The sequence below is a fragment of the Mycetocola manganoxydans genome, assembly GCF_003667545.1.
In the GTDB taxonomy this organism is placed as follows: Bacteria; Actinomycetota; Actinomycetes; order Actinomycetales; family Microbacteriaceae; genus Mycetocola_A; species Mycetocola_A manganoxydans.
Genome location: NZ_RCUV01000021.1, coordinates 1 through 54,618 on the forward strand (window position 1 = coordinate 1; position 54,618 = coordinate 54,618).

At 64.6% G+C, this 54,618-nt stretch carries 59 protein-coding genes (1 of these 59 only partly in view); 32 read left to right on the forward strand and 27 right to left on the reverse strand.

From position 1 onward, the window contains the following. Positions 1-168: 168 nt before the first annotated feature. Positions 169-1,374, reverse strand: coding sequence for an ROK family transcriptional regulator (locus tag D9V29_RS13720; protein WP_121673898.1), 1,206 nt, complete (start codon positions 1,372-1,374; stop codon positions 169-171). Between the two features lie 93 nt (positions 1,375-1,467). Between D9V29_RS13720 and D9V29_RS13725 the strand changes: the two genes are divergently transcribed. The 3 genes from D9V29_RS13725 to D9V29_RS13735 all read left to right on the forward strand — a co-directional run bounded on the left by D9V29_RS13725 (position 1,468) and on the right by D9V29_RS13735 (position 5,007). After that, positions 1,468-2,349: a 3-methyladenine DNA glycosylase gene (locus D9V29_RS13725; protein WP_121673899.1), complete on the forward strand. Its 882-nt coding sequence runs from the start codon at positions 1,468-1,470 to the stop codon at positions 2,347-2,349. Between the two features lie 183 nt (positions 2,350-2,532). Then, the gene (locus tag D9V29_RS13730; RefSeq protein WP_183085035.1) at positions 2,533-4,536 is read left to right on the forward strand and encodes a cell wall-binding repeat-containing protein; all 2,004 of its coding nucleotides are present in this window, start codon (positions 2,533-2,535) and stop codon (positions 4,534-4,536) included. A 51-nt stretch (positions 4,537-4,587) separates the two neighbouring features. Next, complete coding sequence (locus D9V29_RS13735; protein WP_121673901.1) at positions 4,588-5,007, forward strand: DUF1761 domain-containing protein; 420 nt, start codon at positions 4,588-4,590, stop codon at positions 5,005-5,007. Between the two features lie 273 nt (positions 5,008-5,280). Here D9V29_RS13735 and D9V29_RS13745 read toward each other — a convergent pair whose 3' ends face one another. Next, positions 5,281-6,075, reverse strand: coding sequence for a TspO/MBR family protein (locus D9V29_RS13745; protein ID WP_121673903.1), 795 nt, complete (start codon positions 6,073-6,075; stop codon positions 5,281-5,283). Between the two features lie 165 nt (positions 6,076-6,240). Beyond that, on the reverse strand, positions 6,241-6,660 hold the full coding sequence (locus D9V29_RS13750) for a DapH/DapD/GlmU-related protein (RefSeq protein WP_121673904.1): 420 nt from the start codon (positions 6,658-6,660) through the stop codon (positions 6,241-6,243). 252 nt (positions 6,661-6,912) lie between these two features. Between D9V29_RS13750 and D9V29_RS13755 the strand changes: the two genes are divergently transcribed. Continuing rightward, a complete protein-coding gene (locus tag D9V29_RS13755; RefSeq protein ID WP_121673905.1) occupies positions 6,913-8,109 on the forward strand; it encodes an MFS transporter in 1,197 nt (398 codons plus the stop codon). Here the strand turns inward: D9V29_RS13755 and D9V29_RS13760 are convergent. The 4 genes from D9V29_RS13760 to D9V29_RS13775 all read right to left on the reverse strand — a co-directional run bounded on the left by D9V29_RS13760 (position 8,082) and on the right by D9V29_RS13775 (position 11,054). Beyond that, positions 8,082-9,119, reverse strand: a complete 1,038-nt coding sequence (locus tag D9V29_RS13760) for an SDR family oxidoreductase (protein WP_121673906.1) — start codon at positions 9,117-9,119, stop codon at positions 8,082-8,084. The two genes, D9V29_RS13755 and D9V29_RS13760, sit on opposite strands and share 28 nt — an antisense overlap. A gap of 114 nt (positions 9,120-9,233) precedes the next feature. Further along, the gene (locus tag D9V29_RS13765; protein ID WP_121673907.1) at positions 9,234-9,578 is read right to left on the reverse strand and encodes a hypothetical protein; all 345 of its coding nucleotides are present in this window, start codon (positions 9,576-9,578) and stop codon (positions 9,234-9,236) included. Between the two features lie 119 nt (positions 9,579-9,697). Next, entirely contained in the window at positions 9,698-10,573 is an 876-nt protein-coding gene (locus D9V29_RS13770) for a DUF4097 family beta strand repeat-containing protein (protein ID WP_121673908.1), read from the reverse strand. A gap of 22 nt (positions 10,574-10,595) precedes the next feature. Next, the gene (locus D9V29_RS13775) at positions 10,596-11,054 is read right to left on the reverse strand and encodes a nucleoside deaminase (RefSeq protein WP_121673909.1); all 459 of its coding nucleotides are present in this window, start codon (positions 11,052-11,054) and stop codon (positions 10,596-10,598) included. 131 nt (positions 11,055-11,185) lie between these two features. Here D9V29_RS13775 and D9V29_RS13780 point away from each other — a divergent pair, with 131 nt between their 5' ends. Next, positions 11,186-11,554, forward strand: a complete 369-nt coding sequence (locus tag D9V29_RS13780) for an ArsR/SmtB family transcription factor (protein WP_121673910.1) — start codon at positions 11,186-11,188, stop codon at positions 11,552-11,554. Continuing rightward, positions 11,551-12,030, forward strand: coding sequence for an SRPBCC family protein (locus tag D9V29_RS13785; RefSeq protein WP_121673911.1), 480 nt, complete (start codon positions 11,551-11,553; stop codon positions 12,028-12,030). Before D9V29_RS13780 ends, D9V29_RS13785 begins: the two co-directional genes overlap by 4 nt. A 4-nt stretch (positions 12,031-12,034) precedes the next feature. Here the strand turns inward: D9V29_RS13785 and D9V29_RS13790 are convergent, their stop codons facing one another. Beyond that, positions 12,035-12,283 (reverse strand): hypothetical protein, encoded by a 249-nt coding sequence (locus D9V29_RS13790; RefSeq protein WP_121673912.1) that lies wholly within the window; start codon positions 12,281-12,283, stop codon positions 12,035-12,037. Between the two features lie 267 nt (positions 12,284-12,550). Between D9V29_RS13790 and D9V29_RS13795 the strand changes: the two genes are divergently transcribed. Further along, the gene (locus D9V29_RS13795) at positions 12,551-13,321 is read left to right on the forward strand and encodes a VOC family protein (RefSeq protein WP_121673913.1); all 771 of its coding nucleotides are present in this window, start codon (positions 12,551-12,553) and stop codon (positions 13,319-13,321) included. A gap of 92 nt (positions 13,322-13,413) precedes the next feature. Here the strand turns inward: D9V29_RS13795 and D9V29_RS13800 are convergent, their stop codons facing one another. Genes D9V29_RS13800 through D9V29_RS13810 form a run of 3 tightly spaced genes read right to left on the reverse strand, consistent with a single transcriptional unit; the run spans position 13,414 to position 17,143 of the window. Next, a complete protein-coding gene (locus tag D9V29_RS13800) occupies positions 13,414-14,424 on the reverse strand; it encodes a PHP domain-containing protein (protein ID WP_121673914.1) in 1,011 nt (336 codons plus the stop codon). A 32-nt stretch (positions 14,425-14,456) separates the two neighbouring features. Then, positions 14,457-15,407, reverse strand: a complete 951-nt coding sequence (locus D9V29_RS13805; RefSeq protein WP_121673915.1) for an LLM class flavin-dependent oxidoreductase — start codon at positions 15,405-15,407, stop codon at positions 14,457-14,459. A 38-nt stretch (positions 15,408-15,445) separates the two neighbouring features. Continuing rightward, positions 15,446-17,143, reverse strand: coding sequence for a hypothetical protein (locus D9V29_RS13810; RefSeq protein ID WP_121673916.1), 1,698 nt, complete (start codon positions 17,141-17,143; stop codon positions 15,446-15,448). A gap of 194 nt (positions 17,144-17,337) precedes the next feature. Between D9V29_RS13810 and D9V29_RS13815 the strand changes: the two genes are divergently transcribed. From D9V29_RS13815 to D9V29_RS13850, 9 genes are all read left to right on the forward strand, one after another. Then, positions 17,338-18,426, forward strand: coding sequence for a hypothetical protein (locus D9V29_RS13815; protein WP_121673917.1), 1,089 nt, complete (start codon positions 17,338-17,340; stop codon positions 18,424-18,426). A gap of 92 nt (positions 18,427-18,518) precedes the next feature. Next, positions 18,519-19,910: a chaplin family protein gene (locus tag D9V29_RS15220; RefSeq protein ID WP_121673918.1), complete on the forward strand. Its 1,392-nt coding sequence runs from the start codon at positions 18,519-18,521 to the stop codon at positions 19,908-19,910. A gap of 180 nt (positions 19,911-20,090) precedes the next feature. After that, complete coding sequence (locus tag D9V29_RS15180; RefSeq protein WP_229790424.1) at positions 20,091-20,393, forward strand: hypothetical protein; 303 nt, start codon at positions 20,091-20,093, stop codon at positions 20,391-20,393. Further along, positions 20,336-21,127 carry a glycosyltransferase family 2 protein gene (locus D9V29_RS13825; RefSeq protein ID WP_229790425.1) on the forward strand — a complete coding sequence of 264 codons (792 nt, stop codon included), beginning with the start codon at positions 20,336-20,338 and terminating at the stop codon, positions 21,125-21,127. The genes D9V29_RS15180 and D9V29_RS13825 overlap by 58 nt, the downstream gene beginning before the upstream one ends. A gap of 55 nt (positions 21,128-21,182) precedes the next feature. Beyond that, entirely contained in the window at positions 21,183-21,500 is a 318-nt protein-coding gene (locus tag D9V29_RS13830) for an ArsR/SmtB family transcription factor (protein ID WP_121673919.1), read from the forward strand. Further along, complete coding sequence (locus tag D9V29_RS13835) at positions 21,493-21,717, forward strand: hypothetical protein (RefSeq protein WP_121673920.1); 225 nt, start codon at positions 21,493-21,495, stop codon at positions 21,715-21,717. The genes D9V29_RS13830 and D9V29_RS13835 overlap by 8 nt, the downstream gene beginning before the upstream one ends. Positions 21,718-21,795: 78 nt before the next feature. Further along, entirely contained in the window at positions 21,796-22,221 is a 426-nt protein-coding gene (locus D9V29_RS13840) for a hypothetical protein (protein WP_147436296.1), read from the forward strand. Positions 22,222-22,368: 147 nt separating this feature from the next. Then, the gene (locus D9V29_RS13845) at positions 22,369-22,599 is read left to right on the forward strand and encodes a DUF8129 domain-containing protein (protein ID WP_121673922.1); all 231 of its coding nucleotides are present in this window, start codon (positions 22,369-22,371) and stop codon (positions 22,597-22,599) included. A 40-nt stretch (positions 22,600-22,639) separates the two neighbouring features. Then, positions 22,640-22,933: a DUF1905 domain-containing protein gene (locus D9V29_RS13850; RefSeq protein ID WP_121673923.1), complete on the forward strand. Its 294-nt coding sequence runs from the start codon at positions 22,640-22,642 to the stop codon at positions 22,931-22,933. An 88-nt stretch (positions 22,934-23,021) separates the two neighbouring features. Here the strand turns inward: D9V29_RS13850 and D9V29_RS13855 are convergent, their stop codons facing one another. Then, positions 23,022-24,626: a M28 family metallopeptidase gene (locus D9V29_RS13855; RefSeq protein ID WP_183085036.1), complete on the reverse strand. Its 1,605-nt coding sequence runs from the start codon at positions 24,624-24,626 to the stop codon at positions 23,022-23,024. A 183-nt stretch (positions 24,627-24,809) separates the two neighbouring features. Further along, positions 24,810-25,424, reverse strand: a complete 615-nt coding sequence (locus tag D9V29_RS13860; RefSeq protein ID WP_121673925.1) for an FMN-binding negative transcriptional regulator — start codon at positions 25,422-25,424, stop codon at positions 24,810-24,812. Positions 25,425-26,102: 678 nt separating this feature from the next. Here D9V29_RS13860 and D9V29_RS13865 point away from each other — a divergent pair. The 5 genes from D9V29_RS13865 to D9V29_RS13885 all read left to right on the forward strand — a co-directional run bounded on the left by D9V29_RS13865 (position 26,103) and on the right by D9V29_RS13885 (position 31,874). Beyond that, complete coding sequence (locus D9V29_RS13865) at positions 26,103-27,077, forward strand: NAD(P)/FAD-dependent oxidoreductase (RefSeq protein ID WP_121673926.1); 975 nt, start codon at positions 26,103-26,105, stop codon at positions 27,075-27,077. A gap of 355 nt (positions 27,078-27,432) precedes the next feature. After that, the gene (locus D9V29_RS13870; protein WP_183085037.1) at positions 27,433-28,437 is read left to right on the forward strand and encodes an ABC transporter permease; all 1,005 of its coding nucleotides are present in this window, start codon (positions 27,433-27,435) and stop codon (positions 28,435-28,437) included. Between the two features lie 49 nt (positions 28,438-28,486). Further along, positions 28,487-29,479: a substrate-binding domain-containing protein gene (locus D9V29_RS13875; RefSeq protein WP_121673928.1), complete on the forward strand. Its 993-nt coding sequence runs from the start codon at positions 28,487-28,489 to the stop codon at positions 29,477-29,479. Between the two features lie 20 nt (positions 29,480-29,499). Further along, positions 29,500-31,014: a sugar ABC transporter ATP-binding protein gene (locus tag D9V29_RS13880; RefSeq protein ID WP_121673929.1), complete on the forward strand. Its 1,515-nt coding sequence runs from the start codon at positions 29,500-29,502 to the stop codon at positions 31,012-31,014. A 47-nt stretch (positions 31,015-31,061) separates the two neighbouring features. Continuing rightward, the gene (locus tag D9V29_RS13885; protein WP_220699966.1) at positions 31,062-31,874 is read left to right on the forward strand and encodes a cyclase family protein; all 813 of its coding nucleotides are present in this window, start codon (positions 31,062-31,064) and stop codon (positions 31,872-31,874) included. Positions 31,875-32,111: 237 nt separating this feature from the next. On the opposite strand, the gene D9V29_RS13890 is transcribed toward D9V29_RS13885, so the two are convergent. From D9V29_RS13890 to D9V29_RS13905, 4 genes are read right to left on the reverse strand one after another with little or no spacing between them, the layout of a single operon-like run. Further along, the gene (locus tag D9V29_RS13890; RefSeq protein WP_121673931.1) at positions 32,112-32,897 is read right to left on the reverse strand and encodes an SDR family oxidoreductase; all 786 of its coding nucleotides are present in this window, start codon (positions 32,895-32,897) and stop codon (positions 32,112-32,114) included. Continuing rightward, entirely contained in the window at positions 32,894-33,415 is a 522-nt protein-coding gene (locus D9V29_RS13895) for a MarR family winged helix-turn-helix transcriptional regulator (protein WP_121673932.1), read from the reverse strand. Before D9V29_RS13895 ends, D9V29_RS13890 begins: the two co-directional genes overlap by 4 nt. A 50-nt stretch (positions 33,416-33,465) precedes the next feature. Continuing rightward, entirely contained in the window at positions 33,466-34,272 is an 807-nt protein-coding gene (locus tag D9V29_RS13900; RefSeq protein WP_121673933.1) for a PIG-L family deacetylase, read from the reverse strand. Then, positions 34,269-35,459, reverse strand: coding sequence for a glycosyltransferase (locus tag D9V29_RS13905; RefSeq protein WP_229790426.1), 1,191 nt, complete (start codon positions 35,457-35,459; stop codon positions 34,269-34,271). The genes D9V29_RS13900 and D9V29_RS13905 overlap by 4 nt, the downstream gene beginning before the upstream one ends. A gap of 386 nt (positions 35,460-35,845) precedes the next feature. Between D9V29_RS13905 and D9V29_RS13910 the strand changes: the two genes are divergently transcribed. Then, positions 35,846-36,832 carry an NAD(P)H-quinone oxidoreductase gene (locus D9V29_RS13910; protein WP_308428561.1) on the forward strand — a complete coding sequence of 329 codons (987 nt, stop codon included), beginning with the start codon at positions 35,846-35,848 and terminating at the stop codon, positions 36,830-36,832. Positions 36,833-36,875: 43 nt separating this feature from the next. On the opposite strand, the gene D9V29_RS13915 is transcribed toward D9V29_RS13910, so the two are convergent. After that, positions 36,876-37,790, reverse strand: a complete 915-nt coding sequence (locus D9V29_RS13915) for a CD20-like domain-containing protein (protein WP_121673934.1) — start codon at positions 37,788-37,790, stop codon at positions 36,876-36,878. A 163-nt stretch (positions 37,791-37,953) separates the two neighbouring features. Here D9V29_RS13915 and D9V29_RS13920 point away from each other — a divergent pair, with 163 nt between their 5' ends. Together D9V29_RS13920 and D9V29_RS13925 are read left to right on the forward strand one after the other, a co-directional pair. Further along, positions 37,954-38,295, forward strand: a complete 342-nt coding sequence (locus D9V29_RS13920; RefSeq protein WP_121673935.1) for a DUF8129 domain-containing protein — start codon at positions 37,954-37,956, stop codon at positions 38,293-38,295. A 36-nt stretch (positions 38,296-38,331) separates the two neighbouring features. Next, positions 38,332-38,622: a hypothetical protein gene (locus D9V29_RS13925; protein ID WP_121673936.1), complete on the forward strand. Its 291-nt coding sequence runs from the start codon at positions 38,332-38,334 to the stop codon at positions 38,620-38,622. A 14-nt stretch (positions 38,623-38,636) separates the two neighbouring features. On the opposite strand, the gene D9V29_RS13930 is transcribed toward D9V29_RS13925, so the two are convergent. After that, positions 38,637-39,005, reverse strand: a complete 369-nt coding sequence (locus tag D9V29_RS13930) for a hypothetical protein (RefSeq protein WP_121673937.1) — start codon at positions 39,003-39,005, stop codon at positions 38,637-38,639. 43 nt (positions 39,006-39,048) lie between these two features. Here D9V29_RS13930 and D9V29_RS15225 point away from each other — a divergent pair, with 43 nt between their 5' ends. Further along, positions 39,049-40,074: an immunity protein CdiI family protein gene (locus tag D9V29_RS15225; protein WP_308428562.1), complete on the forward strand. Its 1,026-nt coding sequence runs from the start codon at positions 39,049-39,051 to the stop codon at positions 40,072-40,074. A gap of 45 nt (positions 40,075-40,119) precedes the next feature. Continuing rightward, entirely contained in the window at positions 40,120-40,479 is a 360-nt protein-coding gene (locus tag D9V29_RS13940; RefSeq protein ID WP_121673938.1) for a VOC family protein, read from the forward strand. 12 nt (positions 40,480-40,491) lie between these two features. On the opposite strand, the gene D9V29_RS13945 is transcribed toward D9V29_RS13940, so the two are convergent. The 5 genes from D9V29_RS13945 to D9V29_RS13965 form a co-directional block, all read right to left on the reverse strand. Further along, positions 40,492-41,067 carry an LURP-one-related family protein gene (locus D9V29_RS13945; RefSeq protein ID WP_121673939.1) on the reverse strand — a complete coding sequence of 192 codons (576 nt, stop codon included), beginning with the start codon at positions 41,065-41,067 and terminating at the stop codon, positions 40,492-40,494. Between the two features lie 117 nt (positions 41,068-41,184). Continuing rightward, positions 41,185-41,619 (reverse strand): hypothetical protein, encoded by a 435-nt coding sequence (locus D9V29_RS14815; protein WP_147436297.1) that lies wholly within the window; start codon positions 41,617-41,619, stop codon positions 41,185-41,187. Between the two features lie 58 nt (positions 41,620-41,677). Continuing rightward, entirely contained in the window at positions 41,678-42,637 is a 960-nt protein-coding gene (locus tag D9V29_RS13955; RefSeq protein ID WP_121673941.1) for an NYN domain-containing protein, read from the reverse strand. Positions 42,638-42,641: 4 nt separating this feature from the next. Beyond that, positions 42,642-43,013: a DUF4190 domain-containing protein gene (locus D9V29_RS15010; protein WP_183085038.1), complete on the reverse strand. Its 372-nt coding sequence runs from the start codon at positions 43,011-43,013 to the stop codon at positions 42,642-42,644. Between the two features lie 216 nt (positions 43,014-43,229). After that, entirely contained in the window at positions 43,230-43,868 is a 639-nt protein-coding gene (locus D9V29_RS13965; RefSeq protein WP_121673942.1) for an Rv1352/Rv1906c domain-containing protein, read from the reverse strand. A gap of 543 nt (positions 43,869-44,411) precedes the next feature. On the opposite strand from D9V29_RS13965, the gene D9V29_RS13970 reads away from it, so the two are divergent. Together D9V29_RS13970 and D9V29_RS14820 are read left to right on the forward strand one after the other, a co-directional pair. Next, positions 44,412-45,041, forward strand: coding sequence for a hypothetical protein (locus D9V29_RS13970; protein ID WP_121673943.1), 630 nt, complete (start codon positions 44,412-44,414; stop codon positions 45,039-45,041). Between the two features lie 276 nt (positions 45,042-45,317). Further along, positions 45,318-46,067 carry a hypothetical protein gene (locus tag D9V29_RS14820; protein WP_147436299.1) on the forward strand — a complete coding sequence of 250 codons (750 nt, stop codon included), beginning with the start codon at positions 45,318-45,320 and terminating at the stop codon, positions 46,065-46,067. 27 nt (positions 46,068-46,094) lie between these two features. On the opposite strand, the gene D9V29_RS13980 is transcribed toward D9V29_RS14820, so the two are convergent. The 3 genes from D9V29_RS13980 to D9V29_RS13995 form a co-directional block, all read right to left on the reverse strand. Further along, the gene (locus D9V29_RS13980) at positions 46,095-47,126 is read right to left on the reverse strand and encodes an LLM class flavin-dependent oxidoreductase (RefSeq protein ID WP_121673945.1); all 1,032 of its coding nucleotides are present in this window, start codon (positions 47,124-47,126) and stop codon (positions 46,095-46,097) included. A gap of 959 nt (positions 47,127-48,085) precedes the next feature. Further along, positions 48,086-49,876, reverse strand: coding sequence for a DUF2075 domain-containing protein (locus tag D9V29_RS13990; RefSeq protein ID WP_121673947.1), 1,791 nt, complete (start codon positions 49,874-49,876; stop codon positions 48,086-48,088). Beyond that, complete coding sequence (locus D9V29_RS13995; RefSeq protein WP_121673948.1) at positions 49,863-50,183, reverse strand: nucleotide pyrophosphohydrolase; 321 nt, start codon at positions 50,181-50,183, stop codon at positions 49,863-49,865. Before D9V29_RS13995 ends, D9V29_RS13990 begins: the two co-directional genes overlap by 14 nt. Before the next feature lie 134 nt (positions 50,184-50,317). On the opposite strand from D9V29_RS13995, the gene D9V29_RS14000 reads away from it, so the two are divergent. From D9V29_RS14000 to D9V29_RS14015, 4 genes are all read left to right on the forward strand, one after another. Beyond that, positions 50,318-51,583, forward strand: coding sequence for a hypothetical protein (locus tag D9V29_RS14000; RefSeq protein ID WP_229790427.1), 1,266 nt, complete (start codon positions 50,318-50,320; stop codon positions 51,581-51,583). Positions 51,584-51,591: 8 nt separating this feature from the next. Next, positions 51,592-52,941 (forward strand): SNIPE associated domain-containing protein, encoded by a 1,350-nt coding sequence (locus tag D9V29_RS14005; RefSeq protein ID WP_121673958.1) that lies wholly within the window; start codon positions 51,592-51,594, stop codon positions 52,939-52,941. Between the two features lie 13 nt (positions 52,942-52,954). Then, complete coding sequence (locus D9V29_RS14010) at positions 52,955-54,049, forward strand: DUF4232 domain-containing protein (protein ID WP_121673950.1); 1,095 nt, start codon at positions 52,955-52,957, stop codon at positions 54,047-54,049. A gap of 359 nt (positions 54,050-54,408) precedes the next feature. Next, on the forward strand, positions 54,409-54,618 hold the 5' portion of the coding sequence (locus tag D9V29_RS14015) for a protein kinase domain-containing protein (protein ID WP_121673951.1). Its footprint extends 663 nt past the window's final position; only the first 210 of its 873 coding nucleotides appear in the window; it begins with the start codon at positions 54,409-54,411; the stop codon falls past the right edge of the window.

Here is a 54,618-nt window from a genome sequence, read left to right on the forward strand (position 1 = left end):
TCGATCGGCACCGCCGGACGACCAGCCATAGCAACTCCCTGAGATCAGGGTGTTGCGTCACTTCCTTGAACCCGCCTTGTCGGGAATGACCCTTTCGGACCGTTCGTGCGTTCGGGGGCATGCTGCGGGGCGGATGCCGCGGGGCGGCGCGAACGGGACGGGCGCAGGTCAGCGGGAGGCGGCATCCGCGAGGTCGACCACCATGGCTTCGACGCTCTCGGGGGAGAGCACGTGGTGGATGGCGAGGATGCTTGCGCCCAGTACGGCCGCGTTGGCGCCGACGCTGGACTGGGTGATCTGCAGGTGCTGCGTCGCGAGCGGCATGGAACGGGCGTAGACGATTTCGCGGACGCCGGCGATGAGGTGTTCGCCTGCTTGCGCCATGGCGCCTCCGACGACGATGACCGACGGGTTGATCAGGCTGATGCAGGCGTTGAGGATTTCGCCGAGGTCGCGTCCGGCTTGCCGCACGGCTTGAATGGCGGTCGTGTTGCCTGAGCGCACGAGTTCGACCACGTCCTGGCTCGACTCGGCGCCGAGGTCCTGCTCCGAGAGCGCCTTCGCGAGGGCCGGCCCTGAGGCGATCGCTTCGAGGCAGCCGACGTTGCCACAATGGCAGATCGTGTCATTGTCACGGGGAACACGCACGTGGCCGATGTCGCCGGCCACTCCCTGGGCGCCGCGCTGGAGCATCCCGCGCGAGATGACGCCGGCGCCGATGCCCGTCGCGACCTTGACGAAGATGAGGTGGTCGACGTCTGGCCAAGCCATCTCGCGTTCGCCGAGCGCCATGATGTTGACGTCGTTGTCGACGAGGACGGGAACGTGAAAGTGGGCCTGTAGCCAGCTGGGCACGTCGAAGTTGTCCCAGCCCGGCATGATCGGCGGGTTGATCGGGCGGCCGCTCGAGTGTTCGACCGGCCCGGGCAGGCCGACGCCGATCGCGAGCAGGTCGTCGAGGGTGCGACCCGCGTTTGTGATGAGGTCGTCGCCGGCGCGAATGACCCAGTCGAGGATCTTCTCGGGTCCCTCGGAGACGGCGATGTCCGTACCGTCTTCGCTGAGCGGCCGGCCGGTGAGGTCACTCACCGCGATACGCACGTGCGTCGCCCCGATGTCGACAGCGAGGACGGCTTTGTTCCCCCCGGTCAGAGCGAACTGGGAGGAGGGTCGGCCGCCCGTCGACGGCGCCGTCTCGGCGGGCCCGATGAGCCCGAGCTGGAGCAGTGAATCGATGCGCAGCCCGACGGTGGAGCGGGCAAGTCCTGTCAGGCTCGCGAGTTCGGTGCGCGTGCGTGGTCGCCCGTCCCGGAGGATCTGAAAGATGTCGCTCGTCGCCGACGATCCGAGGGCTGAGGGACTTATGTCGACCATCAGGCAATTCAACCACACGAGAGGTGCAAAAGTCGCCGACGTTCGTCATATGTTGGGCGTCACAACGAACCCGAGCCGGGTTACCGTAAGAGCATGCCCGCATTGACCCTGACTCCGATGGTGCTGACCCGCGCCGAGTGGCAGGCGCGGGAGCTCACCCACTCCGAGCGTGCAGACGCGCTGACCGCCGATCATCGGGTGCGGGCGCAACGCGGCGAGAAGCATCCGATCGAGGACTTCCTCTTCACCTACTACCCGTTCAAGCCGCGGTTGCTGCGGCGCTGGCACCCAGGGGCGGGTGTCGTGCTGACGGATGCCGCCGGCGACGACCGCGCGGACTGGCGATGGTATCGAGGCACCCGCGACGGCATCGAGGTTGACGCAGCGGCGTTCCTCGAGGCGAAGGGTGCGAGCGTCGGCTTCATCGAGAAACTGCTCAGCCGCACCGCTGCCCGTGTGAGCCAGTTCGGCTGCTTCGGATTGCACGAGTGGGCCATGGTCTACAAACAGGACGACATCCGGCACGCGGTCCCGCTGCGTCTCGGCCAGACCGGAACCGACGAGGTCGTCGAGTCCCACCACATCGGCTGCTCGCACTTCGACGCGTTCCGCTTCTTCACCCCGGATGCCGCACCTCGCAATCGCCTCCAGCCGACGCGCGAGAGTTCGCCGGAGCTCGAGCAGCCCGGGTGCCTGCACGCGGGGATGGATGTGTACAAGTGGGCCGTCAAGCTCGGGCCGCTGGTGCCGGGGGAGGTGTTGCTCGATGCCTTCGTGCTGGCTCGTGACATCCGCTGGCTCGACATGCGGGCATCCCCGTACGACATGGCGCCGTGGGGTGCCGAGCCCGTTGCGATCGAGACGCCGGACGGCAAAGCGGAGTATGTGCGGCAGCAGCGCGCCTTCGCCGGGCGCTCGAATGCGCTTCGGGCGCGGGTCGTTGAGGCGATTCGGGTCGCTCGCGCTGCGGTCTGATCGCTTTCGGGAGGTAAATCGTGGTGTCCGTCCATGTATGGGCGATGGACCCCACGATTCACCGCCCGAACGCTGGCGCCCCCGGATCAGGGGAACGCTCCCGGGATATCGGGCGTGTTAGATTACGAGCCACCGAGCGCATCTGGGCATGGTGATCTCACACGGACAGAGGATTCCACTCCCATGCGACTTCGCGCGCTCATCACCATCGCCCTCGCGACGGCCCTGGCTGTTCCGCTCGCCGTCACCGGCTCTGCCCCCACTCCCGCAGCGGCCGATGAGTCCGTCGCGCAGGCGGTAACGCCCGCGTCGACCGCCACAGTTACCCGCTTGAGCGGAGCAACCCGCTACGAGACGGCCGTGGCCGTGTCGAAGCAGTACCCCGCGGGTGTCCCGGCGGCGTTCGTCACGACGGGTGTGGACTTCCCGGACGCGCTGTCGTCCGCTGCGGCGGCTGCTCGACTCGGCGGACCCCTCCTCCTCACGCCGGCCGCAGCCCTTCCCGCTGCAGTCAGCACGGAACTGAAGCGCCTGAAGCCCAAGCGCATCTACGTCATCGGGGGAGCCGCTGTCGTCAGTGAGCGGATCCGGATCGCCCTCTCACGTATCGCCCCGGCGGAACGGATCTCCGGCGTCGATCGTTATGCGACCGGCCTCAACGTCGTTGCGAAGATCTTCCCGGCCGCCGATCACGCCATCCTCGCGACGGGGCGAAAATTCCCGGATGCTCTCGCCGCGTCCGGCGCTGCCGGTGCGCGCAAGGCACCAGTGATCCTTGTCGACGGAGCGAAAGCATCCGTCTCCGCCGCCACCCTCTCGGTACTGGCGAAGCTCAAGGTATCGACCATCTCGATCGCGGGGTCGGATGGTGCGGTGAGTGCGGGCATCCAGTCGCAGCTCTTCAACGCCGGTTACGCGGTGACTCGCTACGGCGGAGCGACACGGTATGAGACTGCGGCGGCCATCAACACCGCGTACTTCGCGCCGGAAGCCTCGTCGACGTCGTTCCTGGCGACCGGCGTCAACTTCCCGGACGCTCTCGCCGGTGCTGCCCTCGCCGGGCACCTTGCCGCTCCGATCAACGTGACCCCCCGCACGTGTGTGCACCCGTCGGTGAACGACGCGATCACAGAACTCGGCGCCCCCACCCGATTCGTTCTCGGTGGAACCGCGATAGTGTCCGCAGCCGCAGCAGACAATGTGCGCTGCGTCTACGCGACGAAGACCGAGCCGCTCTCGGGCTGGGCCACGTCGGCCATCACCCTCGACGCGGATGCCGAAGTGCCGTATCTCGACCGCCCGCCAGTGGACGTCCATGATCCTGCGGTCAAGCTCGACAGCACGGGGCTCCGCATCTACCTGCGTGCCGACACCAGGAAGTCGTCAGATCACCCGGTCGTGTACGCCCAGTACGGAATCTCCGCACTGATCGAGTACAACCGGACCGGCAGCAAGGTATGGCTCGACCGGGCCAAGAGGAACGCTCAGAGGCTCATCGACATCGCGGTCGTGCGGGATGGCGCGTGGTGGTATCCCTACAAGCATCCGTGGACCTATTACAAGCGGACCCTCGCCACCCCCTGGTATTCCGGAATGGCTCAAGGCCAGGCGCTCTCGCTCTTCACCCGGTTGGCTGAACAAACCGGAGAAGCGTCATGGGATGTGGCGGCGGACAAGACCTGGGCGAGCTTCAGCCAGCCGTATTCCCCCAAGCTTCCCTGGTCGAGCCTTTCCGTCGACAAGCACCTGTACTTCGAGGAGTTCGCGAGCAACCAGCCGCCACTTCTCGTGCTCAACGGTCACGTGTTCGCCCTGTTCGGGCTTTACGACTACTGGCGCCACACCGGCAATGCGGAGGTCGCTCGCTACTTCGACGGCGGCGCGACCACGGTCCTCGACCGGATGATGCCGCTGATTCGCGTCGAGAAGGGAGTCTCGTACTACTGCGTGCAGACGGAGTACTGCCAGAGCCCGCTGTGGCAGAACCAGAAGTACCACGCGATCCACTCCTGGCAGCTCGATACTCTTGCCCGCCTCTCCGGTGATGCGGAGTTCACCGAGTGGGCCGACACTCTCCGTGCCGACTGGCAGCCGCCGAACGCGAACCGTCGCCAGACCCAGCCGCAGATTCCGCCGACGGATCCTCACTCCGGCATGGGCGGCGACTCCGACTGGATCGAGCCCTAGGCCCTTCGTGAGGCGTATGATCCCAGCATCCGCCCCACGGAAGGACACCGCATGATCCCCGAAATCAACTACTGGGCCGTACTGCTTGCGACCCTGTCGAGCATGGTGGTCGGCTCGATCTGGTACACGCCGAAGGTCTTCGGCAACTACTGGATGAAGCAGGCCAACATCACACCATCGGGCAACACGAAGGATGCTATCCGTCCCATCCTCCTCACCCTTATCGTGAGCTTCATCACGGCGTGGGTGCTTGCGGGTGCGACGTACCTGTCCTGGGATTTCTACGGCGGCAGCTTTTTGCTCAACGCCCTGCTCACCGGCGTCATCCTCTGGGCCGGATTCACGGCGGCACGCTTCATCACCCACGACGCCTTCGACGGCCGCCCCGCCGGCCTCACGGTGCTCAACGTCGCCCACGAGCTCGTGACGATCGTGATCATGGCGCTCATCATCGGGATCTGGCCCGCCTGAGTTCCCGTCCGGCGACGGATGCCACGGATCGCACGGATGCTGCGAGTCACGTTGGCTGCACACAGCAATCGAGTTGCCCCGAATGGTCACTCCGGATGCTCGGGAACGACCTTTTGGGGCAACTCGATTCAGCGAACGACCTTTTGGGGCAACTCGATTCTGCGAACAACCTTTGGGGCAACTCGAACTCGGGTCAGCGCCGGGAGTCCTACGTCGGCGCTGCGCCGGGCCCAGCGCCTACGCCTAGCCCAGCGCCTACGCCTAGCCCAGCGCCTACGCCTGCGCAGGCAGCGGCTTCGGCGCCTTGATGCGGGCAGCGATGGTCACGAGAAGGATCACCGCAACGACGACAATGGCCGTGATCGCGGTCGGCACCGAGATGAGGTCTCCGGTGAGCCGCCCGTAGGCGACCCAGGCGATTCCCCAGGACAGGGCGGCAGAGGGAGCGAGACGCCCGCGGTTCCACAGGGCGAGTCCGACGCCGATCACACCGGCGACAGCGATGAGCAGCACACCCCAGAGGTCGATCGACAGGCCGAGCCCGTCAAAGCCGATGGCGGCAAGAACGGCGGCGATGTTGACGAGGGTCGCGATGGTGACCCAGCCGAGGTAGAGGCCCATGGTGCCGTCGGTGACGATGGTGTCCACGAGGTTGCGCGGGCGGTGCGCGAGGATGACGCGGAACGCCCAGATGAGTACGACGAGCAGGGCGATGATGATCGGAACACTCAGCCAGAGCAGATCGAGCTGCACGCTGAGGATCCAGGCGGCATTGAGAATCAGCGACAGCGCGATCGGGTACCCGAGGCGGCGGTGTCGTTCGGCCGACTTCTGCGCGGGCAGCAGCTGCCAGATCGTGTACGCGATGAGTCCCGTGTAGATGACGGACCAGATCGCGAACGCGGGTCCGTCCGGCGCGACCGGTGTGGCATCCGTCGACAGCGCTCCACCGGATGCCTCCGCGATGGGAACCCCGCCCACAGCTCCGTTGCCGATGACGGCGCCGATGATCGCGACAATGGCGCTGACCAGAACGACGATCTGGCGGAGCCGGTCGTTGGTGTTCACAGCAGTCCCCTCTCTTGCGAGGCCGGGCGGCCGCTCGCGTGTTCTGACCCTAGCAAGGGGGACACGCGGTTCCCCCGTCCTTGCGCCCGGCTGATTGTGCCGCTACGGACGACGAAGACGGATGCCGGCAAGCGGCATCCGTCTTCGTGGTGTGGTGAGTGCGCCCTACGCGGCGCGGGTCAGGCTGTTGGCAGCCCCGGTGCGGGACCCGGCGACGACAGCTCCGGTCGGGATGGTGCTGTCGCGGCTGACGCGGGCTCCTGCGCCGATCTTCACGTTTGCGCCGATGCGGCAGTGGCTGCCGATCTCGGCTCCGACGCCGACGGTGGTTCCGGCTCCGATGTGGACGTTCGCGCCGACGAACACTCCGGGTGCGAGGGTGGCGTCACGGTCGATCCAGCTGCCGGCGCCGACCCAACAGCGGCCGGCGACATGCGCGCCGGGTTCGACGTAGGCGGTGGGGTCGAGGAAGGTCGTCGGGTCGACGACTGCTGTGGAGGCGACGAGTCCGCGACCGTTGCTGTGACGACGGTACTTCGCGATCTCGCCCGCCTGGGACTCGATCTCTTCAAATACTCTGCTCATGATCTCCTTCGACGCACGCCGCTCGGGTACGCGGCGTTTGTGCGCTCCCTCCAGTGAACATCGCGAACCGCCAGAGGATTCCTCCTACCCAGCAAGCTGTCAGCGAGTGAGCAGGCAGTGCCCAGTTGGACGCTGGCCGTGAGGGCGGCATCCCGCGTCTGGCGGATTCGCGCAGAAACGAGGCGTATTATTGAGGTTTCGGCTCGTCACGACGTGGTGCGTAGTCCCCGTCTACCGAAAGCGATCCGATTCGTGTCACACAATCCTGTAGAACTCTGGACTCCGGCCTTCCTCCTCGCCATCCTGGTGAACTTCTTCCTGGCGATCGTGTTCTACACGCTGATGACCACGATGGCGCTCTACGCCGTCGATCGGTTCGGCGCGTCGGACACCGCAGCGGGTTTGTCATCGAGCACCTTCATCATCGGTGCACTGATCGCCCGGATCTTCGCGGGCAAGTTCCTCGACTTCGTCGGCAGGCGACGGATGCTAATCCTCGCGCTCGCCGCGTATGTGATCGCCGGGTTCCTCTACATCCCGGCAGACAACCTGGTTCTGCTGCTCGTCGTTCGCACCATCCACGGCATCGCCTTCGGTGCGGCGAGCACGTCGATCTCCGCGTCCGTCATGGGTCTCATCCCTGCCCACCGTCGCGGTGAGGGGACCGGCTATTTCGGAATCTCCACCACGCTTGCCACCGCGATCGGCCCGTTCCTCGCCGTCGTGCTCGTCGATGTGTCGAGCTACGACGTGCTCTTCGCCCTGTGCACGGCCTGTGCAGCCGTCGGCCTCATCTTCTCGCTGTTCCTCAAGCTGCCCGAGCGCACTCCGTCCGCGCTCGAGGTCGCCGACAAGTGGAAGTTCCGCGCACGCGACCTGTTCGAACCGGCCGCTCTCACGATCGGCGCCGTCATGTTCGTCGCCGCGATCGGCTACTCGGGTGTGCTCGCGTTCCTCAACTCCTTCGCGCAGGCCGAGAACATGGTCGCCGCCGCGAGCGCGTTCTTTCTCATCTACGCCGCGGTCGTGCTGTTGTCTCGATTCTTCGTCGGGCGGATTCAGGATCGTTTCGGTGACAACGCCGTCGTCTACCCGACACTCATCTCGTTCGCGATCGGCCTCGCCCTCCTGGGCTTCTCACCCAACGGGTTCGTACTCGCGAGTTCAGCGGTGTTCATCGGCTTTGGTTTCGGCGCGCTCATGCCATGTGCGCAAGCCATCGCCGTCACGATGGCTCCTCCGCACCGCATCGGTGTTGCCACGTCGACGTTCTTCCTCATGCTCGACGCCGGCATCGGCTTCGGCCCGCTGGTGCTCGGCTCATTGCTCCCGGTGACCGGGTTCCACGGAATGTACGGGTTCCTTGCCATCGTGGTCGTGCTCGCCGCGGTGCTGTACCACTTCGTGCACGGCCAGCGCGGTTACCGCCGCAGCGCCCTCGCGGCGTGAGCCTTCCCGCGCTTCTTCCCCGACGCATCCGCGTTCGTCGTGAGGATCCACCGCGCGACCGCGACGCCGAGCGCCGCTGCGGTGAGTGAGCCCAGGAAGGAGCGCTTGCCGGTGCGTTCGCTGCCTTTCCAGCCGCCGGTGGCCGTGGCATCCGCTGTCGGAGCCGGTGAGTAGAGAGTGCCGTCTGTGGACGGCGCCTTGTTCTTGCGTGACAGGTGCGTCTTGTCGGTCTGCAGCGCCATCTGGGCTTCGACCGGAGCTGGCGTCTTACGGTGCTGGGTGACGAGGGACTTGCCGATCGGCCCCGCCGCGATCGCCTCGTTCCTGGGCTTCTTCGCGGTGCGCACGATGAGCTTCGCGACGAGGTCCGGGCTGTACACCGGAGGCATCGCGACGACCTGGCGGCCGGTGTAGTTCGCCGAGTGGCGGAAGAACGGGGTATCGATCGTCGCCGGCAGAATCGTCGACACCGAGATGTGCTTCTGCTTCTGCAGCGCGAGCTCCGACCGGAGGCTCACGCCGAGCGCACGCACCGCCGCCTTCGACATCCCGTACGGTGCCGTGTATGGCTGCGGCACCTCTCCGACGATCGACGCGACGTTGATAAGGCTTCCGCGCCCCTGCTCGGTCATCACCGCGAGGGCGGCGCGGACACCGTAGATGTAACCGAGGATGTTCACGTCAAGCACCCGACGGATGTCATCGAGCGGCATCTCGAGGAACGGTGCGAATGCCGAGACGGCCGCGTTGTTGACCCACACGTCGATGCGGCCGAACTTCATGACCGCGGCCCTCGCGAGCGCGTCGACCTGGCTGGCGTTGGTCACGTCGGTCGGCACGGCGATGGCGTCTCCACCCCGCGCTTCGCACTCCTTCGCGAGCTTCGTCAGGGCCTGGCCCCTGCGGCTCGCGAGGACGACGTTCGCTCCCGCACTCGCGTAGCGGAGGGCGGTTGCGCGGCCGATTCCGCTCGACGCCCCGGTGATCACAACGACGGTGTTCTTCGACATGCTTCGCTCCTTCTCCACGGCGCCCCGGTGGCACGCGGTTCCACGTTTCTCGCCCGGAGGATCCGGGTCAAGAGGTGGCCAAACCGCCGGGAGTGGGTTAGAAGCGAGCCGCGCTCACGCGTCGATTTTGTCGAGGAGTTTCTTGAGGGCATCCCGGATCTCGTCGTGATCGAACTGGCCAGCGCGGCTCTCGGCTGAGATGACGGCACACCGGTGCACCTTGGTGAAGTCGCCGATCGGGAACTTGTAGTGCCCCTTCGTGTCCTTCGGATGCTCGTCGTCGACGCCGAGGTGCCAGTGCGAGTATTCGGTCCACGAGTGGTTATCGAGGTATCTGTTCTCGTCGTCGGCGCTCGGGGCGTGCTCGCTCCAGTCGTCTCGCTCGTCGCTGACGACCTTGCCGTCACTGACGAGCTTCTTCGCCTGGCGGAGCGCGGGCTGGTTGAGTTTCACGGTCACGAGAGTGCTCCTTCCGGTAAGCGGTAAGCGACCGGCTCCAGCCAAGCCCTGCCGGGCGGCGGCGCACAACCCCTTGCCGCGCGTTGACGGCGCGGGTGTCTTTGCGCCAACCGTGATGCTCAGCGGACGGTTGTGATCGTCACGTCGCCGTTGGTCGTCTCGGCTGTGATGGAGCGGGTGGCGTCGCGGTCGCTCGGGACGTCCTGGTCGTCGACGTTGCCGTTGGTCGTGTCCGCCTCGATCGCGTACTCGGTGTCATCATCGGGCACTTCGATGCGGATCTCCCCGTTGGTGCTGAACGCGATCACCTCGTCCGGAGCGCTCTCGAAGCTCAGGCTCACACTTCCGTTGGTAGTGTCCGCTTCGACCCGGGCGGACCGGGAGTCCTCGAGTTCGATTCGCCCGTTGGTCGAGTGCAACTGAAGGTCGCCACGAGACCCGTCCACCTCGATCCGGCCGTTCGTTGTCGACAGGTCCAGGTCTCCAGTCAGGGCCTCGGCGGTGATCGCGCCGTTCTCGCCGCCCGCGACGACGTCGAGCTCGGCGGGGAGAAGCACCTCGATCCGCACGTCGCAGCGGTTGAAAACGAACCAGCCCGACGGGCATCCGCCGCGGATCTCCGTCTCGCCGCCTGCGGTCGTCACATCGAGCGTCGGGCGCGTGCCCGAGTACATACCCCGCATCGACACGTGGATCTCATCGTCATCGCTCACGCCGAGGTCCATTGACGCGTTCGGGACGTCGATGAACAGGCTGGAACCGGCATCCGTGTCGACGTTCTCGCTCACCGGCTCGCCGTTCAATGCGTTCACGGCGAAGAGCGTCACGGCGATGACCAGGGCGAGGGCGATCAGCGGGAGCCCAACGAACAGAAACACCATCAGGCCGGGGCGACGACGGCGCTCCGGCGGGGTCGGCGGCCAGTTCTGCTGCTGCGGGGGGAGCGGCTGCTGGGGCTGGGAGGGCTGGTACGGCTGTTGCGGAGGGAGGGTCATGGTGATCCTTTGTGGGGCATGGTCAGTAGTCGATCCGGTCGGACTTCGCGCCCCACGCGGTGAACGGGGCGAGTTTGTCCGGCACCGCGGCCGCGGTGATCGAGATGGCGGGCCGGACGCCGTCGAAGTGATCGAAAAATCGGGCGTCATCGAATCCTGCCCGTTCGGCGTCGTGCCGGTCTGCGGCGTAGATCACGGAGTCGACCCGCGCCCACAGACTAGCGGCGACGCACATCGGGCACGGCTCGCAGCTGGCGTAGATCGTCGCGCCGGTGAGGTCGAAGGTGCCGAGCGCGGTGCAGGCACGCCGGATGGCCACGACTTCGGCATGCGCTGTCGGGTCGTTCTCGGCGGTGACGAGGTTGGTGCCCTCGAAGACCCGTCCGTTCGCCGTCACGACGATCGCGCCGAACGGTCCGCCACCGGACTGCACGTTCGCCACCGCGAGTGCGACCGCGGCGGAGAGATGGTCGGAAGTCATACCTCCTGCCTATCACTCCCGCCGGAACTGCCCAACCCGGGTTCGGGAAAAAGTGGGTGAAGAGCGTTGCCGAGCGGAGCATCCGGGCGTATCGTATTCAACGACTAGATTGATCAAGGAGTTAGTTGACCATGACGCGAGGAACGGATGCCGACGAGCGGCTGGACCGCGCCTTCCTCGCGCTTGCGGACCCGGTGCGCCGTGCGATCGTGGCGAAGCTCAGCCGCGGGCCCGCGACAGTGAACGAACTCGCCGAGCCGTTCGAGATCTCGAAGCAGGCGGTGTCGAAGCACATCCAGGTGCTCGAGCAGGCCGGCCTCGTGAGTCGGACGCGGGATGCGCAACGACGCCCTGCGCACCTCGTTCCCGAAGCGCTGGAGCAACTCACCGCCTGGATCGACACCTATCGGCTGGAGGCCGAATCACGCTTTCGCCGGCTGGACGCCGTCCTCGCCGGCATGAACGTCACCACCACAACACAGAGAGAGGAAGAGAGATGACGAATCCAAGCACCATCACCGTGCCCGACGGGCAACCATACATCGACATCGTGCGCGAGTTCGATGCACCGGCCGAGGCCGTGTATCGGGCGCACACCGATCCCGAGCTGATCGTCGAGTGGCTCGGACCGCGCGGGTATCGCATGGAACTCGAGCGCTGGGAGATCGTTCCCGGCGGCCGCTACCGCTACGTGCACTACGACGGCGACGAGGGCTATGCCTTCAACGGCATCGTGCACTCGGCCTCGCTCGAGAACGTAATTGTGCAGACCTTCGAGTTCGAGGGCTTTCCCGGGGTTGTGAGCCTCGAGTTCCTTCGGATCGAAGACCTTGGTAACGGTCGCTGCCGCGTCGTCGGGCACAGCGTCTATCCCACGCAGGAGAGCCGCGACGGCATGGCGCAGTCGGGCATGGAGCGCGGGATCAACGACGGCTACGAGCGACTCGATGAGTTGTTGGTGAAGGTCGCGGCGTAGGTCGCTACTGCGAGGTAGTGCCGCGCCGCGCCCGCGGAGGCGGGGGCGGCGGCACTGCCTTGGCCGCGATCACCGCGGTGTACGCGACGATCTCGAGTCCGCGCCTGGTCGCGATCGCGCAGTGGGTCTCGTCTGAGCGGACGAACCAGCCGAGGGCATCCGTCGCCTGGCCGTCATCGAGTTGATGGCGCACCACGACGCGGGTGCCCTCGGTCGTTGCACGGAGAAACGCGACAGCCTCGGCGCCTAACATGCGGGATTTCGGGGTGTGGGCAGCATTCCACCAGCCTGCCATGGGCGGATGTGAGCTGGCGCGTGACATTCGGGCGGTGAATCGTGGGGTCGATGTTCTATACGTGGACGGACCCCCTGATTTACCGCCCGAACGCCAGCCGTCGAGTCCCTGTACGGCCGGGCAGCGCCCGCAAGAGCGGTACCGGGGCAATCACGCACCCCTAGCCGCCGCCGTGGGCCGCGACTACCCTGACTTTCAACACGGCGATCGACGAAGGGACCACCCATGCCTGACATCACGGTCACGACCCCCGGCGCACCCTGCTGGCTCGAGCTCACCACCTCGGATCCGGCCCGCTCGCAGGAGTTCTACAGCGCACTCTTCGGCTGGGACGCAGAGACGGGCGACGAAGTGCTCTATGGCGGCTACGTCAGCTTCAGCTCCACCGGCCGGCGCATCGCCGGCGCAATGAAGAAGCAGGATGACGCCCCATACGCAGACAGCTGGACGGTGTACCTGCTGACAACGGATGCTGCGGAGACGGCGTCCGCGATCGCTGAAGCGGGCGGCATGAACATGTTCGAGCCGATGAACGTTCCCGACATGGGCGTGATGGGGTTCGCGACCGACACCACCGGTGCGACGGTCGGGTACTGGCAGTCCGGCAACCACACCGGGTTCCAGGCCGAACGCGAGCACGGGGCACCGGTCTGGTGCGAACTGCTCGCGTCCGACTTCGAGAAAGCCGTCGAGTTCTATGAGAAGGCGTTCGGCTTCACCCTCAAGGACGAGGGCGACGGCGCGGATTTTCGCTACATGACCTTCGAGCGCGACGGCCAGCCGTTTGCCGGCATCTATGACGCGAAAGGCGATCTGGCGGATGGCGAAGCCGCGAGCTGGGCGGTGTATTTCGGTTCTGACGACGTCGACGCGACCGTCGCCAAGGCACTCGAACTCGGCGCTACCGTCAAGGACGAGGCCGAGGACACCCCGTACGGCCGCATCGCAACCGTCGTCGACCCGACAGGTGCTGTGCTTCGGTTCATGTCGTTTTGAGCGGCGCCGAGATCGCAGTCACGCACCCATACGTGCGCATGCGCTCGCGTGTGGGGGCACTGCGATCTCACGAGCGGATGCCGTGGGCCGGCTCAGCGTGCCCACTCCAGCAGGCGGTCGGCTGGCCACGTCGTCACGATCCGGTCTGCAGGCACTCCGTTCGCCTCGGCACGCGCGGCGCCCAGGTCGAGCAGCCCGAGTTGGCCGGGTGCGTGCGCGTCGCTGTCGATGCTGAACAGGCAGCCGGCGTCGAGCGCGATCTGGATGAGGTTGTCGGGCGGGTCCTGCCGCTCCGGACGCGAGTTGATCTCGACGGCAACGTCGTTCTCGGCACACGCGGCGAACACGGCGGCGGCGTCAAACGTGGACTCCGGCCGGGTCCCTCGGCTGCCCTGGACGAGCCGTCCGGTGCAGTGCCCGAGCACGTTCGTGTGCGGGGAACGGATGCCGGCCAGCATCCGTTCGGTCATCTCGCGCGAGTCCATACGCAGTTTCGAGTGCACGCTCGCGACCACGATGTCGAGACGTTCGAGCACATCGTCGGACTGGTCGAGCTCGCCGTCGAGAAGGATGTCGACCTCGATGCCGGTCAGCACCCGGAAGTCGTCGAACTCGGCATTGAGCCCGTCGATCTCGACGAGTTGCTCTTCGAGACGCTCGGTACTCAGCCCGTTCGCGACCCGCAGCGAAGGGGAGTGGTCGGAGGCGACGAGGTACTCGTGGCCGAGCCGCCGGGCGGTGCGCGCCATCGACGCGAGGTCGGTGGTGCCGTCGGACCACAGGGTATGGCTGTGCAGGTCACCCTTGAGTTGCGCGCGAAGCTTGCCGCCGGCATCCGTCACCGGGCCGCCGATCCGCTCACGCAGGTCGGCGAGGTAGTCGGGGATGCCGCCCTCCACCGCCTGCTCGATCACCGTGTAGGTGGTCGAGCCGATGCCCTTGGTGCGCTTGAGCCTGCCATCCTCGACGCGAGCGGCGATCTCCTCATCGCTCAGGGAACCGAGCGCCGCGAGAGCACCGCGGAACGCCTTGGTCTTGTACGGCGACGCGAGGTCACGCTCGAGCAGGAACGCGATCTCGTCGAGGGCATCGGTGGGTCTCATGGCGGCTCCTTGCGTCGGCGTGGGTGGGTCGTTCAGCGCCCGATTCGGGGAAAGACGTCGTCGGCGAAGCGCTGGTAGCTGGCGATCGGGTCGTCAGCGCCCGCGACGAGGATGATGGTGTCTGCGCCGGCCTCGGCCCAGCCGGCGATCGCCCGAGCGCCGTCTTCCGGAGTTCCGGCGACGGCCAGGGATTGCAGAATCTCGTCGGTCAGCTCGCCGCTGCCGTCAGCACCCATCCCGGCGATCTCGGTGAGCCGGTCGAAGACGCGGAAGTCGACCAGTCGCTGCACCCGCGTACGAACCTCAGCCAGGGCCTGCTCGCGGTCGTCGCCGAGGCTCGTCATCGCGAGAAGCAGGGCGCGACCGGACCCCTCCGGGGCGGCCATTTCGTCGCGAACCCAGCGGACGGCATCCGGTGTCGCGATCTCGGGAAGCAGAACGCCGTCGGAGCTGCGGCCGGTGATGCGGAGGCCGAGCGGTCCGGTCGTGCCGAGAACGATCTGCGGCATCTGCTCGGGCGCAAAGCCGAGCCGCACAGCATCGAGGTGCACGTGGTGGCCGTCGACCGTGACCTCCTCGCCGGCGAGCAGCCTGCGCAGGGCGACGGCGGTCTCCTCGAGCGCGGCGAAGCGTCTGGGCACGTCGGCGCCGATCTCCTGCATCCAGCTCGGGATGCCGGTGCCCAGCCCGATCGACAGCCGCCCGGGAGCGAGGCGGGCGAGGGTCGCGATCTCCATGGCCGCGGTCGCGACGTTGCGGGTGGTCGCGGGGAGGAGTCCGAGTCCGACGTGGATGCGATCGGTGACGGCGAGGGCGGTGGCTGCCATCGCGATGCCGCCCGCCCAGGGCAGGTCCTCGCTGAACCAGAGTTCATCGAAGCCGGCTGCTTCCGCCCAGCGGGCGAACTCGGGGAGGCGTTCGGGTGCCCAATCGGGCTCGAACCGGACTCCGATGCGGGGCTGGCTGGCGTCTCGAGGCGTCATGGTTCGAGCGTATGGCACAACGCGCCGAAAACGAGGGGCTACTGGTAGGTGACGAGGTCCGGCGCGGGTGACACTCCGCTCATCGTCTGCTCCGGGGTGAGCATCGGCAGGTCCTCGTCGTAGAAGTTCTTCCAGCCCCAGTGGATGCCGGCGGGCGCGTCACGGTGCAGGTTCGCCCAGGTCGCCTGCTTGTCGCCCTGCCCGCCCTGCCCGTCGGCGTGGATCAACAGGGCAACCTCGGGGCGAGTGAGGTCGAGCGAGGCGCGATCGGTGATCATCGACGGCCGGAACTGGTGCAGCACGAGCATCTTCTGCGGCAGTCCCTTCTCGTTGGTGAGGTCGGCGAGCCAGGTGGTGACGCTGTTCACTTCGGCGGCGGTCACGGATCCGATCTGCCTGAGCGGGACCTGGTCGGGCCCCAGCCTCCACTCGGGGTCGAGCGCGAGGCCGACGTGCGGCAGTTCGAGCAGCGACTGGTACTGCTTCGCCTGGGTGAGGAAGTCGGTGCGCCCCGGCTGCAGGTCGATCACGACGTAGATCCCTGCCTTTGCGGCCTCATCCACGAGCAAACGCAGGCTTTCCGGCGACAGTTCATTGGAGTAGTTGCCGTCACCGCCGGGCCCACCCGCGGCCACGGTCGCGATGATCTCGAACATCGGCACGACCGTCTTGTCGGTGAGGGCCGCGTATGGCGCAGCGAGGTCACGGGCGCGCTGGACCGAACCGGCGGCATCCTGCTCACCGAGCACACCGAGGACACTCGTGATCGGAGTGCCGTAGAGGGCGATGAACTGGTGTGCCGGGAACAGCAGCTGTCCGCCGCCGGGCAGTTGTGTGCCGGTTCGCGCGGTGCGAATCTTCCAGTCGAGCGCCGCCTGGGTGGCGAATTCGGCACCGATCGCGAGGGTCTTCGTCGTCTCCGAGGTCGAGAGCGCCTCGATGATGGATGCGTGCGCCTGCGGGTTCGCGGACCCCTCCGGGACGAGGTGCACCGGAATACCCGCAGCCCGCGCCGTCGCGATCGACGCGAGTTGTGCGGCGCCGTTCACCGCGAGCGCCACGGTGTCGGCGAGGGGTTCGGCGCGTTTCGGCCGGGTGATCGGGGTTTCGGCGTTGGAGCTGCCGCGCTGTGCTTTCGGAGCTTCCCATGCCGCGATGCCGGCGGGGAAGCCGGCGGCATCCTCGGCGGTGGCGGCGCCGAGCTTGAGGCCTGTCGCTTCGGTGACCGCGGAGGCGCTGGCCTTGACCCGCTCAACGGTGAGGTCCGACTCGGAATCCTCCGCTTCGGCGTCGAGCGACTCGACTGCGCCGATGACGAGAGCCGTGGTCGCCTTCAACCGCTTGAGCTCGGCGGGCAAGCCGTCCGGGGTCGGCTCGGCGCTCGCCGTGGGTGCCGGGGTTTCGGTCGTGGCGGACGTGCTTTCCGTGACATCCGACTTCCCAACCAGGAGCGGCACGCCGAGCCCGATCGCTGCTCGCGCCGCGAGCTCCTGCGCCTTCGGGTCGCCGCTCGGAGCGACCACGACCACGGGGGAGGAATCGAACAACTCAGCGCTGGTGGCGACGGATGCTTCGCGATCGGTCGCGGCGTCGATGACGGTGAGCGCGGCATCCGGATCGGAGGTCTTGAGAGCGGTTGTGCGCGCGGCCTGGGGGGTGCTAGCGGTGCAGGCTGTGAGCGCGAGGAGGCCGGCGAGGGCGAAGGCGGTGCGCGAGCGCCGGGAGAGCAAAGACATGTCTCAACGGTATGTCACCCGGTCGAGGGGTGCAGCATCGGGTGGGAGCTGTCACGCTGCTTTTGGACGGTGATCGGCGCTTGTGGGCGCGGCGAATGGCGCAAGGTAGAGGTAAAGCCGCTGTCGTCGCAAGGGTGTTGCCGTTCTTTTTCCGTCTGAAAGAGTGAAGGCACTGACGCACGGGGGGTGAAGTCATGGACCACACACGGTCGACGACTCACGCGCCTGTCCGGCTGTTGCTCTACTCGTTCGGCCTCGCTGCCGTCTGGATAGTGATCAGTCTCTTCGTCGGCACCAATTCGGCCCATGCCGACGACGACGATTCCCGCTCCCGCCTCGGGAGCGTGGTTTCGGGCGCCGCGAAGGCGGTCGGAAAGCAGCTCTCTTCGGTCACGACGGTCACCGATTCGGTCATCTCCGATATTGCAACTCCGGTCGTGGAAAAGGTTGTCGAGCCTCTCGCGGATGTCGTTCCTCCGGTCAAAAAGGTCGTCGCCGTCGTTCCGGCTGTCACCTCTCCCGTTGCCGAGGTCGTGGACAGCAAGCCGGTAACCACGATCGTCTCGCCGATCACCTCGACCGTGGACGCGGTCGTGGCGCCGGTTGTGTCCCCGATCGCCAGCGGTGTGGATCGACTGCTCGATGACGTCCCCGTCGTCAATCACCTGCCGAAGGTGTCGAGCCTCGTCGGCGACGCTCCCCTCACCGACGTGACAGCGCCGCTCACCGGCGCGATCGACGATGTCGTTTCTGACGCGACCACCCCGGTCACGGATGTTGTTGCTGCATTGCCCTCAACTCCCTCTCTTCCTGCTTACCCGGGCCTGCCGGGCCTGCCGAACGACCCAGCTGCCCCGGTGTCGTCTGCACCGACGGATGCATCGCCCACAGTCGATCCCTCTGACCCGCCCGCGACCACGCCTGCCACGGTCGAGTTGCGCTCCAACCACCCTTCTTCTCCGGCTCTCCCGGCGCACGACGCTCAGTCGTGGGCTGATCACATCAACTCCGGGATGGGCGCCAGCCCCGCAGCGTCCACCCGGCCTCATCCGGACCCGGTGCCCCGGGGTCCGGCCGAGAACGGGGACCCGGCGTTGCCGAGCACCCCGGCGGCCAGCAGCAGTAGCGGTGCTGCGGCCGGCGGTCCGACCGGTCCGTCTGCTGTGGCAGAGCTGATGTCATCCGCCATTCCGGCACTGATCTCTGGTGCCCTCCTTTCCCGTGCTGAGAACGACGTCCTCCCGTCGACCCTCGTACTGGAACTCTCGTCTACTCCTGACTGACGACGGTCCGGCCTGCCCGATCTGCAGATAACCGAACCGCTTCTCCCGCCTGGGGAGGAGTATCCGTCGAACCACTTTCAAGGAGTAGAACCATGAAACGAACAATCTCGAGGTGCCTCTACGGCGTCCTCTTCGCCGGAGGGATCACCCTCTTCGGTGCAACAGCTGCTCACGCGGACACGACCGGTGACGACGGTGTGCTTTCGGGCACACTCGTCGACGCTGTGGTGTCCATCCCGGTGACGATCGGCGGCAACACCGTCAGTCTCATCGGGGACTCCGACTCGGATGCCGCGGCTACGACAAGTGCCCCAGCCGCGGCATCCGCCCCCTCGTCGTCGACGACGTCCGGAAACGGCAGCGTCGCCGGTGGCACGCAGACAACCCCGGTCGTCTCCATCCCCGTAACCGTCGTCGGCAATTCGGTTGCGGGTATCGGGGATGCCGCGACGTCCGGCGCTGAGACTCCTGCACCTGCTGCGGCTCCTGCACCTGCTGCACCTGCTGCACCTGCTGCAACCCCTGGGGCAGCGACGTCCGGCGACCAGAGTGTTGGCGGAGGCACCCAGGTGTCTCCGACCGTGACCGCACCGGTGACCATTGCCGGAAACTCCGTCGCTGTCGTGGGGAACTCCTCGTCGTCTGGTGCCGAGACCCCGGCAGCAGAATCGGCGACTCCAGCGTCAGGCGTCGCCACGACCGGCGACGACAGTGTCCTCGGTGGCACTCAGGTGGCACCGGTGATCTCAGTGCCGATCAACCTGGGCGGCAATGCCGTCTCAGTGCTCGGTGATGCGGGCACGACGGATGCCACCACAGCTGTTTCCGGTGCTCCCGCTGCTTCCGGCGCCGATGCCTCCACGTCGGGTGACGAGAGCGTCCTCGGCGGCACTCAGATCGTGCCCGCGATCAGTATCCCGATCAACCTCGGCGGCAACGCCGTGAGCGTGATCGGTGACGCCGTGACGACGGGGTCGTCGACCGGTGGTGCCCAGGCACCGGCCACACCGGCTGGCTCGGTCACGTCGGGGAACGACAGTGTGCTCGGCGGCGCCCAGGTGGCGCCCATCGTCTCCCTGCCGATCACCATCGGCGGAAACACGGTCAGCGTGATCGGTGATGCGGAGACTGCGCCGGCCGTTCCGACGACGCCGGGAGTCCCATCGACGCCGGGAACCCCGTCCACTCCCGGTTCCCCGTCCGACCCGGCAACGCCCGTGACCCCGATTGACCCGGCAACGCCCGTGACACCGATCGATCCGGCAACGCCTGCGACGCCGGACGCCCCGGCATCTGTTCCTGCGGAAGACAGCGACACCTCGGTTGTCGAGACCGAAACGCGGTCCTCGGCGGCGCGTGTGACGGCATCCGCCCCGGCGCTGCCAGCAACCGGGGCAAACGTGATCGCCCTGGTCGCACTCGGCGCCCTGCTGCTGCTCTTCGGTGCGGTAGCGATCCGCGTCGGCCGTCTCCAGCGGAACTGAGTCGGATGCCGGTGCCCGGTCGGTGAACGCCGGCCGGGCTTCCGGCGTGCGCGCGACCCTCAAGGGACGCAAACTGTCGCGACATGCGTGAATGACAGCACTTTGCGTCCCTTGGATCGCGCCGCAATCGCCATTGTCAAGATGTTGACCGCCTTCCGCCTCCGAACGGACAGTGGCTGCATGAGCACTCGAACTGAGCAGACCGCCGGGTCCATTGCCGAGCCGAAGCCGACGGCCGCGTATTCGCACGACGACTTCAGTACCACCGAGCGCCTCGCCGCCGAATACGTGCTGCCGTTGCGATGGTCCGAGTTCCGCACCGGGGACGTGTTCGAGCTCACCGACTACCTCATCTTCCTCGCCGAACACATCGACGTGACGGTCGTCGACGGATCCCCCGAGCCGGTGTTCAGTGGGGAGACCTCGTGCGCCACCTGCCGCCCGCCGGCCCGGCCACGGGCAACGGCAAGGTCGCTGGGGTGATGACCGGAATCCGCCGGGCCCGGCACCGCGCTGTGATCCTCGCCGACGACGACGTTCGTTACAACCTGCCGGGCCTGCAACGCATGGTGAAGGAACTGGACGACGCGGATCTCGTGCGGCCGCAGAACTACTTCACCGCTCTGCCCTGGCATGCCCGCTGGGACACGGCGCGGAGCCTGCTGAATCGCGCCGTGGCATCCGATTATCCGGGAACACTCGGGGTGAACCGCGACCTTGTGCTCGAACTCGGCGGCTACGACGGCGATGTGCTGTTCGAGAACCTGGAGCTCATTCGCACGATCGAGGCGGCGCACGGTCGTGAGCGCAGGCTCGACGACTTCTTCGTGGGCCGGATCCCGCCGAGCGCCAGGCACTTCGCCCGGCAACGCGTGCGCCAGGCGTACGACGATTTTGCCCAGCCACCACGGCTCGCCGTCGAGCTCGCACTCCTCCCATTCCTGGGGTGGGGACTCCGACGCCCGGAACGCATCGCCGGCATCGCAACGGCAGCGATCGCGCTCGCCGAGATCGGCCGCCGTCGAGCGGGCGGCCCCCGCGCGTTCCCCGCGTCGAGTGCGCTCTGGGCTCCGGCGTGGCTGCTCGAGCGCGCCATCACTGTGTGGGTCGCCCTCGGTGCACGGATGCTCGGGGGCGCGAAATACGGGGAGACACGCCTGAAGAGAGCAGCGCACTCCACCACCAGCCTGCGCCGAAAATTCCTGGCTGAGCGTTGAGGGTTGCACCCAGTCTGCACATGTAATACATTGCTTACATGTGCAAGGCAAAACGATGAACGCGGACCAGCTCAGCGCCAAGCTGTCCGCGATCGCAAGCCCGCAGCGCATGCGCGTGCTCGCCCTCCTCTCTGGTGAGCGACTGCACGTGAGCGAACTCGCCCGCAGGGTCGGAATGTCACGGGCGCTTCTGTACATGCACCTGACCAAACTCGAGGAGGCCGGCTTCGTGGCCGGGCACCTTGAAATGTCACCGGACGGCAAAGCACTCAAGTACTTCGAACTGGTGCCGTTCACCCTCACCCTCGACGCACAGACTCTCGTCGACGCCGTCGCCCAGACCACCAACGAAAGCGAAAAAACTGATGCCTGAACTCGCCTATTTCCCCTGGTTCGCCTGGATCGTCATCGTCGGAATCGTCATGGGCGGCATCGTGACCGTCGTCAAAATGCGCTCCGAGCGCAATGACTCGACGGCGAAAGCCCTCGAGCAGAACACCACGGTGAACGAAGCGCTCGTCGCCCGGCTCGAGGGCATCGACGCCCGCCTCGCCCGCCTCGAGAAGACGCTCGACGACATCCCGTCCTGACTGATCTCATCCTCCCGGTGGGGCCGGATCATCCTCGAAGCCGATTCGCCGGATGCCGTGACGCGCTGAACTGGAAGCATGGCAACTTCCCGCAGAATCACGTCGGTACTCCCAGTGGCAGCACTCGCTCTTGTGCTCAGCGGCTGCTCGATCGAAGAGTACGTCGTGAACTCTCACGAGGAGTCGTTCGGAACCTACACGGCGGCTGCGGAGGACTGGGTCGGCGGCGACATGCCGGAGTGGATCCCGACGGATGCCACCGGCATCCGTCGCATTGCGACCCGCGATGAGCGGATCTCGACGATCCGCATCGAGACGACGAGCGCCCCACGCGGAGACTGCGAGGAGCAGCCGCGCGAAGGTGTTCCGGTGCTCACGGCGACGTGGAGCGCGGCCGAGCGGCCCGACTCGGTGCTGGTCTGCGACGGCTACGAGATCATGCCGACCGAGAACGGCTGGCTGGGCTGGCTCTATAACCCGGAGGAACCCGGCCGGCTGTCGTAGCGACCCACCGCGGGGCAGGATGGTGCCGCGCCCGGAGGCGGCAGGCGCACGACCGAACCGTTATGTCAATACCCTTGAGGCTTCCGCTACCACGATCTTGAATTGAGATCAGAGGAACGCCAAGGTGCATTCCTGGGGGAGGGGACCATGAACGACGCGATGCTGTGCGAGCCGGATTCTGCAGGCACCCCGGAAGCGCCGCACCCCCACGAACACCTCGACGCCGAAGGCATTCAGGCGCTGCTCGCCTACGAAGAGACGCACGGGCACCGCGACGCCGTGATCCAGGCGCTCAACGAGCGATTGCTGTCGGTGCGCAGCGGCACGGATCCCGCGGGTCCGCTCGGCGAACACCTCCGCCGCCACAACGCCGGCTGACTCTGTCGCCCAGTCGTCGGTCGCGGCTACTCTGTTCGGCATGACCTTCCGGTTCACCACTCCGCTCTGGGCCTGGCAGGGTGACGCCCCCTGGTTCTTCGTCACCGTCCCCAGAGAGGAGAGTGACGACATCCGTGACCGTCCGCGGATGCCGCGTGGCTTCGGATCCGTGAAAGTCCGCGTCACGGTCGGCGACTCGAGTTGGGAGACCTCGGTGTTCCCTGACAGCACGGTGGGCCAGTACATCCTCCCGGTGAAGAAGGCGGTGCGGATGGCGGAGGGCATCAGTGAGGGCGATGAGGTGGACGTGCAACTGGAGTTGATCGAGCTGTAGAGCCTGTAGCGCCGCAGCACAGCACTCGGGGCCTCCGCGCGATGCGCAGAGGCCCCGAGGCGTTTCTCAGCAGAGGGACGAGGAAGCGTTAGCGACCCTTGTCGTATCCCTTGTAACCGAACTTGTCGTGGCCGTGACCTTTGCCGTAGCCCTTTCCGTAGTGGCCCTTGCCGTGGTGCCCTTTGCCCCAGCCTTTGCCGTGGCCTTTGATGACCTTGGCGTCGGCGTAGACAGCGGTGGCGTGGGCGATGGCATCAGCCATCTGGCCCAGGACCTCCTGGTTGATGTTGTTGATGTCGTCGCACTCGGCGTGGTAGCAGGGGTCGTACGCTTCGCCGGCGGTGCCGCCGAAGATCTCCGCCTGCGCCTCGGACTTGATGCCCTCAGCTCCCGAGAACAATCCACCGGCCGGGATGCCGTTCTCGATGAACGCGAAGTAGTCGCTGCGTCCGTCGAACGCGGTCGGTTCGGTCGCGAGGTTCTGCGAGGCGAAGTAGTCGTTGAAGACTGCCTCGATCGCATCCGATCCTTCCGGTCCTTCCGTGCCGAAGGCATCCCCGTCTCCGTCATAGACGAAGCGCACCGCGTTGGGCGAGCCGGTCATGTCGAAGTTGAGGTTCGCGGCGTGCTGCGCGATCTGCTCGGGGGTGAGCTGGGCGACGTAGTGGTTCGAGCCAAGCAGGCCGTCCTCTTCACCGCTCCAGAACGCGAAACGGATCTTGTTCTTCGGAACGATGTGCTTCTTCGACATCTGGATCGCCGTCTCGAGGATCGAGGCGGTTCCCGAACCGTTGTCGTTGATACCGGGGCCCTCGGGAACACTGTCGAGGTGTCCGCCGACGACGAGCAACTTGTTCGGGTCGCCCTTCTTGGTGTCAGCGAGCAGGTTGAAGGTGTTCACCGTCTCGATGTGGGCGTCGAACGCGAGGCGAACCTCAGCCCCTTCGGTGGTGGCGAGGGTCTCACCGAGCGCGAACGTCGTTGTCGCGACGGGGAGTGAGAAGATCGTCTCACCCAGGGCTCCGGCGAAGAGCGCGGAGCGGTCTTCGGTTTCGGAGGCGTTGCCCTGGTTGAAGATGATCACACCGACGGCGCCTGCTGCGAGAGCGTTGTCTGCCTTGACCCTGAAGTCACACGTGCCGCGTTGCACGAGGGCGATGTTGTTCTCGGTGAAGTTCGCGAAGTCCTCCGCCTCGCAACCGCTCGTCGATGCGCGGTCGCCGGTGAGGTTGATGTCGACCGCCTCGATAAGTCCGGTGACGTCGCCCTCGGACGCGTTCGATGCCTCGACGAAATCGACCCCGTACGTGAAGGTTTCCGTGGTGGGAGCGACCAGGTCGAGGACGGCGGTGTCCACAACCGACTTGTCGTAGCTGAACGCCTGACGTGATGTGACGTACCCGGCCTTCTTGAGTTGCTTCTCGAAGTAGTCGACGGATGCCGCGTGGCCCGACGTTCCTGCCGCCCGGTTTCCGTCGTTCGCGTCCGCGATGTTCTGCAGGGCCTGCAGGTGTTTGGTGATGCCCTTTGCCGTGACGGCTTTCCGCAGCTGCGCCGATGCGGATTTGTCGCCGCCGTGGCCGTGGCCCTTGCCTCCGCCTGCGTAGGCGGGGCCGGCGAAACCGACCGCGATCAGGGCACCGGTGGCGAGGGTCGCTCCCACCGTGATGCCGAATTTGCGTCTCTGAATCATGTATTGCTCCTTCATTGGAGAGTGACAGTCAGGCCGGCGACTGTGGTGCCCCCGGCACAGTGTCCCAGACACTACCCCCCGATTGCGGGGGAGGGAAGAGGCGATTGAGGAATCCTCGCGCTTTCGGTGAACTCCCATTGCAACGGGTTCAGGCGCGCTCGGGTCGTGCTTTGCCGACTGGATCTACTTGTCGTGGACCCGGTGCATCTCGGCGGCGAGGTCGGGCTGGGCGTAGTTTTCGCCGTGCTCGAGCTCGCTCATCACGTTGCCGACGACCTCGGCGGATTTGCCCTGGCTGAGCTTTGCGCGGGCTTCGAACCGCTCGACGATGAGGCGGAACCCGACGGTGCCCGACATGATCCTGCGGCCGTATTCTTCGTTGTGCTCGAGCAGGTTCGGCTCCGGAAGTTCGTGCTCGAAGTGGCCGACGAGGTTGCTGAGCACCTGCCAGTTCTCCTCATCCGAGAGGATCTGCGGGGTGCCGTAGAGGTGGGCGGTGACGTGGTTCCATGTGGGAACCGCGGGCTTGCCGTCGTACCAACCCGGCGACACATACCCGTGCGGACCCTGGATGATGACCATCACCTCGTGCGCGCCGAGCTCGAGCGCGCGATCGTCGGGGCGGCCGACGTGGCTGACGATGCTGATGCCGTCGGCATCCTCCTCGAGCATCACCGGATAGTGCGACGCCACCAGGCCCTTCGCCGTATTCGACACGATGGTCGCCCACGGGTTCTCGCGGACCAGCCGCTTCACCTCTTCGGGATCGGTGACGATGTAGGCAGGCGTGTGGCGCATGGGGAAATCATGGCAGATGCGGGTGTCGTTCGTCCCCGCGTGACTTCATCGGTCCCGTATGCCGGTTTTCGTGTCGGAAAACGTGCATAACGGACCGATGAACGCGGATGCCGCGCCGCAGCATCCGCTCATCGGTCCCGTATGCCGGTTTCTGCGACGATATCCGTGCATGCGGGACCGATGAACCGCGCGCGTCCCCGCGGCATCCGCTCGGTGGTCGCTAATGCGGGCAATTGCGCCGGATTACCTGCGTTTGCGACAACTCAACCGCGCGTGAGTGCGCAGCATCCGCTCGTCGGTCCCGTATGGCGGTTTCTGCGTCGGGAAACGTGCATAACGGACCGATGAACCGCGAGCGTCCCGCCGCATCCGTTCGGTGGTCGCTAGTGCGGGCATTTGCGCCGGATTACCTGCGTTTGCGACAACTGAACGGCGCGCGGGTGCGCAGCATCCGCTCGTCGGTCCCGTATGGCGGTTTCTGGGTCGAAAAACGTGCATAACGGACGGATGAACCGCGTGCGTCCCCGCGGCATCCGTTCGGTGGTCGCTAGTGCGGGCAATTGGGCCGGATTGCCTGCGTTTGCGGCAACTGGAGCGGTCCGGCCCGCACCGCCCCCGCGGTTTGCCGATACGGCAACGATAGTTGCGAATCCGTACGCCCGCGCGCAGCATGAAACCATGACAAACACCACTACTTTTCACTACGACGCCATCATCATCGGCGGAGGTGCCGCCGGCCTCAGCGCCGCGCTCGCGCTCGGCCGCGCGCGTCGGTCCGTCCTCGTGCTTGATGCGGGCAAACCACGCAACGCACCGGCATCCGGTGTGCATAATTTCCTCACACGGGATGGCACGCCTCCCGCCGAACTGACCCGCCTCGGTCGGGCCGAAGTCGAATCCTACGGCGGGGTCATCGTGTCGGATGCCGCCGCCACCGCCACCGCCACACAAACGGGCAACGGTTTCGCAGTCACCACCGCGGGCGGCGAGGTTTTCGAAGGCCGACGTCTGCTGGTGGCGACCGGGCTGACGGACGAGCTTCCGAATGTGCCTGGCCTCCGCGAGCACTGGGGCACATCGGTGCTCCACTGCCCGTATTGCCACGGGTGGGAGGTGCGTGACCGGGCGATCGGCATCCTCGGGACCGGGCCGAAGTCGGTGCACCAGGCGTTGCTGTTCCGGCAATGGAGTGAGCGGATCACCCTGTTTCTGCACACCGCTCCGCAGCCGAGCGACGACGAACTGGAGCAGCTCGCCGCCCGCGGGATCGCTGCCGTGGACGGCGCGGCCGTATCGGTGGAGGGCTCAGGCGGCCGACTCAACGGGATACGACTCGAAGACGGGACCATGCACGCCGTCGATGCCCTCGTGATTGCGCCGAACTTCATCGCCAACACCGACCTGCTCGAGCAGCTCGGCGTCGACGTGCAGCCGCACCCCATGGGCGTCGGCTCGTTCGTCGAGACCGACCCGATGGGCGCGACATCCGTTCCCGGTGTCTATGCCGCCGGGAACGTGACGGATCTCATGGCGCAGGTCGTGACATCCGCTGCCGAGGGTCTCCGCGTCGGGGCAGCGCTCAACGCCGACCTGATGCAGGAAGACACCCGGGATGCCGTCGCGGTGTACCGGCAACGGCTGGCGAGTCGTTGATGGAGCACGCCCTCTCCCCACGCGACTCGTTTGTGCTCCTCCGCCAAACGCCTTCTGTGCGACAGACCCCGCTCCGCGGGGCTTCTTCTCGCACTGTGTGGGTGCATAAGCGCTTCGAGTAGTACCCCAGTCTGGGGTACGCAGGTGGTGAACTATGCGACAGTTTTGGCGAGATCGCGACCAATTTGATTGAGCAAAGTACACAAACTTTATGCACACCTTGCAATTCTCGACTGCTTCATGTCTAAGATGGCCATATCCTACAGGATCTACGACACGCTCCGGAGGCAATGATGACTCGACCATCCCACGACGCCATGCTGCAATACGCGGACGATGTCACGAGGCGTCAGCGATGAGCGCAGTCCTCACGGAACCAGACCGGCCCGGTGTAAACGCGGAGCGTAAGAATCGCAGTGGTTGGCGCAAACTAACAACGACGTATCGCATCGAGATGGCCATGTTTGCGGCACTACTCGTGTTGTCGACCGTACTGACGCTTCTCGAGCCAAGGTTCCTGTCGTCGGGGAATCTCCAGAACATCCTGTCCCAAGTGATGGTGCTCGGTATTATTGCCATCGGGCAGACGCTGGTCATCCTCACAGGCGGTATCGATCTCTCGGTTGGCGGAATCGCGGCAATCTCGATCATGACCGGCGGTCTGGTGATGACTCAGAATGGCGTCGTGGCGGGCGTCGCGGTCATGCTCGCCACCGGGCTTCTGGCCGGAACAATCAACGGTGTTCTGGTCGCGTATGTGCGGCTCGCCCCGTTTATCGTCACTCTCGGCATGATGTCTATCACGGCGTCGCTTGCCTATGTCATTTCTGACGGACGGTCTCTCTTCGGTCTTCCGGCCGAGTTTGGTTGGCTTGGTAAGGGCAACATCGGCGGTATCAAAATCTACGTCGTCATCTTCGTCGTCCTCTACGTTGTCGCTCACCTTATGCTCACGCGGAGCAAGCCCGGACGATTCCTTTATGCCATCGGCTCGAACTCGGAGGCCGCGCGCCTTTCTGGCATCCGGGTCTCTGCATACCAAGTACTTCCGTACGCGCTGACCGGACTGCTGTGCGCTGTCGCGATGGCCATTGAGGCCTCGAGGCTAGGAACGATTGACCCGAACACGGGTTCGGGTTTCGAGTTGACCACTATCGCGGCAGTAGTCATCGGGGGTGCGTCCTTGATGGGAGGCAAGGGGAGCGCGATAGGCACATTGATCGGGATCTTCCTGATCGGTGTGCTGCAGAACGGCCTAAACATCGTCGGTGTAAGCGCCTTTTGGCAAGGCACGGCGCTCGGAACCGTCATCATCATGGCCGTGGTACTCGATCGCGTCGTCCGCGGCAAGAAAGCTTGACTAGCGCCTTTTATACCCTGCACCAGCAATCACGAATCAAAGGAGAATCATGAAACGCATAATGGCATTCGCAGCAACCAGCATGGTGGCTGTGGCGGCACTGGCCGGCTGTTCGATGGATAGCCCTGCTAATAGCCCTGCCGCTGGCTCAGCGGATTCGAGCTGCAAGGGCGCCAAGATCGCCTACATCACCTCAGCGACCAGTGTCTCGTTCTGGCGGTCGTTGTCCCTGGGAATTAAAGATGCAGCAGAGGAGAAGGATGCGACTGTCACCGACTACGACTCCGACAACAGCCAAGGTAAGCAGCTGCAGAACGCGCAGGATGCGATCACATCAGGCGTAGATCTAATAATCTTCTCTCCGACCGACAGCGCTTCGGCCCCGGCCGTTCTTGACGTTGCGGAAGAAGCGGGAGTTCCTGTCGTCATCGCTGACATCGGAACCGAGGAAGGGGAATACGTCAGCCTGATCAAGACCGACAACACCGCGGCCGCACAGGAAGCGGGAGAATACCTTGTTGAGCAGCTTCAGGCAGCCGGACACTCGAGCGGTGATATCGCCATCATCGGAATCTCGCAGACTCGTCAGAACGGGAAGGACCGCACGGCCGGATTCTCCAAGCCTGTTGAAGAGGCTGGGTACACAATCGTTCCCCTGCTCGAGTCAGCCGACTACACCCGGTCGGAAAGCCTCGGTTTCACGCAGGACCTTCTCGCCGGGAACCCCGATCTCATCGGCCTGTTCACTCAGCATGACGAGGCAACTCAGGGCGCCCAGACCGCTCTGGATGGGGCGGACGAACCAATCGCGGTTGGATTCGACGGGAGTCCTGACACTCTTCAGTCGTTGAAGGACGGGACACTTGCGGGCGCGGCGATGCAGCAGCCCGTGCTCATGGGACAGAAGGCATTCTCGACTGCGTGCAGCTTCCTCGACGGTGAAAAGGTCGAGAAAGAGGTGACGGTCGAAACCATCCTGGTTACCCGTGAGAACGTTCTGGAGATCGAATCCGACGTCCAGGACACGGTCTTCAAAGAATAGCTTCGAGGGTTAGAAACCAAATGTCTGAGATGGTGTCTTTGCTCAAGGCCTCAGGGATTGAGAAAAGCTATGGCGCCACCCGCGCCTTGGCCGGTGTTGACATCAACATCGGCCGGGGTGAGGTCGTCGCTCTGGTAGGAGAAAATGGTGCTGGTAAATCGACATTAGGGAAAGTTCTAGCCGGCGCGGTCACCCCTGATTCGGGCACACTCCTGTTCGAAGGAGAAGAGGTCACGTTCCGGTCCACAGCGGAGGCACTCGCCCGTGGAGTGGCGATCGTGCTTCAGGAGTTTAACCTCATCCCCGAAATGACTGTGGCCGAGAATCTTTCGTTGACGAGTCCCGCAGGGTATCGCTGGGGCTGGTGGCGCAACTCACGACACCAGCTGACGCGCGCGCGCGCGGCGATCGTCGCGGCGTCCATGGATTTTGGCATTGATCCGGAGGCATTGGTCTCCGAACTCAGCGTCGCACAGCAGCAAATCGTTGAGATAGTGCGCTCCCTTTCGGCGGACGCCAAGCTCTTCATTCTTGATGAGCCAACAGCCGCGCTCGGCCGCAGGGAGACAGAGGCGCTCCTCGACCTGATTCGCTCACTCCGCGATGACGGTCGATCTGTGGTCATCGTCACGCATCGTCTTGACGAAGTCTTCGCGGTCGCCGATCGCATCTATGTGCTTCGCGACGGCGTGCCGCGCGGCGAGTTCGATCCAGCATCGACATCAGTGGACACATTGATCAACGCGATGGTTGGGCGTGACCTTGATCAGAAGATGCACGATTCACGGACGATACGCGAACCGGGTGAGGTCGTCCTGTCGGTGGATTCCGTGTCGGTCGACGGAAGCGCCGAGTGCTCTTTCGAAATTCGTCGGGGAGAAATAGTCGGATTGGCTGGACTGGTGGGCTCAGGGCGAACGGAGCTAGCCCGGGCTATCTTCGGGGCAGATCGCGTCAGCTCTGGATCTGTAACGATCAACGGGAAGCACGGACTGATGCGTTCACCGCTGGGAGCGGTACGTGCCGGCGCGGCGATGGTGTCAGAAGACCGGAAGGCTCAGGGTCTGCACACCGGCTTGTCGATCCACGACAATATTGTGCTGACGCACCTCGCGAAGCGAGGCAAATTCTGGCTCAACCTCCGGAAACTGGACGCGATGGTTCGGGGTCAAGTTGAGGACCTTCGCATCAAAATCGGTGGCTCGTGGTTGGATGCCGGTGTGCTCAGCGGTGGCAACCAGCAGAAGGTGGTTCTCGCTAAATGGCTCCTGTCTAAACCAGACCTGCTCATCCTTGACGAACCCACCCGAGGAATTGACGTCGGAGCACGCGCGGAGTTCTATCGCCTCATCGATGCGCTCGTGAGTGACGGAATGGCGGTGCTGGTAATTTCGAGTGAACTCCAGGAGGTGCTCGCTCTCTCCGATCGGGTCCTCGTCATGAGCCGCGGCACGATTGTGGCTGAACTCCCGCGCGACGAAGCGACGGAGGAAGCCGTCTTGGCTCAAACTGAAATTGCCGCCACTGGCACTTGATGGCCAGGCCACGGCGACGATACTTCAAGAGAAATGGTCGAGAACACATGTCAGAAAATTCGTTGTGGAATGGCGATCGCGTGGTCGACCTCACATTGCTGCTTGCAGAGGAACTGCCTTGCACTTGGCCTGGCCATATGCCGTATCAGCAGAAGACATTCAACTACTTCGCCGCGGGCGGCGTAGACGAAGCGCACATGGTGTCGCCGTGCGGCGACTATCAAACGCGGTGGCTGCTGATCGATGAACACACGGGAACGCATATGGACGCTCCCGCGCACTTCGTTCCGCGGCCGGGCACTGGACTTCCCGATGAAGGCGAAGCGGGCAACGTCACCGTCGAGAACGTCGCACTCTCGCAGCTGATCGGGCCAGCTGTCGTCATCGATGTTGCGCATTTACTGGAGGGGGCCACGGTGGACGGCGAGAGCCCGGTTATCGGGCGCTCTGACGTAGAGGCATTCGAGCTCGCGAATGGGGACCTACAGGAAGGCGATATCGTACTCTTCCGCTCGGCATGGGACGCTAAGCACTACCGCTCCGGAACCGAGGGCGCGCATTACGCCACGAACGCTCTGATTCACAAGACTGGAGCGTCATGGCCTGCTCCCGTCGCAGAAACTATGCGTTACCTCGCGTCGAGGGGTGTCCGCTGTGTTGGGACCGACAGTCCGAGCATGGGATCGTCTCACGCGGGACGAGAGGTCCATATTGCCGGGCTGAGCGTTGGCACAATCTTCATTGAGGCACTCGCCAATCTCTCGGCGCTTCCCGTACGCGGATCGACGTTTGTTTTCGCGCCGCTGAAAGTCGCTCGTGGAACCGGGGCGCCGGGTCGGGCTTTCGCATTCCTGAGCTGAGGCTGGTGTCGGATGGCGAATCAGCCATGCCCTCTGTGCCGTGTAGCGGATAGAAGAGGCTGTGCCACGGGGATCCGTTCGTCCGGCCCCCGTGTCGGGTCTTCAGCCAGAAACCGCGCATAAGGGACGGATGAAGCTGGCTCGCGGGTCGTGGCATCCGTTCGTCTGTCCCTTGTCCCACTATTCGCGACAGAAATCACGCACACAGGACGGACGAGGCGGCCGGAGCCAGCTGGGTCAGGACCAGATGTCATCTCCGCGGAGCGTGGCATCCGCTCCACCGTCAATGTAGATCGTCTGCCCGGTCACGTGCGTGTTCTCCTCGCCCGTCAGCCAGACGAGAAGGCGCGCGATGACGATGGCATCCGAGTGTCCGTTGAGGGGCATCGGCACGGCGGCGTCAGCCATCGCGCGTCCCTGATCGGATGCCAGCAGCTCACGGGTCATCGACGTCACGACGGTGCCGGGGGCAACCGCATTGACGGGGATACCGGCGCCCGCGAATCGGGGTGCGATGCTCTCGCGGCGCACCCACCGCGACAGGGCCCGCTTGCTGGACGGGTAGTTGAGGTAACCGACGCGGGGGCCCTCGGCTTCGAGGGCGCTTCCGATGTCGAGGGCGCGAGCTTCGTCTCCGGCGAGGAGAGCGTCGACGAGTTCCGGCGAGTTGTCCTGAAGCGACGCCATCGAGCTCACGACCGCGACGCGCGGTGCCTCGCTTGTGGCGAGAGCGGCGGCGAGCCCGTCGATCAGCGCCGTGACGCCGAAGAAGTTCACGGCAACGGTCAGGGCCTTCGGCGCAGAGATGCCCGCCGCTGCGATGACCGCGTCGATTTTCGAATCGGATGCCGCGAGGACGCCGCGGATGGCGGCATCCCGACCCAGCGTGGTCGACAGGTCGGCTTCAACGTCGGCATTGCGGAGGTCGACTCCGATGACGTTGTGTCCGCGCTCGCGGAGGAGTTCGGCGGTGGCCTGGCCGATGCCTGAAGCGGAACCGGTGACGACGTAGGTACGGGTCATGATGTGACTGTGCTTTCGTTCGAGCCTTGTGGGCGTGATGGTGTGGTGGGGAGGGTGGCCGCGAACACGCGGGTGGAAGTGTCGAGGCGCTGGGTGAGGTGGGTGAGCAGGTGCCGTTCCTTCTCGCTCCAGCCGTCGAGGAGTTCTTCGAGCATGCCGTCTCCGGCTCGGATGAAGGCGGCGGCAACCTCGCGTCCGGCATCGGTGAGGTGGATGACGGTCGCACGAGCATCGGCCTCATCCTTGCGGCGCTCGATGAGGCCGGAAGCGTCCAGCCGCCCAAGCACCTTGCTCACGTTCGACGCTCCCGTTGCAAGGTGGTCGGCGAGTGCGGATGGGCGCAGCGGCCCACGCCGGTCGAGGATGCTGATCGCGGTAATCGCCGTCGAGTCGAGGTCGATCCCCTCGCGAGCGGCGACCGAGACGAGAAATCCCGGGGCGGTCCACTGCGCGATGACGCTCGTGAGAGCAGCCAGGAACTCGGAGGAATACGGATGCTCTGCGTCTCGTTTCTCCATCGCATCCTCCGATTTAGTGTCGTAAGGACAGTATATCCCTGTGGCGCGGATCAGCGGAGCGGGGCGAGCAAGTCCTGCGATTCAGTGGCGCGATCGGCGGCGGCGACGGCGGCGGTGGCGGTGGTGACGAGCCGCAGTCCCACGTCCGTGCCGATCGGCTCGCGCTGGCCGCCGGAGTGCACCACGTCGTCACCGACGACGGTCAGCTGGCTCGCGTGGCACTTCAATGCCGCAACCACCACGGGTTGGTGCTCCGTCAGCGAGAACCATGACGCATCGGCTGCGGGGGCCTCGAGAAGTTCCGCGAACGCAACGCCAGCCGCAACGGATGCCGCCAGCGCGGCATCCCGAATGCGGACGTGATCGGGATGGCCGTACCCACCCCCGGAGTCGTAGCTGATCACGAGCGACGGGCGTTCGGCAGCGATCAGCGCGGCGACGTCGTCGACGACCTCGGCGAGCGGCGCAACCGAGAGCGCGTCGGCGTCGGCATCGCCGGCGGGACCGGCGAGTCCGGGGCGGATCCACTCCATCCCGGAGTCGCGATACCTCCGCGGCGTCAGGCCGGGTGCACGGGCGGGGCCGAGTCCGAGCCAGTACTGCGCGGAGATGCCCAACGTGGCCACCGCACCGGCGAGCTCGGCCTCGCGGGCGCGCGTGAGGGCATCCGCGTCGGTGTTTGCGGGCAGAGCGCCGGCGACGATCTCGCCGCGTTCGCCCCGGGATGCCGTCAGCAACGTCACCCGCATACCGCGCGACACGAGGTCGGCGATGAGCGCACCGGATGCGAGTGTTTCGTCGTCGGGGTGCGCGTGGGCGAAGAGCACGGAGTCGACCCCGTCGAAGATGTCGGTCATGACGCCGCCCGGGCAGCGAGGAGTTGCGCATAGACCTCGGCGGTTGCGGTGGCGGCGCGGTCCCAGGTCAGTTGCTCGGCGTGTTTGCGGCCGGCGGCTCCGAGCCGGGCAGCGAAGGCGGGGTCCTCGAGGAGCCGGCGGACGGCATCCGTCCACGCGGCGGGATCGCGCGAGTCGACGAGCAGCCCGGTCACGCGATCGGCGACGGCTTCGACCAGTCCGCCCGATGCCGAGGCAACGACGGGAATGCCGCTCGCCGCTGCCTCGAGCGCGACGAGTCCGTAGGTCTCCGAGTGCGACGGGACCAGCAGCATCCGGGCGCCGCGGAGCAACGCGGCGAGATCCTCACGGGACTGCGGACCCACGAAACGGATGCTGTCGGCCAGCCCATGCGCGCGGGCGTGTGCTGCGAGTTCGGCGGGGTAGGCATCGTGTCCGGTGGTCGGGCCTCCGGCGAGGATGAGTTCGGGGCGGATCGCCGCGGGCAGCCCCGCGAGCGCTTCGATGGCGAGGTCGAGACCCTTGAGTGGCTCGAGCCGGGCAGCGGCGACGATGTAACCGGGCTGGGCGGCGGGAGTGTTCGCGGGGGTGAACAGCGACGCGTCGACCCCCGGAGGAATGACGGTCACCCGCTCAGGCGAGCCGCCGAGCCGGTCGATCACGGTGGTGCGTTCGGCCTCGCTCACGGTGAGCACCGCGGCGGAACACTGTGCGAGGTGCGCTTCGCCGCGCAGCCGGCCGGGCGACTCCGGGCGTTCACCGGCGGATAGCATGGTGGAGGCATCCGCCGCGATGCTGTGGAAGCTCTGCACATGCGGGATGCCACGCGTCGCCGCCACATCGAGCGCAGCCATGCCGGAGAACCAGTGGTGCGAGTGCAGCAGGTCGTACGGCCCGAGCGGGGAGAGCGCGCGGCGGAAATCCGCAATGTACGACTCGTGGTCGCCCTTGATGCGGCGCTCGGCGGGCCCGGCGTCGAGGTGACGAAGTGTGAGGTTCGGAGCAAGGCTCAGCACAGCGGATGCCGCGGGGTCGGTTCGGCGGGTCAGGATCTCGACCTCGTGACCCTGGGCTGCAAGCGCCACGGCGGTGGCTCGCACGGCGACGTTCATTCCGCCGACGTCGCCGGTGCCCGGATCGTCGGCGGGCGACGTGTGCAGGCTGACGAGGGCGATACGGAGGGTCACTTTCCGAGTCTATGAGGAGCTTGCTGAACGTTTCGGGAGGGGTCGTGCGTCCGGCACGGCTCCTGATGCGGAAGTCGGCCGGTGCCGTTCACATTCGGGAGGAGAATTCGTGGGTTCGTCCACGTAGAGGGGTCGAAGCCCACGATTTACCGCCCGAGCGCACTGCATCCGCCCGACTCAGGCGCCCATACCGGGTGCAACCCCTGGAGAAAAAGGGCCGGATCAGCGGGTTTGAGTGCCGCAAGGCGCCTTTTTGGCAAGAAACGCCGCACTTCGGCACGGAAACTCCGTGCGCGACTCCGCCATGGGGTCACGCGGGGCCTTCAACTCACCCAACCGACCGTGAAACGATGGGACGCACGCCATCAACCACGGGGGAGCACACGATGAGCACCATGCGGGCAGTCGAGTACCAGGGCGCGGGCGGCCCCGAAGTGATGCGCATCGTCGAACGCCCCCGCCCGCAACCGAAACCGGGTGAAGTGCTCGTGCGAGTCGCCGCCGCCGGGCTGAATCGCGCCGACGTGCAGCAACGGAAGGGTGTGTACCCGCCGCCGAAGGGGGCATCCGATATCCCGGGCCTTGAGGTCAGCGGAACGATCGCCGAGCTCGGCGATGGCGTCGACAGCTTCGGGCTCGGAGAAGAAGTGTGCGCGCTGCTGGCCGGCGGCGGCTACGCCGAATACGTCGCCGTACCGGCCGGACAGGTACTGCCGGTCCCGACCGGTACCACCCTCATCGACGCCGCCGCTCTGCCCGAGGTCGTCTGCACGGTCTGGTCCAACCTGTTCATGAATGTGCGGGTCGAGAAGGGAAACTGGGTCCTCATCCACGGAGGTGCCGGCGGCATCGGCACCATGGCGACCCAGCTCGTCGCGGCCCACGGCGCCCACCCGGTCGTGACGGCCGGCAGCGAGGAGAAGCTCGCATACTGCTATCGCTTCGGCGCCGAAGCGGGCATCAACTATCGCGATGAGGACTTCGTCGAGGAGATGCTCGACCTCTCCGATGGGCACGGCGCGGACGTGATCCTCGACGTCGTCGGCGCCACGTACCTGGACCGCAACCTCCACGCGCTGGCGCCCGGCGGACGGCTCGTCGTCATCGGCCTGCAGGGCGGCGCGAAGGCTGAACTCGACCTCGGCCTGCTCATGTCACGCCGCGCGAGCGTGCACGGCACGACCCTCCGCGCCCGCCCCATCGAGGAGAAGGCGCGCATCGTTGCGGATGTCGCGACGCACGTCTGGCCGCTCGTCGCGGCGGGAACCGTCCGCACCGCCGTCGAAGTCCGCTACCCGCTCGACCAGGCCGCGGCCGCTCACGAGCACTTCGACTCGGGTGAGCACACGGGCAAGATTCTGCTCACGATGTGAGGTCGCGACGAGATACGCCGGGACGGAGCAACGTAACGTCGGACTACGCGCTTTCGAAGTAGTACGTGATCGCGCCGCTGGACTCGCTTCCGTACCGGATGGACCAGACGCCACCCGTGGCATCCGCCGTGGGAATCGCGATCACGACGTTGCCGGAGCCGCTCTCGCCGAGCGCCAGTGTGTCCTGGATGTCGGCAAGGTCTGCGGGCGGTGGGGTCGCCAGCGCGTCGGCCACCGAGTACACCGAACCGTCAGCGGTGACGAACTCGACCTCGATCTGGTCGGGCGGCAGGTTCGACGCGGCCAGTACGGTCAGTTCGACCGTGGCCATGGCCCACTGCATGGTCGCGGGTGCTGGCGTATTGCCGTCGATCGCGAGCACCACGTCGTTGGCATCGAGAACGGATGCCGTCACCGTCGCGTCGAATAGCGGGGCGCCATCGGCGTCGTTCAGCTGCACGCCGGTGCCGAGGGCGAGCGGTTCGACGGCCGGTGCGATCGCGGAGGGAGTAGGCGACGGAACCGGCGTCGCCTCGTACGTGGGCAGGTTGCGCGTCGACTCTTCGATCGCGCCGCCCACGGCGAAGATGAACCCGAAGGTGTAGACGAAGAACATGAGGAACGCGATCACCATGGATGCCGCGGACAGTCCCGTTCCCCACGCCGCCTGCTTGCGGGGCCGGTCGGCGAGCACGAGTCCGATGATGCCGACGATGATGCCGGCGGTTCCCGTGAAGAACGCGAAGATGTTGACGATCGGGATGAACGCGAGAACCACCGAGACGATACCGAGGATGAGGGCGGCAAGTCCCGGCCCGTTGCCGCGCTGCGGCGGCTTCGGCCCGACCACCGTGTACCCGTACGGCACCTGCGGCGGGTGGAACATCGGCGGCTGCCCATAGGCGGGCTGCTGCGAGGGGTCCGACGGTCCATAGGGGCTCTGCGGTGGGTTCGTCATGGTTCGAGTCTGCCCGAAATCGCCGCCGGACGTACGGGGGAGCACTCCCCATGCGGATGCCGCGGCTCGCGTCGAACCACGCGCGTCACCCTGTCAACGCCTTGCGACCCACCCACTCCCCGCCTTGGATGGAGAACAAGGAACACGACGAGGGAGGAAACACATGAACGACTCGATCGAACACAGTAACTTGCCGCTTCCGGAGTTCGACCACATTCCGCTCGGGACACTTCCGCAGCGGATCGCGCCCCTCGACGAAGCCGGCGTCACCACGTTGCTCGACTACGAGCAGGCGCACGCGAACCGGCTTCCGGTGGTGCAGGTGCTGACGCACCGTCTCGAGGCGCTGAAGAATGGGGCTGAGCCGAGCGGAAGCATCCCGGACTCGATGCCCGAGGTGCGCTCGGGCAGCGACGTGTCGCCAGAGGGGCCCAAGACGGATGCCCCGCCGGTCAACCCGCCGGCGCACGGCAACCCGGCGAACCCGGCGCAACCGCGGGGATAGCGACGCCTTTTTGCTCTCGACAGCTACGGTGAGCGTATGCGAGCCGAACTGATCGACCCCCGCGACCAGACCACCCAGGTCGACGACCCGACCTACCGGGTCTACTTCTGGGCGGAGGGTGGGGGAGCGAAGGAAGAGTGGGAACTCTTCGACGCCGACCTCGATGAGGTTCTCGAGTGGATTCCCGCGCACGCGCTCGGCCGACCGCACAGCCTCTGGGCCGTGACGCGTTCGACCGAAGGGGTCTGTCTCATCCGGCTGCGCGGGATCGATCTCGATGTCGAACGTGGCACCTGGCCGGTCTGGGCGCACGAAGTGATTCTGTGACCAGGCCGACGGTCCTATTGCTCCGGATGCGTGGCTCTCGGACGCAGTTCTTCGGGCATCGGGAACGGCAGCAGAAACTCCCGCTCGGCCACGTCGTGCGCTCCCCAATCGTCGCGCGTGACGCGGATGCCGTCAGGGGACAGTTCCGCGATGCGCACCCCGATGCAGCGTCCGTCGGGGAGGCGGAGCTCGTAGGGGTCGGCGAGAAAGCCCAGGCCGATGGCGTCGAGGGTTTCTTCGGCGGTGTGCCAGTCCAGTTCGCCGGTGCGAGTCCGACCGAGGAGGTCGACAACGACGAAGCCGTCACCGGTGGGCGTCATCCATCCCAGGAGTTCACGGTCGCTGCCGCGCCGATGCTCGATCCACTGCTCGGTGTTTGTCATGCCCCCGAGCGTATCGGTGAGGCCCGCACGCTATCGTCGCGGTATGGAGCAACTGGATGAGTACGCCACCACGACCGTGCGGATGTTCCCGGACTACGCCGACACGGTGCTGTGGTTCCCCGAGCCCGTTCCCTATGACGTGGCGAAGCTGAGCCCGGCCCTCGTGCGGGATTTGCAGGATTGGGAGCGGTCCTTCTACGACGCGCTCACCCATCGGGCGCGGTGGCGAGCGAAGGCGGCCGCTCGTCGGCTCGACAAGCGAGGGCACAAACTCGCCGAGCGTGTCGCCTCCGAGCTCGGCCAAGAGTTCTCGGTGGAGTACCGCTCGATGGTCGACAGCGAAGACGTGCGCAACGTCGGCGTCTCGAACGCCCCAGCGGCGAACCCGGATGCCGCGGCCGCCTTCGCGGCGCTCGTCGCGGCATCCCGAGAAGAACACGAACGCATCGAGAAGCTGATGGCCGAAGACGGCGAGAACTTCGGCTGGTTCGCGTACGCGCCCAATTCGCAAACGGTCTTCCGCTCGTCGGAACATCCGCACGGAAGGCCACCCACCCAGGTGCTCTTTCTCGGCGGGCGTTCGGGCGTCGGCAAGTCGACCGTTGCCCTCGCGCTGCAGGACCTGCTGCGGGAGCGCGACATCCACCATGCGCTGATCGATGGCGACAATCTCGACCTGGCGCACCCGGCGCCGTGGGTGGAGCATCCCGACGCGCGACTGGCCGAGAACAATCTTGCCGCGATGTGGGGCAACTACCGGGCGCTGGGCTACTCCCGGCTGATCTACACGAACACGGTGTCGGTGCTGCAGATGTCACGGTTGAGCATGGCGCTCGGCGGAGAGGTGGATGCCGTCGGCATCCTCCTCGAAGCAAGCGACCGGCAGGCGCGCCGGCGATTGGGGCAGCGCGAGCGCGGCGGGTCACTGCGCGAGCACGTTGAGCGAAGCAAGGCTGCGGCGAAACGCCTCGAGCAGGAATCGCCCGAGGATGTTCACCGGGTCAACACGAGCGGTCGCACCCCGGAACAAATCGCGGCCCAACTGCTCGAGCTCATTGGGTGGGAGTGATCCCACCCTTCCCTCGCCGGCCCTTCGCGCCGTAGTCTCGCCGTCATGATCGGAGAATTTCGCAGCGTCGTGCTCGACTGCCCGGACGCCAAAGCCCTCGCCTCGTTCTACGAGGAACTCCTCGGAATGGAACGCGTCATCGACCGCGAGGACTGGGTCGCCCTGCAGAAACCCGAGGGCGGACCGCGGGTGTCGTTCCAGCAGATCGACGACTACAACCCGCCGCAGTGGCCGGGGCAGGTCGTGCCCCAGCAGCTGCACATCGACGTGACCGTCGCAGACATGGACGTTGCCGAGAAACAGGTGCTCGCCCTCGGCGCGACGGATGCCGGCTACCGCGAGGACGACTTCCGGGTCTTTCTCGATCCGGCCGGTCACCCGTTCTGTCTCGTCGACGGAAGCTAAGTGCGGGAAGCGTCAGCGCTGCATGATCGCGTCGAGACCAACGGCGACGGATGCCGCGAGGCGGAAGTCCACTCGCTGGTCGGGCACGTCGACGGTGTAGCGGTCGCGCAGGCTGAACTGGCGTTCGCTCGACATCACGACGGCGCCGGTCGCCTTGTCGGTGAAGTCGAAGTGGAACGAGAACGGGAAGTCGATTATCCGGCGGGCGATCGCGGTCATCTGGTTGCGTTCCTGGCCGAAGGCTTCGAGGTTGGGTCCGTAAAGGTGAAAGCTCGAGCGCAGCATGCTCGCCTTGAAGTCCTTCTGGAATGCGCCGAGCGGAGTCCCGTCAGCGGCGGTGACGTCGTAGGTGCCTGCCAGGTCCATGACGTTGCGGGCCTTGAAGCCGAAGAGCGGCTGCGTTCGAGCTTCGTCGGCGAAGAACGTGACCTGTTCCTTCATCGCCATGCGTTTCTGCTGGGCGATGGCGAAGATCCGCCCTTCGGTGCCGTCGGGGTTCGCCTCGACGATCTCGTAGCGGTTCACCATCATGGTCAATCGCTGCTTCACGAAGAAGCGGGGAAGGTACTGGAGGGTGGTGCCGTTCATCGGTGCCTTTCGTTGGGGCGCGCGGTGCGGCCCAGGAATAGAGAGGAATCGCGATCGTCGCTGCCCCCAGTGGAGCGTATCGGTGAGCGGGCGGAAGCCGTGGGACCGTCGAGACCGCTATTCGACGCCGAGCACTGTTCTTACACCCGCGAGCTTTGTCTGGTCATCCACGGAAACAACGACCAAACCTGTGCGCACGAGTTGCGATTCTACGATTCCGAATTGTTTGATTTGCTCGAGGAAGCTGACGTAGTCGTCTTCGTTGGCGAAGGCATAAATCTGAACCCTGGAACCCTCATATGTCCCTTCACCCCACTGCGCGGCGAATGGAGCGACCGAAGAAGACTGTACGTAATCGCCGACGCCAAGCGCCGAAGCCACGGACTCGGGCGTTGTAGCTTCGGGTGTTTCAGCGGGCTCGCTTGGTTCTTCAGTTGGCACCGAGGTCGCGTGACGGCTTGCTGCCGGCCCCGGGCTCTTTGCGGGCTCACTGGGCGACGCGCATCCGCCAAGTAGTAGGACGACGGAAATCGCGATCAAGACCTTCTTCATACTGCGAACACTACTGAGTCGGGCGTCCCTGCCATTGCCGTTCATTGTGCGCCGGGGGTCAGCTCTTGAGTTTCAGCCGCAACGGCGGGCTGGTCTTATCCATCTCAATGAACGACTGCCGGGACTTGAGAAAGTCCGAGAACTGACCGTGCCCTAGCGCCCGCTCCTGAAACGACGGGTCGATCCGCTTCATCTGTACCTTCACGGCCGAGGCGTGCTGCCACTCGAGGTCGTTCTTCGCCAACAGGTCGAGGGCGCGCCTCAGAGTCGCAGTGGCCGTCTTCTGCAGGTTGCGAGGCGGGTCAGCGGATGCCGCAGGCGCCGCGTCGGGATCCACCGAGCGTTCCTGTGGGAAAGGAGCGGGAGCATCCGTTGTCGTCGTGGCGGCATCCGTCATTCCAGCGGTGGCCGCGGTTCCGTAGTCGACCGGGAGGGTAACCGGGAGAATCTCGACCCCGGGCAGGGCGTCGTAGTCGGCGTACTCGTCGCAGGCCGCAGCGAGGGCGGTGCTCGTCGCGCCGGAGACGCCGATGCCGACGACGTAGCGGTCGAGGCGTTTGCAGCGTTGGGCGAGGGGGATGTAGTCCGAGTCGCCGGCGACGATGATCACGTGGGTGAGACCTTTGAGGCGGAAGCTGTCTTCGATGACGTCCACGGCGAGACGGATGTCGGCGCCATTCTTCAGCGAGTAGGCGGTGGGAAAGAGCTGGGTCAGGTCGACGGCGCGTCCGATGAGCTGCTTCTGGTAGCTGGCGTTGAAGGGTGCGGACCAGTCGGCGTAGGCGCGGCTGACGACGATGGTTCCGAAGGAGGAGGCGTAGTCGAGGATGGCGGCGACGTCGACGGTGGCTTCGCGGATGCGGGCGGCGATGACCGGGTCGGAGTTGTTGCGGTTTGGGATGAAGTTGCGAACGCGGTCCTTGGTGAACTGTCCGTCGCCGTGTAGTTGGTTGTAGCGGGAGATGACGATGTTGTCGAAATCGATGTAGACGGCGACACGGTCGCGTTTTTTGGCCACGCGGTCAGGCGCCGACGATGGCTGTAGAGCTGGTCGAAACCGGAAAAGAGATCACCCAGAGCGAGGTCGTGACGATCGAGAGGGCGACGACGAGGTAGCCGAGAACGAGACCGGTGATGGCGCCGCCGCGTCCGATGCCGGCGCGGGCGGAGTTGTTGAGGCCGACGTGTCCGAACACGATGGCGAGCACCGCGGGCAGGAAGGCGACGAACATCATGAACAGCCCGAAGATCGGGATGGGAATCCAGATCCCGAAGACGATCGCGACGATGCCGAGCACTAGGGCGGTGACGGCCATGCCGTTCGACGGTTGCTTGACGACGGACTGGTAGATGACCTGCTGTTGGCCGTACGGGTAATGGCTCTGGTTAATCACTGGATCAGCCTGTCAGCGATGGTGATTGGGCGGCAGTACCAGTTGGGGTGGCACTGGGGCTCTTGGGGTGGCATTTCTCCGGGTCGCTCAAAAGGACCTCTCCTATGAAGGGTGGTTCGCTGCCCATGAGCCGGCCCCGTCTCCGATGTGCCGAAGTGCGAGGCATCGAAGACCGCAATGCGAGTGAAGTGCATACTAGGGCCGGGCCGACCATGTTTAGCCGACTCGAATCCATTCACCGCACCGCTGAGAAGAGAAACTGTAGTCACCAACCCCGATGGCTACCTCGATCCGCAGGGCGGAGACGTGGAAGCCGTTCTCGATGATGGCCCCCGTGTTATCCAGGCGCTCCCAGTAGCAATTCTCAATGTCGCCTTCTGATACGTAGGTTCCTGACTCGATGCCCTCGCCTACCCTGTGGATGCCGCCAAGAATTCGCGTTCCATCCTCGATCTCCTGGACGCGCTGTGCTACTGACTTCTCGGCAGCGGCTCGTTCTGCGGCTTCGGCGGCAGCGGCTTCCGTTTCTGCTGCGATTGCCTCATCGGCACGAGCGATCACTGCGGCCGCATCTGGGTGCTCCGGACAGAGTGTAAGGGCGGCGTACGCACTGGGCCAGTATCCCGTTGGCGGGTCATCTGTCCCGAGGTCAGCGCAACGGGCATACAGAAAACCAAGTGCCACCGTCGTTCGGTCATAGCCGGCCGCGTCAAGGGCGGCGATTTGCTCAGGGGAGAATTTCTTGCCAGCTGGCTCACCCGCGTTGCAGTTGATGACTGGTTCACTTGCTTCCCACACCGAGGCGTAGTCGTCGAACGACCATGACGCACCCAGCTGGGCGTTCTGGCAGTCCATTGGAAACGTGTAAACGGTTCCAGTCGTCGGTTCAGTGCCAGGAGTTTCCGTTGCCGTTACCGGCTCCGATGCTGAGCACGCCGAAAGACTGAACACGGAAAGCGCCGCCGCTAGCGGCAGCGTCGAGGCCCATCGGGACATGTTGCTCCTTCAGCTTGTAGGCGTCAGCCTAGGACGACGAGGGTGACCAATCGGGGGCAATTGTTCGGAACTTGCTATCCCAGCGTCACCTCGCACCATCGAAAACACCCTGCGTGCCATTGATCAGCGCCGGTCATCAGCTGATCGTGCGAGATCGGCGCCTTCGAGTACCTGACGAAAGGATCGATCCAGCCGCAGCTTGTGCGCCGTGCCCGCAGTCGGTCGTTATTGGTTCTGTCGTTTCCCATCCGCATTCCCCTATCAGCACCACAGTATTCGTGTGACATAGATGATTGCGTTGGCCCAGTGCCGTTGGCAAGCTCGCTAGTGCTGCGACGGCCGGGTTCTACGCCTTCTCCGAGTCAGCTTGCGTTTTGTCTCGACCGCGACACATCATTAGCCGTGCCAGAACCCACGTGGACCGATATCGCCACAGCAATCAGCTCGGCCGCGACGCCAGTCGTTGTTGCGATCTTCGGCTGGATCCTGACGCGACGGCAGTCGCGTAGTGAGTTATTACTCAACGCTCGGATCGATTACTACAGGCAACTCGGCCCAGAGCTGAATAAGTTGATGAGCTACATGATGTTCATCGGAACGTGGCGCGATATCGCGCCACCCGAGGTAGTCGCCCTCAAACGGCGCTTGGACGCATCTTTCTATGTGGCCGCGCCGCTATACAGCCGACCCGTCACGGCGGCATACGAAAGCTACATGAAGTTGTGCTTCGTGCCTTTCGGCGATTGGGGTTCCGACGCCCTGATCAGAAGTAGTCCGTATCGGCGCCGCGTCAGTTGGAAGGCGTCGGCCGCATGGGACCCTTCCTGGGGCAGATTATTCGAGTTGCAGGAAGAGGAGCCGATCGAGCGGCAAGCTCTCGAGGAACTAAGGTCCGCGTATGACTCGCTGATCTCCGCGCTGGTCAAAGACCTGAACATAAATCGGGCCCGCAGTGAATACACGAGCGCTCGCGCGGTCACCAACGCCGGAGGACAGCTCCGCACTGTCGACGGTGCGCCCGCCCGCGATTAGCGATTCAGCTGCTTGAGAAATTTAGCGGCTTCACGGCTCATTCGAGTACGGACGAGTACTTCCGCCGATATCTGATTGATCTACGCACCACAGCCGATAGTGCTGCGAACGCCAGCAGCGGCGGTTGAGTAAGCGACGACTGTCTTGCGGAGGATTGGACGTGCGTAGTGCCCAGCATTACTGACCACGACGCTGTGATCCTAAAACACGAGGCCCGGGAACGCGTTCCCACGAGCCGAGCACATAGATTGATACAGGACTGAGAAAGAGGAAACGATGGACGATGTGGGGTCCAATGCGCGACGTTTTTTGGACGCATTTCACAAGACCGAAATAATGCTCCAGAGTCGTTTCGATCGCCGAGATGGGAAACGGCCTCCTTTCAATCGCCTGATTGATGAGTCAGATGAACTTGTGGGCGAACAGAAGAGCCGCCTCAAGGAACTTGCCCTGCTGCGGAATGCGATCGTGCACACTCCGTATAGTCCGCGGGATGAACCATATGCGGACCCCCGGAACTCGGTGGTCGAGTGGATAGAAAAGCAGGCGGACGTGATCGAGAATCCCCCGCTCGTTATTGGAGTTCTCAAGCTCGATCCTCCGCGAGTGCTGCAGCACTCGGACGATGTCAGTCGGTTCCTGGCGGAAGTCGCCTATCCATTTGATTTTTCCCAGGCCCCGGTGAGAGACGCCAACGGTCAAATCTTTCTGGTTACGACTAATGCTGTTGCTCGGTGGGTCGCATCCGCGTATTCCCCTCATGCTGGCGGGGTTCTTCCCCTGGCAAGCATCGCCGAGGTCGCCCGGTTCTCTGAAGAAGGGGACCGCCTTCATATTGCCTCCGAACGCTTACGAGTTATAGATGCTCTTCGCATATTCGGAGGTGCGCTGGGTGTGCCACCTGCGGCCATTCTTATGCGATCAGAAAGCCCGGGTGATCCGGACCCTCTCGGACTCTGCGTTCGCTCAGATCTCCCCGAGCTGTTGCGAGCTCTCGGCGTGGGGCCGCACGCCAGCCCGCTGTGAGCAGAGCTAAAGCTCGATGAGAGGGCCCTACGCGAGCATTTCCTGCACCATCGGAATCACCTGCGTGCCATACAGCTCGATGCTCGTCATCAGCTGGTCGTGCGGCATCGGCCCGTTCGAGTACTTGAGGTCGAACCGGTCCAGCCCGAGCGTCTGCGCCGTCGCCGCGATCTTCCGCGCGACCGTCTCCGGCGATCCCGCATAGAGCGAGCCGTGCTCGATCTCGTTCACGTACTCCGTCTCGGTCACCGGCGGCCAGCCGCGCTCGGCGCCGATCCGGTTCCGGTTCGCCCGGAAGTGCGGCCACAGCTGCTCGCGCGCCTCCGCGTCGGTGGCAGCGATGTGTCCGGGGGAGTGCGCGCCGAGCGGCATCCGCGGAAGTCCGAGCTGCTCCGACGCCCGCCCATACAGCTCGACGTACGGCAGGAACCGGCCCGGGTCGCCACCGATGATCGCCAGCATCATCGGGATGCCGGTGCGCACCGACCGCACGACGGACTCCGGTGATCCGCCGACACCGATCCACGAGGTGAGTCGGCCGGACTCGGTCTTCGGGAAGACGTCCTGGTTCGTCAGCGGGGCACGGTGGCTGCCGGACCAGGTGATCGGCTTCTCCTTGAGCAACTGCACGAACAGGTCGAGCTTCTCGTTGAACAGGGTCTCGTAGTCGGCGAGGTCGAAGCCGAACAGCGGGAACGACTCGGTGAACGAGCCGCGACCGAGGATGACCTCCGCGCGGCCGCTGCTGGCGGCATCCAGTGTGGAGAAGCGTTCGAAGACGCGGATCGGGTCGTCGCTCGAGAGCACGGTGACGGCGGAACCGAGGCGGATGCGCTCGGTCTGGCCGGCAATCGCAGCGAGCACCATGTCGGGGGCGGAGATCGCGTAGTCGTCGCGGTGGTGTTCGCCGACGCCGATGAAGTCGACGCCGACCGAGTCGGCGAGCACCCCCTGGGCGATGACGTTGCGGATCACCTGGGCGTCGCTCTGGCGTTCGCCGTTGTTGTCGACGGTGACGTCACCGAAGGTGTCGAGTCCGAGTTCGAGGTGCTGTGCCATTGCCGTATCCGTTCAGTCTAAAGTCGATGCGTACGCATCATTGTCGACAACGGTCGAGGTTAGCCCCGTATTCCTACTGTCACCTGGGCTCTCGGTCGTGCCCCTCATCGGGGCTGAAGCGCTCACCCGCAAACTGTCCGTCCGAATTTCTGGCAGAGCCGTACCTCACACTTTACGAATGCACCTGACCCGAAAAGACACGCGCTCGTGTGCAGAAACTTTCGAAGTCACAGCCCTGCCGCGTCAGCGAGCCAATCTCGAACTTGAGCGGGGTCGTTCCCGAATGGTTCGAGCCACGACTGAACGACCCCAGGACCAGCGTCGAACCAGTAGGTTTCTTGGGAGTCGATCCCCGTGTGTTGACCAAGTTGACCTATCACGTGAATATCCAGGGCCTCCTTCGGCAACAACCACATGTGTGCGTCCACAGGCGACAGCCCAAGGCAGAGACAGTAGTCGTAATCTCGATCGCGGATCTGTTGGAATCTGTAGATGCCGCTGCTCCATAAGGTTGACATCTTCACTTGAACTCGTAGCTCGTCGATATCTAGGTAATGCTGTCCGTCTACTCTGATCGACCGCACGTCGAAACCCGAATTTGCCGCCCACTCGGCTACCAGACGCCGTCCGATGCTCCCTTTCGTGGCGGACGGAACAGACAATATCCACTCGAACGGGCTTCCCCGCCAGTCACGTGACTCTGGGAAGTCGGCGGCGATTTCATTTGACGCGTGTGCAAGGTCCACAAAACCGTCTGTTGGAGTAGGTGCCACCGCTACGTCTCCGATCCTTGAGCAAGTCGATTGGCGAAAGCTAAGCATTAATTCGGAGGCTTGTATACAGGCGTTGATCACGGATTTTTAACCGTTGAGTGCGAGTCAGGCGTGGACCTCGTGTTCAGGGTAGTTCCTGTGAAGTGCACGATAGTGCCGGCTCGACGACCGGCGACTTGCTCCCGCTCAGTGCCGGTCCACCGTCGTGATGAAAGTTCTTAGGTACTCGCGAAGGGCGGGGTCGCACACGTAGACATACGTACCGCGGATGCCACGGGTCAGGAGAACTGCGTAAATGTTGCGGACAAAACGCAGCAGGTCGTCGTCGCTGTAGACCTTGCCGAGAACCGCATTGTTCTCCTTGCCCTTCTTGTCGAAGTACGACGCACGATCAACGAACAGCCGTCGAGTAATGGGGTCGTAGCGAAGGTCCGGCCCGATGATCACGCCCGCGTAGTTGAGGTCGTAGCCCTGGACCGTGTGGATCGACCCGACCTCATTCAACGATTTCGGGGATGCGATCCAATCGGTCTGTGTGCTGTTCCAGCGAAACTTCTCACCGTCGACGTTGATGTCGAAAGCCGCCTTGTCGTTCTTGGAAGCCCAGGGCCACGCGAATCCAGCCACGAGACGCGAGAGACCTGCTTCCTTCTCCTTGAGCAAGATCTCGTCCCGCATGTCGGCGACGCTTTCAAACATCCGAAAGTCGTACTCCGCGAACAGTTCCGGCTCGGGCTGGGTGGTGTCGTCGAAGTGGCTCGCCGAGCCAAGAATGCGTCGGATGTACGCGACGTAGTCCGCTTCACCCGCCTGCACCCGCATCTGAGTAATCAGGGGATAGTGGCGGTGGCGAGCTTTGGCGTTGGTCACAAGGTCGAGGAGTAGTTGGAACGGGAGATCCGCGGGTCGCACGCTCTGCTCCGCATCAAGCAAATAGATCTGATGCTTGCTTCTCGCACGGATCCAGTCCAGCTGAGTCTTGCTCGTGTCATCAACATCGAAGAGCTTTTTCGTGATGTCGGCGAAGTTCTTGTTCTGCACACCCGACGGTTGGTTCGCTCGCTGATTGAGCCGGTGGGCTTCGTCGACGATGAGAAGGTCGAACTCCTCGTCGGCATTGCCCACGTCGAAGGCAGTCATGACCATCGCCGGATCCAAACCGGGCGTCTTGCGGAACACTTTCTTGATCGACTCCCGCAGCGACTGTTGCGGGATAACGAGACCGATGCGAAGGTCGGTGAGAAGTGCGCGGTGCTCGGGGACGAACAACTCCGAGAACATCGTGTCGCTGTCGAAATCCTCAGCCTCAACAGTATTCGCGATATCGACGAGCAGCTTCAACATATAGAGGGCGACCACGGTTTTGCCGGTGCCGGGGTCACCCTGAATCACGAGGGTGCTGCTGGAACCAGCGCCCAGATCCGTGAGCAGACCGTTGAGAATGTCTTCCACTGCGGCAGCCTGGTCCTGCGTGAGCGCTTTGAATGGGGACAGCTTGAACAGGTCGCTGTTCTCGATCTCCGGGATGCTCCGGGTGAAGACCCCGTCGCGTCGTAGCTGTTCAAAGACGTCGCGAAACGACTCGCGATAGAGATCACGGTCGTAGTAATCGCCCTCGGTGATTCCGTCATTCCGGTTGAGCACGCGATAGGCCCCGTCGCCGGCGAGCAGCCGGATGAGGAAGGACTCGAGATCGAGGCAGGCCGATTTGTTGAATCGTTCGTCGACAATGACCCGGATGGTCTTCAGATGCGCCTTGTCTGGGGAGTCGAAGTGCTGCCGCATCCGACCGGCGGCATTTCGCGACTCACCAACATAGACGTCGTTCAGCAACCGATTCCGTGGAGCGCGGTTGTCGGTCGTCGCGTCGTCGAGCACATAGACAACGGGCCAGTTCGTGTTGCGAGTGTGACTCGGAGCCCAACGAATAACAGCCTCGGGTGTGAAGTCGAGGCGTTCGATTTTAGAGGGCGTCATATTTCGCGCTTCGACCGCGGGATTTCTCGATCGGGTACTTTTCACGGCTCTTCGCCAGTTTCTCAAGGACGATCTGGTCCGGGTCGGCACCGATACGGTCGGCGAGCAGTATGCAATACGTAAGGACGTCGGCTAATTCGTCGCGGACACGGGCCGAATCCGCGTCATCGTTCCATTGGAAGCACTCGAGCAGCTCGCCGGATTCGATGACGATGCTCTTCGCGAGGTTCTCGGGACTGTGAAATTGAGCCCAGTCCCGCTCGGCCATGAAGGAGGCGATCTCATCGCGGACTGACTTGTCGACCATCCCGTCAACCTAGCAGGGAGGCCCCTCGAGCCGAGGTCAATGCCCGGCGGAGACTACATGGCACACGTTTTGGGTGTCTCTCGCGGCGCGGGCATCTCGGCCGATCTCAATAGACTACGGACCGAGTACCAATCATGGAGGTTGTTGTGGCCAAGCGTCGAGGATTCTTTGCGGAAATGCAGCATCAGGCACGACTCGCAGAGAAGCGCGAAGCCGCCGTTGCTCGAGAATACAATGCGGCCGTTCGACGCACCGAGCAGGCGCATAAAGCCGCACAAAGAGCAACCGCGGCGGCTCAACGTGCGTCTGAAGCGGACCGAAAGCGACTCGAGAAGGAAGCCGCCGCTGCGCACGTCGAGGCGATGCAGGCCGAAGTAGACCAATTGAACGCCGAACTTTCTGCGAAGTACGAGCGCATCGATTCGCTGCTGTCGGCGACCCTGCAAGTTGATGACTACGTCGACCTCGAATCATTGCGAGAAGTGGTCGATCATCCCCCGTTCGATCGCCCGGACCTCATGCGCCCACTGCCCGCTCCGGCCCCCATTCCGGACCCACCGCTCCCCGTTAAGCAGCCAGTGCAGGCTCCGACAGGATTATTCGGTAGAAAGCAGAAGCTCGCTGAGGCGGAAGCTGCAGCCGAGGCGCAATATGCGGCCGATTACTGGGCTTGGCACGCGAGTGTGCAAGAACTGCCGGCTCGTCGCCAAGCTCAGGACACGGCCTATGCCGCAGCTGAGCAGGGGCGCTTAGCGGAGCTCGCGAAAGAGAGGGCGCGCTACGACCAAGAGTGTGTTGCCCGGGAAGAAGCAGTCCTCGAGCAGAACGGGGAGCTTGACCAGTTAATTAACGGCCTTGGTTACGGGACCGTGGGCGCTGTGCAAGATTATGTCGCTATAGTTCTCGCGAACTCGATCTACCCGGAGGAAGTCGAGGTGCATCATTCAGCCGAATTCGAGCCGTCGACTGCTGAGCTCAGCATGAGGGTGTTGATCCCAGGCCCGGACAGTATTCCTGCAGTGAAGGGATATCGGTATGTCAGAGCATCCGACGAGATCGTCGAAACACCTCTGTCGCAGAAGGAAGCCAAAGAGAGGTATGCCGAGCTCGTTCACAACGTCGCTTTGAGGAGTTTCCACGAGGTGTTCGAAGCGGATCGACGTGGTCTCATCCGAAGCATCGCTTTGGAACTTGGCACCGAAACCATCAATCCAGCAACAGGTAGAGAAACATACGTACCGCTGACTGCCGCTGCAGTTTCCCGGGAGGTCTTCTCCGAACTCGATCTCTCGGCTGTAGTGCCAGCGGCTACTCTCGCCCATCTTGGTGCGGTTGTCTCGAAGAACCCGCTGGCCTTGGTGCCAGTGAGCGGTTCGGGTGTTCGGAGCGCACAAGGGTGAGTGAACCGATATTCAACCCGCCGCCCGGGTGGCCCCAACCGCCTCCCGGCTGGCAGCCGCCGGCAGGCTGGAGCCCGGACCCTTCTTGGCCGGACCCACCTCCCGGATGGGAACTGTGGGTGCCATCGGTCACACCCAAGGAAGCAGCCGAAAATTCGTTCGTCACCTCTGTCTCGGACGACAGTCCGATTGGCTCCTCGGACGATCATGGTGCCGCAGACGGCGATATTGACAGAACGCGCGGCGGCGATGTGTCTCGACGAATGGCGTTGCTAGAGGCAGAGAACGCCACCTTGCGCGCCCAGCTGGCCTCGACCGCGCCGGGCACTTACGTTGAACTGAATGACGCTATCGTCCTTCAGGACGTCGGAATTTACCGCTACCACCATCCGCTTGAATCAGCTGCTGCCTACAAAGACCGCTTGAACCACATTGAGTCGCAAACGGCCGAGCTGGTCAAATCCGGTCGCGCGATAGTCAAATCCGAATTGTTTACGTTCAATAACTCTCTTGCGCAGGGCCGACGCATGACGGAGGACCTCGCGAAGCTCATGTTGCGTGCCTATAACGCGGAAGCCGACAACAGCATTCGATCTCTGAAGGCCGGAAACGTACTCACGGCCAGGCGCCGTATGGACGCCAGCCGAGCTGCTATCGCGAGACTCGGCCGATTGATGGAGATGCATATCAGTGATGAGTTCCACGCGTTGCGTTTAGAAGAAATCGAGCTTACTTCCGACTGGCTAGTCAAGAAGCAGGAAGAACGAGAGGCGCAACGTGAGGAACGGGCGCGGTTGAAAGAAGAGAATCGTGTTGCAAAGGAGCTTGCTGAGGAGCGAGCGAATCTCGATAAGGAGCGGTCGCATCTTCTGAATGCCCTCAATGCACTTGAGCAGCAAGGGCAATCTGACCCAGAACTGGTCGTTCGGCTTGCCCTCATCGATGACGCAATCGCGCAGAATGACTTCCGCGCCGCGAATATTCGTGCGGGCTATGTCTACGTGATCTCAAATGAAGGTGCGTTCGGCAAGAACGTCGTGAAGATTGGGTTGACTCGAAGACTTGATCCGGGCGATCGTATCGCCGAGTTGAGCGGGGCGTCCGTGCCGTTCCGCTTCGACACCCACACCCTGTACTTCTCGGAAGATGCCGTCACCTTGGAGAACGAACTACACAGGCACTTCGCGGATCGGGCACTCAATCGCGCGAATGCTCGGAAAGAGTTCTTCTTTGCTACCCCCGTAGAGGTCAAAGCGGTCCTTCTCGAAAAGGTAGGCAACCTGTTGGAATTCACAGAGTCAGCAGACGCGACGGAATATCGGCAGTCAGTCGCTCTGTGGCCGGCCGGCCGACCTTGATCACAACGACCTAATGCGCCTGATTAGAGCAACAATCCCCGCCGTCGTTGCCGCCCTGCTCTGGTGGGCCAGCGGCGGCCTCGAACTGCTCGGCCGGCAGACCCTCTCCGGTCCGGTGCGGCACATCCTCGCCATCGTCGCTCCCGAGACGATTCCGGTGCAGGAACTCACCGCTCCCGCACCGTGGGCGTTCATCATGATCGCTCTCTCGATGCTCGCCATCTTCGCCGCCTACGCCGCCCTCGCCGCACTGGTCGGGCGTCAGCAGCCAGGCAACACCGCGACCGCGTTTGCCGCCTACTGGATGTGCGCCGTGGCATCCGGGTTCCTGGTTCCGGCGATTCCCGTCGTCATCGAACTCGTCAACGCAGTCGTACAGCAGCAGGCCCCGTTCGGTCTCGTCGGCGAGCGGGTGGCCGGGGCAGCGCAGTGGGGGCTGCTGATCGGCTGGATTCCCGCGCTGGTTGCTGTCGCCCTCGATAGTGCCGGTCGGCCGGAACGGCGCGTCTTCACCCGTCGGATGGTCGCCATCCCCGCGATCGTCCTGTTTCTGCTGGCGGCCGTCGGGCTGACCGTCGCCTCGCCGCTGGCGCTTGCTGCGGTGCAGGCGCAGATTCCGACCGAACCGGTCGCGGAACCCGCCCCGGTGGGCACACCGGTGCCACAGGTCGCGCCCGGCGAGTGGCAGATTGATCCGCGGTGGTGCACGAGCGGACAGCTCGAGATGACAGCGGGGGAGCCGGACGCCGCCCTCGGCAGCCGCGCCCTCGTCATTCGGGCCACGAACGTCAGCGATGCGCCGTGCATCGTGGAGAGCTACCCGGATGTGGCGTTCGCCGACGAGTACAGCAACGCCCTCGACGTGAGCGTCGACCACGGCGGCGCGATGCTCAGCGACGATCCCGGTGTGACGCGGATCGAGGTGCAGCCCGGGGCATCCGTGGTGTCGACGCTCGCCTGGAGTGCGATGCCGACTCAGGGGCTGGATGCCGCCGGCTGGCTCCACGTCGCATCCCACCACGGTGCGAAACGGCAGATGGTGCACATCGATACGGATATCACCGGGGGGACAGTGACGGTAACTGCGTGGGCGTTGCTCATCGGCTAGGCGAGGTACTCGAAGATAGCGGCGGCTCCATCCGGCTTCGGAAAGGCACGGTTGCGCTCTGGTGACCTACTGCTGCGACGTGGAGCGAGCGACTCTTCATATGTTCGTCTGGCAACCGCAGCGATGGGCAGCCATCTCGACCAGAGTGTTGTGCCACTGAGCACAGGCTTTCCTCCTGAAGCGCTAATCCCCGAGCGGCTTAGCTCAGTCGCACCGGCTCAGCGCCAGGACGGGATGGAGGAAGCCCCGAAAGCGGGGTCGCACGTGACCGTGCTCCGAGGATAGCCTGACTCGATCTAACGTTCGCTGAGCGGGGAGTCAAGATTGTTTTTGCGTGAGCTAGTGCGCACCGATAACCCATGGCTGCTTTCGTGACCCCAGACGAAATCGTCTCGGAGGCGATCGCTGCAACAGGAGTATCTAACGCCCAATGGCTCACCCAGGGAGGGCAAAAGTGGGTGCTGACTGCTGATCTCGCAGGCAATCCCGTAGTTCTAAAGATCGTCCCGGTGCCTCCCGGACCAGTTGCGCAGATCGCAGTTAAACGAGCGCATCGCGAGGTGGAACTG

Coding starts and splice junctions, on each gene's coding strand:
- D9V29_RS13720 (WP_121673898.1), bottom strand. CDS start 1,374: ATGGTCGACATAAGTCCCTCAGCCCTCGGATCGTCGGCGACGAGCGAC.
- D9V29_RS13725 (WP_121673899.1), top strand. CDS start 1,468: ATGCCCGCATTGACCCTGACTCCGATGGTGCTGACCCGCGCCGAGTGG.
- D9V29_RS13730 (WP_183085035.1), top strand. CDS start 2,533: ATGCGACTTCGCGCGCTCATCACCATCGCCCTCGCGACGGCCCTGGCT.
- D9V29_RS13735 (WP_121673901.1), top strand. CDS start 4,588: ATGATCCCCGAAATCAACTACTGGGCCGTACTGCTTGCGACCCTGTCG.
- D9V29_RS13750 (WP_121673904.1), bottom strand. CDS start 6,660: ATGAGCAGAGTATTTGAAGAGATCGAGTCCCAGGCGGGCGAGATCGCG.
- D9V29_RS13760 (WP_121673906.1), bottom strand. CDS start 9,119: ATGTCGAAGAACACCGTCGTTGTGATCACCGGGGCGTCGAGCGGAATC.
- D9V29_RS13770 (WP_121673908.1), bottom strand. CDS start 10,573: ATGACCCTCCCTCCGCAACAGCCGTACCAGCCCTCCCAGCCCCAGCAG.
- D9V29_RS13775 (WP_121673909.1), bottom strand. CDS start 11,054: ATGACTTCCGACCATCTCTCCGCCGCGGTCGCACTCGCGGTGGCGAAC.
- D9V29_RS13780 (WP_121673910.1), top strand. CDS start 11,186: ATGACGCGAGGAACGGATGCCGACGAGCGGCTGGACCGCGCCTTCCTC.
- D9V29_RS13785 (WP_121673911.1), top strand. CDS start 11,551: ATGACGAATCCAAGCACCATCACCGTGCCCGACGGGCAACCATACATC.
- D9V29_RS13790 (WP_121673912.1), bottom strand. CDS start 12,283: ATGTTAGGCGCCGAGGCTGTCGCGTTTCTCCGTGCAACGACCGAGGGC.
- D9V29_RS13795 (WP_121673913.1), top strand. CDS start 12,551: ATGCCTGACATCACGGTCACGACCCCCGGCGCACCCTGCTGGCTCGAG.
- D9V29_RS13800 (WP_121673914.1), bottom strand. CDS start 14,424: ATGAGACCCACCGATGCCCTCGACGAGATCGCGTTCCTGCTCGAGCGT.
- D9V29_RS13805 (WP_121673915.1), bottom strand. CDS start 15,407: ATGACGCCTCGAGACGCCAGCCAGCCCCGCATCGGAGTCCGGTTCGAG.
- D9V29_RS13810 (WP_121673916.1), bottom strand. CDS start 17,143: ATGTCTTTGCTCTCCCGGCGCTCGCGCACCGCCTTCGCCCTCGCCGGC.
- D9V29_RS13815 (WP_121673917.1), top strand. CDS start 17,338: ATGGACCACACACGGTCGACGACTCACGCGCCTGTCCGGCTGTTGCTC.
- D9V29_RS15220 (WP_121673918.1), top strand. CDS start 18,519: ATGAAACGAACAATCTCGAGGTGCCTCTACGGCGTCCTCTTCGCCGGA.
- D9V29_RS15180 (WP_229790424.1), top strand. CDS start 20,091: ATGAGCACTCGAACTGAGCAGACCGCCGGGTCCATTGCCGAGCCGAAG.
- D9V29_RS13830 (WP_121673919.1), top strand. CDS start 21,183: ATGAACGCGGACCAGCTCAGCGCCAAGCTGTCCGCGATCGCAAGCCCG.
- D9V29_RS13835 (WP_121673920.1), top strand. CDS start 21,493: ATGCCTGAACTCGCCTATTTCCCCTGGTTCGCCTGGATCGTCATCGTC.
- D9V29_RS13840 (WP_147436296.1), top strand. CDS start 21,796: ATGGCAACTTCCCGCAGAATCACGTCGGTACTCCCAGTGGCAGCACTC.
- D9V29_RS13845 (WP_121673922.1), top strand. CDS start 22,369: ATGAACGACGCGATGCTGTGCGAGCCGGATTCTGCAGGCACCCCGGAA.
- D9V29_RS13850 (WP_121673923.1), top strand. CDS start 22,640: ATGACCTTCCGGTTCACCACTCCGCTCTGGGCCTGGCAGGGTGACGCC.
- D9V29_RS13855 (WP_183085036.1), bottom strand. CDS start 24,626: ATGATTCAGAGACGCAAATTCGGCATCACGGTGGGAGCGACCCTCGCC.
- D9V29_RS13860 (WP_121673925.1), bottom strand. CDS start 25,424: ATGCGCCACACGCCTGCCTACATCGTCACCGATCCCGAAGAGGTGAAG.
- D9V29_RS13865 (WP_121673926.1), top strand. CDS start 26,103: ATGACAAACACCACTACTTTTCACTACGACGCCATCATCATCGGCGGA.
- D9V29_RS13870 (WP_183085037.1), top strand. CDS start 27,433: ATGAGCGCAGTCCTCACGGAACCAGACCGGCCCGGTGTAAACGCGGAG.
- D9V29_RS13875 (WP_121673928.1), top strand. CDS start 28,487: ATGAAACGCATAATGGCATTCGCAGCAACCAGCATGGTGGCTGTGGCG.
- D9V29_RS13880 (WP_121673929.1), top strand. CDS start 29,500: ATGTCTGAGATGGTGTCTTTGCTCAAGGCCTCAGGGATTGAGAAAAGC.
- D9V29_RS13885 (WP_220699966.1), top strand. CDS start 31,062: ATGTCAGAAAATTCGTTGTGGAATGGCGATCGCGTGGTCGACCTCACA.
- D9V29_RS13890 (WP_121673931.1), bottom strand. CDS start 32,897: ATGACCCGTACCTACGTCGTCACCGGTTCCGCTTCAGGCATCGGCCAG.
- D9V29_RS13895 (WP_121673932.1), bottom strand. CDS start 33,415: ATGGAGAAACGAGACGCAGAGCATCCGTATTCCTCCGAGTTCCTGGCT.
- D9V29_RS13900 (WP_121673933.1), bottom strand. CDS start 34,272: ATGACCGACATCTTCGACGGGGTCGACTCCGTGCTCTTCGCCCACGCG.
- D9V29_RS13910 (WP_308428561.1), top strand. CDS start 35,846: ATGAGCACCATGCGGGCAGTCGAGTACCAGGGCGCGGGCGGCCCCGAA.
- D9V29_RS13915 (WP_121673934.1), bottom strand. CDS start 37,790: ATGACGAACCCACCGCAGAGCCCCTATGGACCGTCGGACCCCTCGCAG.
- D9V29_RS13920 (WP_121673935.1), top strand. CDS start 37,954: ATGAACGACTCGATCGAACACAGTAACTTGCCGCTTCCGGAGTTCGAC.
- D9V29_RS13925 (WP_121673936.1), top strand. CDS start 38,332: ATGCGAGCCGAACTGATCGACCCCCGCGACCAGACCACCCAGGTCGAC.
- D9V29_RS13930 (WP_121673937.1), bottom strand. CDS start 39,005: ATGACAAACACCGAGCAGTGGATCGAGCATCGGCGCGGCAGCGACCGT.
- D9V29_RS15225 (WP_308428562.1), top strand. CDS start 39,049: ATGGAGCAACTGGATGAGTACGCCACCACGACCGTGCGGATGTTCCCG.
- D9V29_RS13940 (WP_121673938.1), top strand. CDS start 40,120: ATGATCGGAGAATTTCGCAGCGTCGTGCTCGACTGCCCGGACGCCAAA.
- D9V29_RS13945 (WP_121673939.1), bottom strand. CDS start 41,067: ATGAACGGCACCACCCTCCAGTACCTTCCCCGCTTCTTCGTGAAGCAG.
- D9V29_RS14815 (WP_147436297.1), bottom strand. CDS start 41,619: ATGAAGAAGGTCTTGATCGCGATTTCCGTCGTCCTACTACTTGGCGGA.
- D9V29_RS13965 (WP_121673942.1), bottom strand. CDS start 43,868: ATGGACTGCCAGAACGCCCAGCTGGGTGCGTCATGGTCGTTCGACGAC.
- D9V29_RS14820 (WP_147436299.1), top strand. CDS start 45,318: ATGGACGATGTGGGGTCCAATGCGCGACGTTTTTTGGACGCATTTCAC.
- D9V29_RS13980 (WP_121673945.1), bottom strand. CDS start 47,126: ATGGCACAGCACCTCGAACTCGGACTCGACACCTTCGGTGACGTCACC.
- D9V29_RS13990 (WP_121673947.1), bottom strand. CDS start 49,876: ATGACGCCCTCTAAAATCGAACGCCTCGACTTCACACCCGAGGCTGTT.
- D9V29_RS13995 (WP_121673948.1), bottom strand. CDS start 50,183: ATGGTCGACAAGTCAGTCCGCGATGAGATCGCCTCCTTCATGGCCGAG.
- D9V29_RS14000 (WP_229790427.1), top strand. CDS start 50,318: ATGGAGGTTGTTGTGGCCAAGCGTCGAGGATTCTTTGCGGAAATGCAG.
- D9V29_RS14010 (WP_121673950.1), top strand. CDS start 52,955: ATGCGCCTGATTAGAGCAACAATCCCCGCCGTCGTTGCCGCCCTGCTC.